Origin of the sequence: Micrococcus sp. H39-S4 (assembly GCF_027158145.1) — a bacterium.
GTDB classification, from domain to species: Bacteria; Actinomycetota; Actinomycetes; order Actinomycetales; family Micrococcaceae; genus Micrococcus; species Micrococcus luteus.
The window spans coordinates 226631-283778 of sequence record NZ_JAPVLT010000001.1 but is presented as its reverse complement, the minus strand read 5'-3'; the positions used below and the strand labels follow the sequence as shown (position 1 = coordinate 283778).

The following is a 57148-nucleotide window of genomic DNA, read 5'->3' as shown; positions in this document are numbered from 1 at the left end:
GATGATGTTCAGGTCGTGGTCCGGGACGATGCCGAACAGCTCGTTGACCTGGTCCAGCATCTCGCGGTGCTGCCCCGTGACGGTCACCACGCACTCGAACCGCTCGTCGGCCTGCAGCACCTTGACGATGGGGGCCACCTTGATGGCCTCCGGGCGGGTTCCGTAGATGGGCATGACCTTGGGCACAGTTGCTCCTCTTGACTGGACGACGGGCCGCGGGCGCGGCCCTTGAGGCGTGCACGGCTCGTCTCGAAGTGTACTGACCGGAGGGGTCGGGCCGGGGTTGCTAGAGTGAGCACTCGCGGCGGGCCGAGATCGGCCCGGTGCGTCCCCCACAGCTCGAGAAAGGGTGCCCGGCATGGCCGAATCCGGCGATCCCCGCGTCCCGAGCGGCACCGCGGTCCTCGCCGTGGACGGAACCAGCCTGCGCCGAGTGGGCGCCCGCCCGGGCCTGGCGCGCTACCTGGCCTCCCTCTGGGAGTACCGCTCGTTCATCCTGTTCGACTCCCGCTCCCGGATCGCGGGGGCCAACTCCACGAACGCCCTGGGCCGCCTGTGGATGGTGCTCAACCCGATCCTGGACGGCCTGGCCTACTTCCTGGTGTTCGGGCTGCTCCTGGGGACGGGGCGCGGGATCGAGAACTTCCTCGCCTACCTCATCGTGGGCGTGTTCCTCTTCCGCTTCACCACCCAGGCCGTCACGAGCGGCTCGCGGTCCATCTCGGGGAACGCGTCGATCGTCCGCGCCTTCCAGTTCCCCCGGGCCACCCTGCCGATCGCCACCAACATCCGCGAGCTCCTGCAGTTCGGGCCCACCCTGGCGGTGATGGTGGTGCTCGTCCTGGTGATCCCGCCCATGGAGACCATCACCTGGCGCTGGCTGCTCATGATCCCCCTGCTGGCCGTGCAGACCCTGTTCAACGTGGGCCTCTCGCTGATCCTGGCGCGCATCGTGTCCCACTGGGTCGACTTCGGCAACCTCATCGGCTTCGGCATGCGGCTGTGGCTCTACCTCTCGGCCGTGTTCTTCAGCGCCCGCCGGTTCGCGGACATCCCCCCGCTGATGACCGCCATGCATCTGAACCCCATGTTCTGCGTGCTCGACATCGCCCGCCAGTCCATGCTCTACGGCCAGCCCGCCGACCCGGCGCGCTGGGGGGTGCTGCTCGCCTGGACGGCCGCGCTGCTGGTGATCGGAGTAGTCTTCTTCTGGATGGCCGAGGAGACATACGGGGAGGAGCGATGACCCAGTCCGACCCGACGACGTCCAACCGGTCCGCCGCGCCGCGCCACGCCCTCCCGACGCCCCCCCTCTCCCCCGCGCCGGCGGACCGGGTGGAGGATGCCGCCGTCGTCCTCGACCAGGCGGGGATGACCTACACGGTCCGCTCCGCGGAGGCACTCGGCGGCCGGTCCCTGCGCAGTCGGCTGCGCGGTGGCGCATCCGGCCTGCGCACCACCACGGTGGAGGCCCTCAAGCCGCTCTCGCTCGTGGTCCGCCAGGGGGAGTCCGTCGGGGTGGTCGGCACGAACGGATCGGGCAAGTCCACGCTCATGAAGCTCGTCACCGGCCAGCTCCACCCCACCACGGGCCACGTGTACGCCACGACCACCCCCGTGATGCTCGGGGTCAACGCGGCGCTGGTGCGGCAGGTCTCCGGCGAGGACAACATCATGCTCGGCTGCCTGGCCATGGGCATGTCCCGGGTCGAGGCCGAGGCCAAGTACGACTCGATCGTCGAGCTCTCCGGACTGGAGGCGAAGGCGCTCCAGCTGCCGCTGAAAGCGTACTCCTCGGGCATGGCGTCCCGTCTGCAGTTCGCGATCGCCACGGCGGTGGACCCCGACATCCTCGTCATCGACGAGGCACTGAACACCGGCGACGCCCAGTTCCGCGCACGGACGCGCAGCCGGATCGACCAGCTGCGCGAACAGGCGGGGTGCGTGTTCCTGGTCAGCCACTCCATGAGCACCATCCAGGAGATGTGCACGCGGGCCATCTGGATTGAGCAGGGGGTCCTCACCATGGACTCCGGGGCCAAGTCGGTCACCAGGACGTACGCCCGCTACACGCGGAAGAAGGCACGCGGGGACCACGAGGGCGCCCTCGCCCTTCTGGAGGCTGAGCGGGGCGTCCTCAAGCGCACCGCCGTCACCTGGCCGGACGACGCCCGCCCCCGCCGCACCACGGCGTCATGACGGGCGGCGGCCGCCCCCTCCACGTGGCCGGAGTGCTGCTCGGCCGCACCCGCACCCGCCTCGCCGACGGATGGAATGCCGCCGCCCGCCGGGGCCGGACCTCCACGGGCCGCCTCACCGTCCCCGTGTCGGCGTGGGCCGCCTCCTCCCCCGACGACGCCGCCCGGTACGAGGGTCCGCCGGCGCGCCGCGTCCTCCCGCTCCCCGCCTCGGCCCGGCTCACGCGCGCGGTCACCGGAGCCCGTCGGCCCTCGCTCGACGCGTGGAACCCCCTGGGACCGAGGACGCCGCAGTCCCCCGGCATCTTGCTCCTTCCCGTCGACCCCGCTGAGCCCGGGGCGTGGCCGCCCGAGGACGCCGCCGCGCTGGCCGCGTCCCGTGCCACAGCACTGAGGGGTGAGGGCCTGCACACCGTGGTGACCGATGCGCGGCCCCAGGGGCGGCGGATGGCGCGGCTGCTGCTCCGAGCCCAGGGCCGGCAGGTCCCCGGCGTCCTCATGGTCCCCGAGGCCGCGGTGGGCGCGCCCGCCCCGGCACGCTGGGCCGAGGCGCTCACGCTGGTCGACGCCGTGGTGGTGCCCCACCCGGAGCGGACGTCCCCGGCGCTGCGGGCTCTCGCCGCCGCCGCCGGACGCGCCGTCCTGAGCCCGGCAGACGCCGCCGCTCCCCCCGCCGACCTGGCGGCCCGCGGGCGGGCGGCCCGGCTCGAGCTGGTCCACGAGGGCCCACCGCTCACCCCGCCCCCCGCGACGCCCCCGCGCGTCCGCGTGGGGGCCGAGCCGCGCCGGGTGGTCGTGGCGGGGCACGACCTGAAGTTCGCCGGCGGCCTCATCGCGGAGCTCCGCGCCCGGGGGCATGAGGTGCGGGTGGACGAATGGCGGGGCCATGCCCGGCACGATGTCGGCGCGAGCACAGCCCTGGCGCACTGGGCCGACGTCGTGCACTGCGAGTGGTCGCTCGGCAACGTCGTGTGGTACTCCCGACATCGGCCGGACAGAACCCGACTCACAGTCCGCACCCACCTCCAGGAGGCCTCGACCGAGTTCCCCCGCCGGGTGCGGCATGACGCCGTGGACTCCTGGGTGTTCGTGGCGGAGCACGTGCGGGCGCAGGTGCTGCGCGACGTCGGCTTCCCGGCGGAGCGCGCGCACTGGATCCCCAACGCGGTCCGGATGCCCGGACCCGCCGCGCCGTCCGCTGCGCCCCCTGATCCGCTGCGCCGGTTCACGCTGGGCCTGGTGGGAGTCCTCCCGGCGCGCAAGGGGCTGCACCGCGCCCTCGACCTGCTCGCCGCGCTGCGCGCGGAAGATCCCCGCTTCCGGCTGGCCATCCGTGGCCACCGCCCGGAGGACGTCGCCTGGATGACGGCCCGCCCCACGGAGGCCGCGTACTTCGCCGAGCAGGCCCGCCGAATGGCCGAGGATCCCCTCCTGAAGAGCGCGGTGACCTGGGACCCGCACGGCCCGGACATGGGTCCGTGGTACGCACGGGTGGGCGTGGCCCTCTCCGTCTCCGACTTCGAGTCCTTCCACTTCACCCTGCCCGACGGGGCGGTGCACGGATGCCTGCCGCGCTCCCTCGCGTGGGCCGGTGCGGACCTGCTCTACCCGCCGGACTGGCTGGCCGCGTCGACGGACGAGCTGGCGCGGGGCCTGCACGACGAGGTCGCCGACTTGGCACGCTGGACACGGCTCACGGCGGAGGCCGCGGCGTACGTGGCGGAGCGCTTCGCCGAGCGGCGCGTGGTGCCCGCCCTGGCGGACGCCGTGCTGGGCCTGCGCTGACCCGGCACGGCGGGGGGCGTCAGCCCCGCAGCCAGGCGCCCCCGAACCACAGGTCCGCCGTGCGGATGCGCCAGAGCGTCTTGCGGAACTCCCGCATGGACACCCCCGCCGGAGGCGCGGCCCTCCCGGACTCCGCCGTCGCCTCGACGGCCCGCAGCCACTCCTCCGACAACAGCGGTGCCAGCGCTCCGAAGCCCTCCGAGCGGACGATGTCGGAGGCCAGCTCCGCGGCGGCGGCGCCGGAGTGCTCCCCCCGCTCGGCGGCGGGGACCTGGTCGGCTCGAGGCTCGAGCGGGGGCAGCGGGCGCGTCCGCGCCTCGTAGTGCTCCCCGGACCAGGACGGATCGGGACCGGAGAGCTCGAACTTCCAGGGCTTGCCGTCCAGGGGGATGGCCGTCCCCTCGGGCCACACCCGGGCGAGGGCGCCGAAGGCGGCACGGTAGGAGACCTTCTCGGCCATCGCGAGCACGTCCGCCACCGCGGTGACCTCCGCATCGCCCAGGGGGTAGGCGACCATGGCGTCCGCGGAGTAGAGGCTGATGTGGCCCTGCATCCACCGCCCCGACCGGAACTGGCGGGCGAACAGGTACATCGCCTCGACCGGGTTGTTCGCGGGCTGGGTCCGGAACCACTCGCGGAGCCAGGCGTCATGGCCGGCGCGGACGCTGGGGCGCACCGCCCCCGAGCCCGCGGAGAGGAGCGCCTCCTGGGCCGACTCGCTCGTGTAGCGCAGGCTCTTGGCGGCACCGCCCTTGTAGAGCGGCCAGTTCCCGAGCATCACGGCCTCCCCGGGACCGCCGACGTCCGCACCGAGGTAGCGGCCCGTGTGGGCCTCGGACGGGGGGACGCCCCGACTCCGGCGGAGGGTGGCGCTCAGTTGCTCCGTGACGTCCTCCCCCGGGGCCAGGGGCGGAGTGGACATGCGGAAGGGCAGGCCGGCACGCTCCGAGAGGATGCGTCCGAGGCGGACGTCGAGGTCGTGGTCCTGCCCGTACGTCAGCGTCGAGATCTCCATGCCGCGGCCGCGCAGCAGCCCGATGAGGAGTCGGCTGTCCGCGCCGCCGGACACCCGGAGCTGCAGCGGGCGCTCCCCCACGCGTCGCTGCACGCGATCGGCGGACGCGCGCATCGCGTCCGCCAGCGCGTCGGCGCCCTCCTCGGGCGTGTGGTCGGCGGACAGCGGGTGGGTAAGCCCCGCGGGGGCCTCGACGTCCGTGACCCGGCCGTCATGGACCTGGACGGCGCGGTCCACGGGGAGCACGCGCACGTTCTCGAACGGGGACTGCCCCGTCATGGAGTAGCCGAAGGACAGGTACTCGGCCAGGTAGGACGGGGAGAGGGCCACGGCGTCACGGCGCCCGCCCGCCAGTGCCAGAGCGACGAGCAGCGGCCGGTTCGACAGGTAGACGTGTCCGCCGTCCTTACCCCAGTGGACGGCCTCGAAGGCCGGCACCGTGTTCCAGGCGGTGACCCGGCCGGTCCAGCGCTCCACCAGCACGGCGGCGTAGTGACCCCACACCGGCCGCTCGTAGACCAGGCGCCCCGCCCGCAGCCGCACCGCGTCCGCCAGGTCGGCCGCATCCTCGGCCCCGGCCATCACGGCCCACCGGTCGCCGCGCGCCGGGAGCACGGGCTCGGTGCCCCGCCGGGCGAACACCAGGGCCGACGTCGAGGCGGCCGGGTGCACGAGCGCCGGCTCGGCCTCGTAGTCCATGCCTACGAAGGGCGCGTAGCCCCGTGCCACGGACTCGAGCAGGCGGGCCGTGGCCGCCCTGTCCTGCTCCTCCACCCGGGACGTGCGCACGGCCACCAGGAAGTCGGTCACGGTCTGCTCCTCAGTCTCGGACCACACCCGGCACTGGGGGCGGGGCGGCATCAGTCTCGCCCGGGAGGGACCTCCACGCCGAGCCGTTCATAGAGGTCACGATACCGCCGTGCATTCGCCGCCCAGGTGCGGGTGCCCACGGCCCAGGCGCGTCCGGCGGATCCGAGCGCCTCCCGCCGTCCGGGCTCCGCGATGAGGTCCCCGAGGCGGCGCGCCCACGCCGCCGGGTCCTCCGCCGGCACGAGCGCTCCGGTGACGCCGTCCTGCACGAGCTCGGCGAGCGCGGGGAGGTCCGAGGCCACCACGGGCGTGCCCACGGCGGACGCCTCCACCGACTTCATGGGCGTCACCGCGCGGGTGACCGGGAGGTCGCGGCGGGGCACGGTGAATACGTCCAGGCTGACCTGCTCCCAGAGCGCCTCGGACCGGGCGACGCGGCCGGGGAAGCGCACGCGGTCCGCGATCCCGAGGTCGGAGGCGAGGCTGCGGAGGGCCGGAAGGCTGGCCCCGTCACCGGCGATGGACACCCGCAGGTCGGGGTGGCCCGGCATCAGGAGGGCCGCGGCGCGCAGGAGGGTGTCGAGGCCCTCGTATCCCACCAGGGAGGACACGGTGCCGATGTACACGTGGTCCTCGGCCAGCCCCAGACGGCGGCGGGCCTCGGCACGGGTGGGCGGCTCGGCCAGGAACGCCTCGCCGATCGCGTTGGGGCACACCGTGATGTCCTCCGCGGCCACGCCCTGGGCGCGCAGGCGGGCGGCCATGGTCTCCCCCAGGGTCACGACGGCGTCCGCGGACCGTGCCGCCTCCTCCTCCCGCGCCACGAACTCGCGGTAGCGCTGGGAGGTGAGGGCGGCGTCGTCGCGCTGGGACGCCCACGTGTCCGCGAGCTGGCCCCGGACCTCGTAGACCCACGGGATGCCGTAGGCCTCGGCCACGGACCGCACCGCCACGGCGTTCACGAAGTGAGTGGTGGTGTGCAGCGCCTGCGGCCGGAAGCGCTCGACCTCCGCCGCGAGGAGGCACGCGTGCTGGTCGATCCGGGCCGCGGTGCCCTGGGCCAGGCGCCACGGGGTGAGGCGGCGGTAGCGGACACCGTCCACCACGTCCTCGCGTGCCGCCCACGGGACGCCCACCTGGGCCGGCCAGCCCGGCCTGGTGACGGCCTCCACATGGATCCCGGCGTCCGCGAGCGCGCGCAGCGTCGAGTGGCTGCGCTGCGCGTAGCCGGACCCGGTGTGGGGCAGCGAGTTGGTGAGCACGTGGAGGACGCGCCCCGGCAGGGGGGTGTAGGGCGCGTGGCGGGGCACGCGCGGGCGGTGTCCCGCGAACGCGGCCGCCTCCCCCGCCATGCGCCGGTGCAGGTCGCCGAGTCCGCGCCGGTCCGAGGCGGTGACCGCGGCGTCGAGGTCTCCGCGGTGCAGCGCCAGACGGGCGGCGGCGGCGTGCCACGCGGTGCCGCGGCCATCCTCCGGGACGGCCTCCAGCAGTCCGGCGGCGAGGGCGGCGTCGCCCAGCAGCAGGGCGGCGTCCGCGCGGGCGACGGCGGCGGGCCGGGCATCGCCGGCCGCTCCGGCGCGCTCATCACCGGCGACCCGGGCGCGGGCCTCGGCGGTGCGGCCCTGCATCTCCAGTCCCACGGCGGCGGCCACGGAGCCGAGCCCCGGACCTCGACCGGCGGTGGCGACGAGCGTGCCGAGGGGGCCCCGCCACGCGGCGGGCAGCCGACGGGAGCCCTGCAGGAGCAGCCGCAGCGGATCGTCCACCACGTGCTCGGCGACGATCTGGGCGGTCAGCGCGGCGTGGCGCGCCCACGGGACCTCCCGCACTCGTCCCAGGAGACCGGAGATGCTCCGCTGATCCACTGACCCTCCCGTGTGTCTGGCCCGGACGCCGGTGCACACGGAACGCGTCCGGTGCGCCGCCCACTCTAGCCACGTCGGGCGCGCCGGACGGGTTGCTAGGGTGAGCCCCGGTGCCGCCGCGTGACGCGCGGCACGTCCGGGCGCCGCAGCCGGCGCACCGGCCTGCCGTCCTCCGAAAGGCGAACCTCGCGTGCGACTGCTCCCCCTCAGCGGGCGCCTGGCCCTGGTCGGCCTGGGCCTGCTCCTCCTGGCCGGCGTGTGCGCCGCCCTCCGGTGGGGAGTGGCCGCCCGCGTCGCGGCCGGTCTCGGCGCGGCCCTCGTCGGCGGGTACCTCGTGCTCAGCGCCCGCGCCCTCACCCGCACGCTCGCCACCGCGTCCACCGCCCAGGCGCGCACGGCGCGTCGGCACCAGGACTCCGCCCGGGACCAGGCGAGCCGGCTGGAGTCGCTGGGCGACGACGTCGCCGCCCTGCGCGGAGACCTCTCGGCACTGAGGGACGAGGTCGCGACCCTGCGCACCGGGGTGCGCACCGTCGGCACGGAGGTCGCGGCCGTTGACGCACGGGGCGCGCGCCAGGCCGAGGCCCTCCTGTCCGAGGTCGCCGGCCTGCGGGCACGCGCCGAGACCGCCTCCGCCTCCCTGGACGCCGCGGCCACGGACCTCGCAGACCTCCGCCGGCGGGTCGGCGCCCCGGCGCCGGCGCGCCAGGGGTGGGACGAGCTCGCCCGACTGCGCCGCCCCGGTCCCTGCCTCGTGCTGCTGCGCAGAGAGGAGCTCGCCGCGGCCCTCGCGGGGGCGGACGAGACGACGCCGGTCCTCGTCGGCGCCGAGGCGGAGGCCGTGCTCGCCCACGGCACCCCCCACACCGTCGGCGGGGTCCTGTTCTCCCTGGAGGACGCGGCGGGCCTGCCCGACGCGCGGCTCGCGGCCCTGACCGCGGCTCTGGCCTGGCTGCGGCCCGGGGTGCCGGTCCTGGGCGTGGGCCGGCACGCGGTGCTGCTGGACGGCCAGGCGGGCGCCCTCGCCGAGCGGGTCGGCCACGCCGTGGCGCCGCAGCGTCTCGGGCCCCACGTCGTGCGGCTGGTGCCGGTCGGGCCGCCGACGTTCACCTCCGCCCCCGGCGGGAAGGGCTGACATGCGGGTCGTCTTCTTCGACGCGATCCTCGAGTCGCACGTTACGGAGTCGCTGGCGCGCGCGTTCCGCGCGGCCGGCCACGAGGTCCTCTCCACGGGCCGACTCCACCACGGACACCGCTTCAGCACGGACGACGCCCTGGCCCGCACCCTGGAGCCCCACCTGGCCGCCGTCCGGGACTTCCGGCCCGACTGGGTGATCGTCTTCCGACCCGCCACCGCGCCCTGGCCGGTGCTGCGCCTGCTGCGCGGGACCGGGGCCCAGCTGGCCGTGTGGCTGTCCGACGATCCGGTGCTGTTCGAGCACTCCTACGGCCCGGTCATCGACCTCTACGACCTGGTGATGCACTGCGGCGACGCCCGCGTGCTGCGCTTCCACGAGGAGCGTGCGGGCCGCCCCACGGGCGTCAACATCCCGTTCTGGACGGACCACACGGCGTTCCCGCGCGTCCACGGCGCGCTCCCGGCCGAGGCGGACGCCCTGTTCCTCGGCAACGTCACCGGCCCGGTCCGCCGCCGTCGCTACGAGCAGCTCGCCGCCATGGAGAGCCGGGTGCGCATCCACGGCGCCGTCGGCGACGATCCCGCGGGGCTGGGCGGAGGCTACCTCGACACCGACGCCGAGGTGGCGGCCGCCGCCGCCCGGGTGCGCACGGCGCTGAACATCCCCCAGGTCTTCGCCGACCACCGAGGCACGGACACCTGGTTCCCCGGCCTCGACCGGCTCGGCTCCTTCGAGGTGCCCAGCCGCGTGGTCCAGTACGCGGCGCTGGGCCTGCCCACGGTGACCGTGGACCCCACTCGCACCGCGTGCGCCTCCCTCCCCGAGCAGCACGTGGTGCCGGACGTGGCCGCCGCCGACGCCTGGGTGCAGTCCCTCATCCGGGACGACGGCCTCGCCGAGGCCGGGGAGCGCATGGCCGCCCGGTTCGACCGCTCCTTCTGCGCGGCCGCCCGCGTGCTCGCCTTCGAGTCGCTCGTGGCGGACGACTCCTGGCGCCGGCTCGACGCCCAGGAGCGGGCCACCTGGTTCCTGCAGTTCGACGGGCGCACGCGCCCCTCGTCGGCCGACGGCGAGGGGTCGACATCGGTTCCAGCGCCGACGTCGACCCCGGCACCGACCCCCGTGCCGCCCACGGTCGGAGGCGGGGTCGTGGGCCGCCCGACCTCCCTCGTCCTCGTCGCCGCGCAGGCCCCGCCGCGCTTCAGCGCCCTCGACGTCCTGGCACGCGAGCTGCGGGATCGGCGGCCCGAGGCGTCCGTCCGTGTCGGGGCGGAGGCCGCGGACCTGCTCACCGCCCTCCCTCGTCGCCCCGGACGGGCCGACACACACGGGATCGACGTGGACGCCCTCCTGGCCGGGATCGACGGCGGGACCGCTCCCGTACTGGTCTGTGGCGAGGGCGCCTGGCCCGATCCGGACGGGGCCGCCCGACTGCGCGCGGCCGGCGGGGCGAGCATCCTGGTGCTGCGGAGCGAGGCGGTGAACCTGGCGGACCTGGAGCGCTTCGACCTGGTCGTGGGCGTCGGCCCGGCCGCCATCGCCCAGGAGGTGCTGGTGCGGGCCCTCCCCCGCGGGGTCATGGGCCAGGGGCTCGTCGAGTCCGCCTTCCTGGACGCCCTCCGCACGATGCCGGTGCGGCCCGGGGCGGTCGTGGTCGGATCCGCCGGCGACCCCCTCGCCCTCGCACCGGACGGGGTCGGCGCCCCCGACGTCCTCACGCCCCGGGGCGCGGCCGGGGCCGACGTCGCCGCGCTCGCCGAGCTGCTCTCGCGCGACACGGTGCTCCTCGAGCCCACCGTGGCGGGAGCACGCCACATCCCGTCGGCGCTGACCCCCTACGCCCTGTGCGCCGGCGCACACGTAGTCGCCCGGCGCCACCGCTCACCCACCCTGCCGCGCTGGTACCGGGACGAGGTGCGCCGGGCCGCCGACGCCGGGGAGGCCCGTGCGCGACGCGACGCCGACGCCGCGGATCCCGCCCAGGACCCGGGGCTCCGCCTGCCCCGCCAGCGCCGGGCGTTCGCGGCGGCCGCCCAGCTGGACGCCTGGTGCGCCGCCGCGCTCGGCCATGCCGCGGCGCGCCACGACGACGACGTGCCGGCCTCCGCTGCGGTCCTGCGGCCGGAGGGTGCGGTCACCGTGGCTCCCGGCGCAGAAGTGCGCCTCGACGACGGATGGGGCGAGGCCGTCGACCCGGCCCGCGGGGCCGTGCGGATCGCCCTGCGGCTCGGCCCTGACGAAGCTGTTCGTGCAGTCACCCTGACCTCCGGCGGCGCGACCGTCCGCGCCGTGCTCCCCGGGGACTGCTCCCGCGCCGACCTCGTGCTCCGGCGCGCCGACCTGACCGCCCCCGGAGGAGCCGTGCTCACGCTGGCCGCCGACCCCACCGAGCCGCTGCCGCGGCAGGTCCGGCTCACCGTGGCGGCCGAGGCCTCGACGGATCCGGCCCCGCCCGCCGCGGCCCTCGACTCCCCCCTGATCGTGGTGCGTCCCGGCGCGCCGGAGAGGCGCCACCCATGACCGCTCACCCCACCGACCCCCGCCGCATCCTGATGGTGCGGGGCGGGGACCACCGCTGGGTGCGGCACGATCGCGCCCTGCTCCGCGCGCTGCAGCTGGGCGGGCACACCGTGGTGGACCTGGACCTCGGGCGTCACCCCACCGCCGTGCCCACCCCGTTCATGGAGCCGGCGCCCACCCGGCCCGTGGACCTGCGCGCGCTAGACCGACTCGTGGACCGTGCGCGTCCGGACCTCGTGCTCTTCGCGGGCGAGGCACTGCGGCCCGACCCCGCCACCGCCGCCGACCTCCGCGCCCGCGGCGCACGCCTGCTGGGCGTCGCACGCCTGCCCGAGGACGCGACGGACGAGCGAGCCGCCGAGGTGGACGGGCTGCTGGACCTCGTGGGCTCCTCCACCGCCGTGACGCGCCCCCCCGGCGGTCCGGTGACGTACGGGGACCGGATCGCCGAGACCCTCGACGCCCTCCCCGCCCCCCGGAGCCGGCGGACGCCGCCGCGCGTCGTGCTGGTCTCCGGGTACTACGGTGCCGGCAACCGCGGGGACGAGCTGCTGCTGGCCACGCTGGCCCGCACCCTGGAGGAGGGCCTGGAGGACGTCCAGGTGGTGGTGGCCGCCAACGACCCCGCCGCCGTCGAGCGGGTGCACGGCCTCCCGGCGTTCGCCCGCGCGGACCTTACCGCGGCGGAGGAGCACGCCGCCCGCGCGACCGCCGTGGTCCTGGGCCCGGGCGGGCACTGGCACGACTACTCGATCGCCGCCGCCGGGGGCCTCGCCGGCGCCTTCCGGGGCACCCGGGTCTCCCCCGCGCACATGGCCCAGCTGCCGCTGCTCGTGGCGGGGTACGGAGGCCGGGTGATCGTGCACGGGATGGGCGTCGGACCGCTGGAGGATCCCGCAGCCCGGGCGGCCGTCCGGCTCACCGGCCGGGTGAGCCACGCCGTGTCCGTGCGGGACGAGGCCTCCCGCGCGCTGCTGGAGCCGCTGGCCGCGGACTGGCCCGCGCCCGTGACCGTGGCCCCGGACGTCGTCTACGGTCTCGACCTGCCGGAGTGCGCTCCGGCAGGGGCGGAGGACGAGGGCTGGATCGCCGTGAGCCTGCGCCCCTGGGGGGACGACGCCGACCGCCGGCGCGAGCTGTTGCGGGAGGTAGTGGCCGCCGCGGCGGGGCGCGGTCTGCGGATCGTGGGCATCCCGATGCAGCCCACGGACACCGCTCCGCTCGACGAGCTGGGCGCCGTGGCGGAGGCGGAGGGCGTGCCCGTCACGATCCTCGCCGCAGACGCCCCCGACGACGACGTCCTGCGCGCCCTCGGGGGCGCCCGGGCGGCCGTGACGATGCGCCTGCACGCCGCACTGCTGCGCCACCGAACACGGGGGACGGCGGTCGGCCTCGCCTACGATCCCAAGGTGCTCGCGCACTTCGCTGAGCTGGGCCGCGCGGAGGACGCCCTCCCCCTCGAGGTGGATCCGGCGCTCTTCCGCGCGCGGCTGGAGGCCGCCCTCGACAGCGTGCGCCTGCCTGCCACGGCGGCCCTGGCCGTGGCGGAGCGGGAGGCGGCGGCGCGCCGGGACACGCAGCGGCTCGTGGAGATGCTCCGCCAGGCGCCCGTGACGCTGCCGGACCCGGCGTGGGTCCGGTACACGCCGCGACGCTGACGCGCCCCGACGCTGGCCCCCGACGCGGACCCCCGACGCGGACCCGCCGGGGGTCGGCCTTGCCGGGGGTCAGCGTCGGGTCAGCGGTAGGTCACCCGCGGCGCCACTGGCCGCGGGTGTCGATCACGCGCTTGTCGGCCACGCGGTCGCCGAGGTCGGCGAAGGCGGAGTGGTCCACCAGCAGCACCACGATGTCGGCGGCGTCCAGGGCCTCGTCGGCCGCGACCAGGCGCACGTTGTCCTTGCCCTGCAGCGCGGCCGGCAGCTCCGTCACGTGCGGCTCGACCACGAGCACGTCGGACCCGGAGAACTGGCCCGCCAGCTCGGCCGCGATGTTCAGGGCCGGGGATTCACGCAGGTCGTCGATGTTCGGCTTGAAGGCCAGGCCGAGGGCTGCGACGACCGGAGCGCGGCCGGTGGCCTGCTGGACGTCGAAGGCCGCAGCCTTGACCTGGTCGATGACCCACTTGGGCTTGCCGTCGTTGATCTCCCGGGCCGCGCGGATCAGCCGGGCGGTCTGCGGGGCGGCGTCCACGATGAACCACGGGTCCACGGCGATGCAGTGGCCGCCCACGCCGGGGCCCGGCTGCAGGATGTTCACGCGGGGATGGTGGTTGGCGAGCTCGATGAGCTCCCACACGTCGATGCCCTGCTCGGCGCAGATCACGGACAGCTCGTTGGCGAAGGCGATGTTGACGTCGCGGAAGGAGTTCTCCACGAGCTTGGCCATCTCCGCGGTGCGGGTGTCCGTCAGCAGGATCTCGCCCTCGCAGAACGTGCGGTAGAGGTCGCGGGCCCGCTCGGCCGCGCGCCGGGTCGAGCCGCCGACGATCCGGTCGTTGGTCACGAGCTCGACCATCACACGGCCCGGGAGCACCCGCTCGGGGCAGTGGGCGAAGTCCAGCTCGGACTTGCGCAGCTCAGGACGCTCGGCGAAGATCACCTCGGCCATGTGCTCGGTGGCGCCGGGGGGCGAGGTGGACTCGAGGATGACGAGCTCGTCACCCGTCAGCTGCGGGGCCAGGCCGCGGGCGGCGGCCTCGATGTAGCCCAGGTCCGGGGAGTGCCCGTCCTTGAACGGGGTCGGCACGGCGACGATGTAGGCGTCCGCCGCCGGCGTCGTCGTCGAGGCGCTGAGCAGGCCCTTCTCGACGCCGCGCGCGACGAACCCGGCCAGGTCCGGCTCCACGAAGGGCACCGTGCCCGCATTCACGGCGTCCACCGTGCGGTCCGAGACGTCCACGCCGTGCACGCGCACGCCGTTCTCCGCCAGGATGGCAGCCGTCGGCAGTCCGATGTAGCCCAGGCCGATGACGGCCACTGTGCTGATACTGGTCACGGGGGTCCCTTCTAGGTGCGGCGGCACGCCGGGCATGGCGGAGCGCCTTGGATTCAAGTATATGAGGGCCGCTCAGAGCGCGGCCGGGGCGGCAGGACGGCGTCCCTCCACAGGTCCGCCACGACGCGCTCGTCGTAGCGCCCCACCTCGGTCCTGGCCAGGTCGGACAGGGCGGCCCAGTCCCCCTCCGCGTCCGCCGCGTCGAGGATGCGCTGAGCCGCCGCCTGCGCGTCCGCGACGATCCAGCGGTCGTCGAAGACGTCGCGTGCGCCCTCGCGGTCCCAGACCACGGGCACGGCACCGGAGACCATCCCCTCGACGGGCGCGAGGTGGAAGCTCTCCGTCGCGCTCGGCGAGAGCATCCAGCCCACCTTGGTGTACCAGGTGCCCATGTCCGCCCCGAAGGGCTCGAAGGCCACGGCGTCCCGCAGCGGGCCGGCACCGAGCCGCGCGAAGAGGTCCAGGTACCCCTCGCGCTCCAGCGGCTTGCGCCACACATGGGGGTACTCCCACGGCATGCGGCCGCGGATGTGGAGGGTGAAGCGGTCGTCCTCCGCGCGCAGCCGGCCCAGGAGGTCCAGGGCTCGGTCCGGGCGTTTGAGCAGGGGGACGATCCCCACCATGCCGAGCCGGAACCGGCGGCCCTCCCGGCCGGGGCGCGCCAGGTCCGCGAAGGAGACGGCGTTCGGGATGACCCGGACGCGGGAGGGGTCGATGTCGAGGGCGTCGAGCACGTGGCCGCGGTTCATCTCCGAGACCACCACGAGGACGTCGACACGGGAGGTGTCGATGTCCTTCAGCCAGCCTCCGCGCAGCTCGAACATGTGTAGCCGCACGACGAGCCGCTGGTCCGGGCGGACTCGCTGGGAGAACCACACCGCGTTCGGCCCGGCCCACTCGCACACCACGACGTCGGCCCAGTCCAGCAGCTGCTGGGAGGCGGACTCGTCGTGCTCGTGGAGGGTCTCCCATTGGTCGATGCGCAGCTCCACGTCGGGATCGGCCTGCAGCATGTCCACGAGCTCGCCGGCGAACTTGAGGTCGTGGGCGGCCAGCAGGACCTTGGTCCGGTGGCCGGACGGCCGAGCGGACGCGCGGGGTCGCTCCGCGGCGCCCACCCGCTCGAGGATCCGGCGCAGCGCCTCGGCCCGCCGGGTCATGCGGTAAGGCTCCGCCGCCGCCAGCACGTGGGCGGACAGCTCGGCCAGGTGCGGCTGGGCGGCGGCCAGCCGCTCGGCGATCTCCTCGGGGCCGTCCGCCAGGGCGTCCACGAAGAGGGGGTAGTCCCTGCCCAGGAGGTCCTCGTGGATGGTGGTGCGGTTGACCAGCGGGGGCACGCCCAGGGCGCAGCTCTCCAGCACCTTCGTGGAGATCTCGAGGGAGAGGTCGAGCGCCGGTGAGCGCCACCCCAGGGAGACGTGGGAACGGGCCATCGCGGTCATGCTGTCGGCGCGGCTCAGCGCGCCCGTCCAGGTGAGGCCCGGCGCCGGGGAGTCCAGCAGCCCCAGCATCCTGGCGGACCATCCCGGGTGCTTCGGCTCCCGGTGCACCTTGTCCCCCACCATGGTCAGGCGTGCGTCGAGGCCGCGTCCGCGGAGCGCCTCGAGGATCTGGGGCATGCGGTCGGTGCGCCAGTCATGGGCGAACTTGCCCGCGTACACGAGGTGCATCTCGCCCTCGGCGCGCTCCTCGGCCGGGAGGGGCCGCACGTCGTCGGGCACCATCGGGGAGAGCAGCTCGGTGCGCCCCGCCGCAGCGGGCACCAGGGCCTCGAGGACGGCGCGGGCGTGCTCGGTCTGGGCCAGCATGAGCCGGCTGCCCTCGGCCACGCGGCTGACCCGGCGGATCAGGGCGTCCGGGAACCCGCCGCCGATGTAGCCGTACTCGGTGATGTAAGACCACAGCTTCCCCTTGAGGCGGCCCCGCTCGACGAGCTCGAGGCACATCTCGCTGCCGCGGACGAGCACGACGTCGAAGTCCAGCTCGGCGTCGAGCGCCTCCAGGGCCTCGGCCGCGCGGGTGTGGGACATGCCGTCCTCCCCGTGACGCACGCGCGCCTCGTGGACCGTCACGCCCCGCAGCCGGCGCAGGGGTCCGCTCAGCAGGTCCCTCGTCTCCGGGGCCTTGAGCTGCACGTGCACCTGGGCACCCGTGAGCGCGAAGGTCTCGGCCAGGGAGGGCAGCCAGATGGCCGAGCCATCCATCACGTTGAGGTTGACGTCCCCGTAGAGCAGGACACGCACGGCGGACACGTTCGAGGCGGGGATCTCAGGCATGGGCGGTCTCCTCGGCGGCGGTGAGCAGGTCGGCGATCCCGTAGGGCGCGTCGCCCGGATCCTCGGAGAAGTGGACCGGCGCGCGGCGCGATCCCGGGTGGAGGGGCATCAGGGTGGACTGGCGCTGGAGCAGCAGGGCGCCGATCTCGAAGCGCTGGTCGCCGCGGACCACCAGCCAGCAGGTGGCCCCGCGTTGGGAGGCGGCGCGCACGGCGGTCATGAGCTCGAGCAGGAGGGCGACGCCGGATGTGGTGAGGGCGCCCGCCCACAGGCCGGTGAACGCCTCGAGGTCCACCACGACGGTCTCCGCCCGCGTGGCCACGGCCACGCTGGTGCCCGGCTGGAGGGCCACCACGCGGTAGCCGTCGGCCTCGAGGGAGGCGCGCAGGTCGGAGGCGAGGAGACCGACGACGGTCCGGTGCCCGCCCTCGGACCGTCCCGTGTCCACGATCCCGAGGGCCCGTTCGAGCCGGTCGCTCGCGTCCGGGTCCGTGCCGATCGCGGCCGCCCCGCGGCCGGGCACGCCCTTGGCCGCGGTGCTGGCCGCGGCTCCTCCGGCGAGGCCGAGGGCGTCGCGGGCGGTCTCGGCGTCCCTCTTGCCCGCCGCGCCCCACCGCACCCCGAAGACCCCGCGGATCTCCTGGGCGACGGGCTTGGGGAGCTGACGCAGCAGGAGGCCGCCGGTGCGGCGCAGTCGGACGCGTGCGTCCGGCGGGAGCGCGCGGGCGGCGCGCCGGAGGCCGCGCTGGATCTTGGGACCTGGCATGGAGGTGACCTGCTCTCCGAAGGGACGAGGGGACGGACGCGGAGGACCGGGGGGCACCTCGAGGGTAACAGCGCCGGTGGTCTCGCCCCGTGGACGCCGGCAGAACCCCGGGCGTCGGGCGGCGCGCGGAGGACTCAGCGCGTGTCGGCGAGCGCCCGCAGCAGGCGCTCGTACCGCGCGGACACGGCCCGCAAGTCCGCGTGCGCGGCCACCCATGCCCGGGCCCCGGTGCCCACGTCCGTGCGGGCGGGGTCGGCGGCGAGGGCGGCGAGGTGGGCCACGAGGTCCTCGGTCCGCGGGCCCACGACGTCGGCACCGCCGGCGTCCTCGAGGGTGCGGGCGGCCTCGCCCGTGACCATGCCGGTCACGTGCCGGCCCACCGCGAGCACCTCGTAGGTCTTGGAGGGCACGGTGTGGCGGAAGCTGGGCCAGTCGGCGCGCAGGGCGACCACCAGGGTGTCCGCCCACGCGTACTGGGCGGCCACGTCCTCCCCCGCCACGGGACCGAGGATCTCCGCGGCGCCGCCGAGCCGGGCGTCGAGCGCCTCCAGGTCCTCCCGCCGGGTGCCCTCCCCCACGATCCGCACCCGGACGCCCGGGTGGCTCGCGCGCAGGGCGGCCGCGGCCTCCACGAGGCGCTCGAGCCCCTGGCTCTCGCCCATGTTGCCCAGGTACAGCACGTGGAGCTCACCGGCGGCGCGCTCGCGCCGCGGCGCCACGGCCAGGCGGGCCAGGTCCACACCGTTGCCCAGGGTGCGGACCACCCGCACCCCCCGCCCGCGCAGCGTCTCCGCGAAGCCGTCCGTGACGGTCACCACGAGTCGGGCCGCGCGCTGACCGCCGGTCACGACGCGCTCCATCGCGGCGCCCAGCAGGCCCTGGTGCACCCCGGCCTCGTGGGCGAGATCCGGCCAGGCGTCACGCATCTCCAGCACGAGGGGGCGGCGCCAGAGGCGGGAGAGCACGACGCCGGGCACCACCACGGGCAGGGCGGGCACGGTGGCCACCACCACGTCCGGGCGTCGGGTGGCCATCCCACGCGGGATGGCGAGCAGCGCGTGCACCACCGCCTCGGCGAAGCGGCCGTTGCGGCCGGCCTCCCCCAGGGGCAGGCGAGGCGTGGGCAGGACACGTTCGCCGTCGGGCCCGGCGAAGGGGCGCACGCCCCCGGGCGCGACGACGTCGACGTCCCAGCCCGCCGACCGCAGCGCCGCCACGACCGCGCCCCAGCGACGGGCGGGCGGGGTGCGCTCGGGCCGGTAGGAGTGGGAGACGAGCAGGAGGCGGGGGCGGCGCGGCTCAGTCGTCACAGGGGTCCTCCCCGAGGGCGGGTGCGGGCGTGGTGCCGGTCAGCAGGGTCAGCACGGGGGCGGGCCCGCCGGCGGCCTGGGCCTTCTTCTCCTTCGTGGGCTCGTGCTCGTCGACGTAGCGCTGGACGTCGTCGTCGGCGAGGGCGGACCGCAGGTCCGCCAGCTTGTCCTCGTCGAGCTCGACGATGGCGTCGCCGTTCGGCCCCTCCGCGAAGCCCTTGCGAGGCACCGTGAACATCTCGACGTCCTCGCCGCGGACGTCGCGCAGCTGCCACGCGAGCGAGGCGATCACGCCCGACGTGAGCCCCTCGTCCACACCGAGGTGGTCGGAGAACGTGGCGACGACCTCGGTGGTGCGGGCGGGATTGCCCAGGATCTGCGGGCTGAGGAAGCGGTCCATCGCCCCGGCCAGGTAGCGCTGCTGGTTCTTCACGCGGGTGACGTCACCGTCGTCGAAGGCGTGCCGTTCGCGCACGTAGCGCAGGGCGGCGGTGTCCTGCAGCAGGATGTGTCCGCGCGGGTAGTACGAGGGGTTGGCCTGACCGGAGGAGAAGGCCTGCGGGTTGCAGACCTCGACGCCGCCCAGCGCATTCGTCACGCCCCGGAAGCCCTGGAAGTCGACCTCGAGGACGTGGTGGATCGGCACTCCCAGCAGCAGCTCCACCGTGTCCACGGCGAGCGCGTAGCCGCCCGTGTCGAAGGCCGAGTTGATCTTCGCCTCACCGTGGCCGGGCACGGTGACCCACGAATCCCGCAGCACGGACATGACGTAGACCTGGCGTCGGTCCGCGGGGATGTGCACGAGCATCATGGTGTCCGAGCGCTGGCCCATGTCCTGCTCGCCCTCGCCCTCGCGGGAGTCGGAGCCCAGGACGAGCACGTTCAACGGGCCGTTGCCGGCCGCCTGCTCGAGCGCCCCCACGTCCACCGTCTGCCGGTGGTCGTCGAAGGTGCGCCCGAGCGAGCCCGCGTACCAGGCGCCCAGACCGAGCAGCGCCGCGAGCAGGACGGCGAGCACGCCGACGACCCACGGCCAGCGCCGGCGGCGCCGCGCGACCGGCGAGGCGTCGTCGCGCGGGGACTCGGGACGCGGCAGGGGCTCGGGCGTCCAGGACGCGGCCGGGGGATGGCTCACTCGTGTCTCCTGCTCAAGGTCGGGGGTCAGCCCAGTCTACGGACGCCCCGTCAGGCGTCGGCCGCCGCGGCCCGGCGACGGCGCGGCCTGGGCTGGCAGCGCGGGCACAGGTGGCTCGCACGGTTCATGAACGGCTCGCGGACGATGCGGGAGTCGACCCCCTCGGCGGCGCAGCGGCGACACGGCTGCCCGGTGCGCCCGTAGGCCGCCAAGGAGCGGGCGAAGTAGCCCGATCGCCCGTCCACGTTGACGTAGAGCGCGTCGAAGCTCGTGCCGCCCACCTCCAGGGCCCGGCACATCACGTCCTGGACGGCCGCCATGAGGCGCAGCGTGTCCGCCCGGCGCATGCGCTCGGTCGGGCGCTCGGGGTGCAGGCGGGCGCCCCAGAGGGCCTCGTCCGCGTAGATGTTGCCGATCCCGGAGACCAGCGACTGGTCCAGCAGCGCGCGCTTGAGGGTGGAGCGGCGCCGTGCCAGGCGCGCGTGCACGGCCACGGGGTCGAACAACGGGTGCAGCGGGTCCAGGGCGATGTGGGCGGCCGTGGTGGGGATCCGCTCGCCGCCGGCGGCGTCGTCGGGCCGCAGCGCGTCGAGCCACCAGCCGCCGAAGATCCGCTGGTCCACGAACCGCAGCTCGCGGGCGGAGCCGTCCGCCGCGGTGACGGGCAGGCGCAGGCGCAGGTGTCGCTGGTCGGCGGCCCCCGGTTCGTCCACGAGGATCTGCCCGCTCATCCCCAGGTGCACGACGACGGCGTCGTCGCCCTCGGCCAGGGGCAGCCAGAGGAACTTGCCGCGGCGAGCCGGCTCGGCCAGCTGGGCGCCGCGCAGCCGCTCCCGGAGGGCGTCCGCACCGCCGGGGCTGCGACGCAGCGAGCGGGGGTCGAGGACCTCGAGCTCCGCGGCGACGGCGTCCGTGGCCCACCGGGCCAGGCCGCGCCGGACGACCTCGGCCTCGGGCAGCTCCGGCACGGGCTCAGCGCCCCGCGGCCGGCAGGCCCGCCTCGAGGGCGGGCCATGAGGCGGCCGCGGCGTCCCGCTCGGCCTGCTTCTTGGAGCTGGCGACGGCGGAGCCGTACTCGCGCTCGCCGACGACGAGGGTGGCCCGGTAGCGGGGGTCGTGCGCGGGGCCCTGCCCCTCGATCGCGTAGCGGACGGCGCCGAGACCGTGGCGGCTGGCGGCCTCGGCCACGACCGTCTTCCAGTCGGTGCTCTCGCGCAGCAGGTCCGGCTCGTCCAGCAGCGGCACCACGTGGCGGTGCACGAGTGCGGCCGCGGCCACGGCCCCGTGGTCCACGTAGACGGCGCCGATGAGCGCCTCGAGGGTGTCGGCGAGGATCGAGTCCTTGTCCGCCCCGCCGGTGCGGCGCTCCCCCGTGCCCAGGCGCACGAACGGGCCGATGCCGATCCGGCGCGCCACCTTCGCCAGGGCACGCGTGGACACGACGGCGGCCCGGCGGCGCGCGAGGTCGCCCTCGGCCAGGTCCGGGTACACCGTGAAGATGTGGTCGGTGACCACGTAGCCCAGCACCGAGTCCCCGAGGAACTCGAGGCGCTCGTTGGTGGGCAGCCCGCCCTGCTCGTAGGCGAACGAGCGGTGCGTCAGAGCGCGTTCGAGCGTCCCGGCGGTGATGTGCACGCCGAGACGCTCGAACAGCTCTTCTGGCTCGGGCGCGGGCTCAGGCCCGCGGCGAGCCGACGGGGACGCCATCTCAGGCGTCGGCGACCTTGCGGCCCTTGTACTCGAAGAACAGGGGGGTGCCGGCGGCGTCGGTCTTCAGCTCGGCCTGGTGGGGCAGGCGGTACGAGACGCGACCGTTCTCGACGGACTTCACCAGGGCGGGCGCGGTGGCCTTCCACTGCGACCGGCGGGCACGGGTGTTGGCACGGGACATCTTCCGCTTCGGGACTGCCACGACTATCTCTCTTCTGTCTCGGTGATGGAGGTCTCTGAGGTGCCCGCGAGGTGGGCCAGGGCGGCCCAGCGCGGGTCCACGCGCTCGTGGGCGTGCCCCTCGGGCGCGTCCTCGAGGCGGATGCCGCAGTCGGCGCACAGGCCCTCGCAGTCCGGCCGGCACAGCGGCTGGAACGGGAGGGCGATGACCACGGCGTCCCGGAACACGGGTTCCAGGTCCACGGTCTCGCGCACCACGAGCGGCTGCTCGCCGGCGTCGTCCTCGGACGTGCCGGTGAGGTACAGCTCCTGCAGGTCCACGGTGATCCCCTCGTGCAGCGGGCGCAGGCAACGGCCGCACTCGCCCTTCAGGGTCGCGTCCGCGGTGCCGGTGACGAGGACGCCCTCGTGCACCGACTCCAGACGCAGGTCCAGTTCGACGGGGTCCCCCTCGGGGATCCCCAGCAGCGGCGTGGAGACGCCCGCAGGGGCGGGCCACTCGGCCGTCAGCTCGCGCTGGACTCCGGCCCCGCGCGTCAGATCGCGCACGGGGATCACCCACGGCGAGTCGGCGCCGTGGTGCTGGATGCTGTCCATGGTCGCTCCTCTCGGCGGGTGGGACGGCGGGGGTACACGGCCCGTCCGCACGCCCTCTGCGGGGGTGCGATGCGGCCTGGACACGGGTCCAGCCACGACGGACCGACAGCCCATCCTACCGGGTGGGTCCGCCTCGGCCAAAGCCGGCGGCAGCCCGCGCGTCGCCGGCCCGGCTCAGAGCCCGGCGGTGAACTCCCGGAGCCAGGCCCGCAGGTCGGCCCCGAGGTCCTCGTGCCGCGCCCCGAACTCGATGACCGCCTGGAGGTAGCCGAGCTTGTCCCCCGTGTCGTAGCGGCGGCCGTCGAAGACGACGGCGTGCACGCCGCGACCCTCACCGTCCTCCGTGGCCAGCCTCTGCAGCGCGTCGGTGAGCTGGATCTCCCCGCCGCGGCCGGGCGGGGTCTCGTCCAGCACGTCGAACACCTGCGGGGCCAGCACGTAGCGGCCGATGATCGCGAGGGTGGAGGGGGCGTCCTCGCGGGCCGGCTTCTCCACGAGGTCGGTGACGCGGACGACGTCGTCGCCCTCCCCCGGCACGGCCTCCACCGCGGCCACGCCGTAGGCCGAGACGGCCTCCTCCGGCACCTCCATGAGGGCGATCACAGAGCCGCCGAGGCGCTGCTGCACGTCGATCATGCGCTCGAGCAGCGCCTCGCCGTCGCCGATGATGTCATCGCCCAGCAGGACCGCGAACGGCTCCTCGCCGACGTGGCGGCGTGCGCAGTTCACCGCGTGGCCGAGCCCGAGGGCCTCGCCCTGACGGACGTAGTGGATGTCCCCCACCAGGTCCGACTCGTGGATCTGCGCGAGCCGCTTGGCGTCGCCCTTGTGCTCCAGCGCGGCCTCCAGCGCGGGATGGCGGTCGAAGTGGTCCTCGAGGGCCCGCTTGTTCCGGCCCGTGATCATCAGCACGTCCGCCAGGCCCGCACGCCGGGCCTCCGTCACCACGTACTCGATGGCCGGCCGGTCCACCACCGGCAGCATCTCCTTCGGCATGGCCTTGGTGGCCGGCAGGAAGCGGGTGCCCAGGCCGGCGGCCGGGATGACGGCCTTGCGGGTGCGGGGGCGGGAGGGGGGCGGGACGGTCATCGGCGGTTCTCCTGCGGTTGATGCGGTGGGACGAGCGGAGGGGTGGCCCGCGGGCGGGCCGGGTGGGGTCAGGCCCCGCCGTCGAGGCCGCGCAGGACCGCGGCCGGGACGAACTCGGCGACGTCGCCGCCGAGTCCATGGACCTCCTTGATGAGCGAGGAGGACACGTGGGTGTACCGGGCGTCGGCCGGGAGGTAGACCGTCTCGACCCCGGTGAGGTGGCGGTTCATCGCGGCCATCGGGGCCTCGAACTCGAGGTCGGCGCCGCCGCGCAGCCCCTTGACGATCGCGTCCGCGCCGATCTGCCGACAGAACTCGGCCAGCAGGCCCGGGCCCATGGGCCGGACCGCGACACCGGCGAGGGAGGACACCGTCGCCTCGATCATGGCGATGCGCTCGTCCACGCTGAAGCGGTACGTCTTGGCCGGGTTGGCGGACACGGCGACCACCACCTCCTCGAAGAGGTTCGCGGCTCGCGCGATCACCTCGACGTGCCCCATGTGGAGGGGATCGAACGAACCAGGGCAGACGGCACGACGCATGGGTGCCAGCCTAGCGGGGGCCGCGCCGAGCGGCGACGGACGCCCGTCCGGTCCGGCTCCGGCGCGTCACGGTCGTGACGGACGCGGCATGCGCCGCCGTGTGCGGTCCGCGACGATGGGTACAGTGCGGCCATGGACGGAACCCAGCCCACCCCCGGATCGGCACGGCACGACGTCGACGTGGACGCGCCGTGGCGTCGCACGGCGGCGGCCGCGGGCCTGCTCGGTGACGTCGGCCCCGTGCCCACCGTGTTCGAGACGATGACGGGCCTCGCCGTCGAGCACGGGGCCGTGAACCTCGGCCAGGGCTTCCCCGACGCCGACGGCCCCGACGCGCTGCTGCGGCTGGCGGCCGACGCCGTGCTGGCGGGCCCCAACCAGTACGCCCCCGGCACGGGCGACCCCGCGCTGCGGCAGGCCGTCGCGGAGCACCGCCGGCGCCACTGGGGCGTGACGGAGGACCCCGCCACGCAGGTCATGATCACCACGGGTGCCACCGAGGGCATCGCCGCGGCGGTCCTGGCGTTCGTGCGCCCGGGCGACGAGGTCGTCACGGTCGAGCCGTTCTACGACTCGCACGCCGCCACGATCGCCCTGGCCGGCGCCCGGCACGTGAGCGTGCCGGTGGAGGCGCCGGACTTCCTTCCGGACCCGGCGCGGGTGGCCGCGGCGATGACCGACCGCACGCGCCTGCTCATCGTGAACACGCCGCACAACCCCACGGGTGCGGTCTATCCGCGGGAGCTGCTCGAGGAGCTCGTGGCCCTGTGCCGGTCCCGGGGCGTGCTGATCCTCTCGGACGAGGTCTACGACCACCTCGTCTACGAGGGCGAGCACGTCAGCCTGCGCTCGGTCGCGGGCGCCGAGGACATCGCCCTGACGGTCTCCAGCGCGGGCAAGGCGTTCGCCGTCACCGGGTGGAAGGTCGGCTGGCTGACCGGCCCGGCCGAGCTCGTCGGGGCCGCGCGCGCCGTCAAGCAGTTCCTCACCTACTCCTCCGGCCCCGCCTTCCAGCGCGCGCTGGGTGCCTACCTGCCCACCGACGACGCCGAGCGGCACCTCGCCGGCCAGCGCGAGCGGTACCGCGACGCCCGGGATCGGCTCGTGGCGGGCCTGCGCGAGGCGGGCCTGGACCCGGTCGTCCCGGCGGCGGGCTACTTCGTCGTCGTGGACCTCGCCCCGTGGGGTGTGACGGACGCGGCCGAGGCCGCGGTGCGGTGGACGCGTGAGGCCGGCGTCACGGGCATCCCCGTGGGCGCGCTCTGCCGCCCGGACGGGGGCCACCTGCGGTCCTGGCTGCGGCTGGCGTTCTGCAAGTCCCCCGATGCGATCGACGAGGCGATGCGCCGCCTGGCCGATGCGGCCCCACGGCTGCGCGCGCCCTGACCCCCGACGCTTTCGTTGACGAAACGGCGGTCCCCAGAGCATTTTCGTTCGGGAAACGGCGGTCCCCGGAGCACTTGCGTTCGGGAAACGGCGGCCGCCGTGCTCGCGGTTCGGTGCTGAGCACAGTCCGTTCCGCCCTCTCGTCGCCCCAATGAGAACGGGACGAGACGCCGCCGTTTCCCGAACGAAAACGGGCCGAGACGCCGCCGTTTCCCGAACGAAAGCGGGTGGGCGGGGTCAGCGCTCGTCCTGCCAGAGGTACAGGGCGGTCTCGCCGTAGACGCGCACCTCGACCTCCTCGAGGCCGCGCGGCCGGCGCGGCGCCGCGTCCCGGGCCGCCCGCTCGAGCACGAGCAGCCCGCCCGGGGCGAGCCGCTCGGCCGCCGCCTCCACCACGGCCTCGAGCGGGGGGCCGGCCACCGGGTACGGCGGGTCGGCCAGGATCAGGTCCACGGGCGCGGCCTCCGCCGCGAGCGCCTGCTCCACGCTCCCGGCGCGCACGCGCACGACGTCGGCCCCGCGCGCCCGGTTGACCAGCGCGGCGTTCGCGCGGCACGCGGTCACGGCCTTCCGGTCCCGCTCGACCAGCAGCACCGATGCCGCTCCGCGGCTGGCGGCCTCGCACCCCAGGGCGCCGGAGCCGGCGTAGAGGTCGAGCACGGCCGTCCCGTCCAGCCAGTCGCGGGCCTCGAGCCACGAGAACAGGGCCTCCTTGGTGCGGTCCGTGGTGGGGCGCGTGCCGGTGCCGGGGACGGCGGTCAGGGGCCGCCCGGCGGCCGCGCCGGCGATGATGCGGGACATGGCTCAGCCCTTCTCGAGGTAGTCGGCGGCGGTGAGGTGCTCGGCCTCCCAGCGGGCCACCTCGGCGGCGAGCGCCGGGTGGGCGGAGAGCCCCGGGCCGGCCGCCATGACCTGCGCGACGGCGTCGGCGGCCACGGCGATCAGCGGGGCGTCGGCAATGACGTCCACATGGTGCAACCCCGAGGCCAGCCCGGACTGGGCGGCGCCGAGCACGTCGCCGACGCCGCGCTGGGCGAGGTCCTCCTGCGCGATGCGCATGCCGTCCTGCTCCTGGGCCAGGACCTCGAGCCGGCGCAGCGACGGGTGCCCGTCCGGCAGGCGCGTGGCCAGCAGGCAGACCGCCGCCCCGGGCCCGCGGCCCACGCGGCCGCGCAGCTGGTGCAGGGTGGACAGGCCGAAGTCGTCGGCGTCGAGGATCGCCATGACCGTCGCGTTGGGCACGTCCACGCCCACCTCCACGACGGTGGTCGCCACCAGCACGTCCGTCTCCCCGCGCGCGAAGGCCTGCATCGCCGCGTCCTGCTCGGCCTGGTCCATGCGCCCGTGCACGGCGTCGATCCGCAGCCCCGCCAGCGCCGGGAGACCCCGCAGCCGGGGTGTCATCTCCTCCACGTTGGCGTGACCCGGGTCGGCGTCGTCGGGGTCGATGCGCGGGCACACCACGAACGCCTGGTGGCCGGCCGCCACGTGCTCGGCGATCAGCTCCCACACCCGGCCGATCACGCGCGGGCCGTGGGCCATCCGCGCCACGTGCGTGGTGACCGGCTGACGCCCGGACGGCAGCCCCTCGAGCACCGAGAGGTCCAGGTCGCCGAACACCGTCATCGCCACGGAGCGCGGGATGGGCGTGGCGGACATGACGAGCAGGTGCGTGCCGGGGTTGGCCCGCCGCAGGGCCTCGCGCTGGTCCACGCCGAAGCGGTGCTGCTCGTCGACGACGGCCAGGGCCAGCTCGGCGAAGCCCACCTTCTCGGAGAGCAGGGCGTGCGTCCCCACGGCGATCCCGGCCTCGCCGGAGGCCAGGGCCAGCAGCGCCTCGCGGCGTGCGGCGGTCTTGAGCGAGCCGGTGACCAGCGCGACCCTCGTGGCCGGGCCGTCGCCGGCCCCGAGGGTGCCGGCCTCGGCGAGGGGGCCCATCAGGCGCAGCAGGGCGCGGTGGTGCTGCGCGGCGAGCACCTCGGTGGGCGCCACCAGGGCAGCCTGGCCGCCGGCGTCCACGACCTGCAGCATCGCCCGCAGGGCGACGAGCGTCTTGCCCGCGCCCACGTCCCCCTGCAGCAGCCGGCTCATCGGGGCGTCCCGGGCCAGCTCGGCGGACAGCTGCTCCCCCACCGCCACCTGGCCGGGCGTCAGCGCGAACGGCAGACGGGCGTCGAGGGCCTCGAGCAGGCCCCCGGGCCGCGGCGGGCGGGGCACGGCGGGCACCGCCCGCTCCCGGTCCCGGCGCCAGGCGAGCGCGGCCTGGACGAGCAGCGCCTCACGCAGGGCGAGCGCGGTCCGCGCCGGGCCGGTGGCGGCGACGTCGTGCGGGGCGTGCAGGTCCCGGTACGCCTGGGCGGTGCCCGGCAGCGGCGCGTCCAGGTCGAGCGCCGCGGCGGCCTCCGCGCGGATCCGCTCGGTGAGCAGCTCGGGGATCCGTCCCAGGTCGACCGTCTCGAGCACCCGGGCGACGGCGGAGCGGACCGTCCACGACGGCAGCTTCCCCGTGGCCCGGTAGAGCGGGACCGGTCGCACGTCCACCTCCCCCGGGGCGACGTCGTCGTCCAGAAGGGCGAAGTCCGGGTTGTTCAGCGTGATCCGGCCGCGGTACTCGGTGGTGCGGCCCTGGAACATGGCGGTCATCCCGGGGGCGAGGCGGCGGCGGGCGTCGTGGCCGTTGAAGAAGGCCATGGACAGGCTCGCCCCCGGCACGCCGGCCACGGACGGGTCCGCGACGGTGACGTCCACGATGAACCCGGGCCGGCTGTGCATGCGCCGTGTGGTCACCGACTCCACGACGGCGACGACGGTCACCTCGGCGTCGTAGGGCAACGCGGCGATGGGAGTGAGCTCGCCGCGCTCGATCCAGCGGCGCGGCACGTGGTCCAGCAGGTCCCCGACCGTGGTCAGCCCGAGCTCCTTCTCGAGGCGGGCGGGCAGCTTCCCGCCCAGCACCTCGGACAGGGGCAGGTCGGTGACGGGGGCCTCAGCGGCCATGGCACCCGTCCGGTGCGGCGTCTGCCTGCGACGGCTCGGCCAGGTCGGTGACGGCCAGGCCCTCGACGTCGCCGGCGGCCCGCAGGGGGCCGATCGCGTCCTCGGCGCGGGGCACGTGCACGTGGACCCGCCACGGCACCCGGCCGTGCGCGTCACGGGCGGTCCCGACGGGGGCCAGGATCACGGCGTCCCCCACCTCCGTCAGCCGTCGGCGCAGCTCGGCCGCGGCGAGCGGGGTGAGGGCCAGGGTGCCCATCACCTCGACGGCCCCCTCGGCCGACGCCTCCGCCGCGGCGGCGGGCTCGGCCTCCGCGGCGTGGGCGCCCTCGACGTAGCCGGGGAGGGCGGTGGCCAGCTCCTCGTCCACGGGCGTGCCCGTGACGACGGCGCGCAGCGCCTCGAACACCCAGAGCAGCCCGACGGCGCCGGCGTCCACGACGTGCGCCCGGGTCAGCGGGGCGAGCAACGACTCGGTCTCCTCCACGGCCTGCACGCAGTCGGCCAGCATGAGGGTCACGGCCGGGCCGAGGCGCACGGCCGGGTCCGCGTCGCCGGCCACCGCGGGCGTGTCGGGAGCCTGGGTGGACGAGCGCGCGAGGCTGCGGGCGGCCGCGGAGAGCACCGTGAGGATCGTCCCCTCGCGCGGATCCGACAGGGCCTGCCGGGCGGCCCGGTCGGCGGCTCCGAACGCCGCCGCCAGGGCGAACGCGTCGACGCGCTCCCGGCCGCGCAGGGGCTCGGCCATCCCCGCCAGACTGACCGCGAGCAGCATGCCCGAGTTGCCCCGGGCCGAGTCCAGCGCGGCCGCGCCCGCGTGCGCGAGCACGGCGCCGGCGTCGTCCTGTGCGGGGCAGGCGTCGGCCGCGGTGCGGGCCGCCGTCAGCGTGGCGAGCATGTTCGTGCCCGTGTCCGCGTCCGGGACCGGGAAGAGGTTCAGGGCGTCGAGTCGCGGCGCGGCCCGGCCCACGAGCTCCTCCGCGAGCGCGAGCCAGTGCCGTACCAGTGACGGCCGGGACGGCGTGCTCACTGCGCGACGGCCTCCCCCAGGGTGCCGGTGCGGATGCCCTCGCCGAGGCGGGCGATCGCCGCCCAGTCCGGCCACACGACGTCCTCTCCGGTGTCCGTGTAGCCCACGCCCACGGACGGCACCGTGCTGGTCACGATCGGGGCGTCGCGCGCATCGCGCAGGGACCACGCCAGGTTCGCGAGGGTGCTCGAGTCGAGCTCGTCGTCGAGGGTCAGGAAGGGGGCGAACTCCTCGACGGCGGCCTGCACGCGGCTCGGGTCAGAGAGGGTGTCCCGGGAGAGGAACGCGGCCACGATGGCCTTGACCAGGCGCTGCTGGTTCTCCACACGGTCGAAGTCGCTGCGCGGCAGGTTGTACCGCTCCCGCGCGTAGGCCAGGGCCTTGTCCCCGTCCATCTGCACGGTGCCCGCGGGGAAGTCGATGCCGCCGGTCGAGACGAAGGCGCTGGGGTTGTCCACGCTGACGCCGCCCAGGGCGTCCACGAGGCCCTTGAAGCCGGCGAGGTCCACGGCGATCACGTGGTCCACGCGTGCCTGGAACATGTTCTCCGCGGTGGCCACCGTCAGCGGGATGCCGCCGTACTGGTAGGCGGCGTTGACCTTGTGGTCCCCGTGTCCCGGGATCGGCACCCACATGTCGCGCATGATGGACATGACCTGGATCTCGCTGCGGTCCCCGGGCACGTGGACCCACATGAGGGTGTCCGACCGGCCGGCGGAGTCACGGCCCTCCGCGCCCGCGTCCTCGCCGACGAGCAGCACGTCGAGGGCCTGCTCGTCCGCCTTCTCGTCCGCGTCCGGGGCGACGGGGCCCTGGGCGCCTTCGGCGGCCTGGTCCGCGTCCATGCCGGGCGGCGGCGCGGTGGGCTGCTGGGCGGACGCCCCCGCGGCGCCCGGGCGGCCCGACTCGGCGGGGAACGCGCCGCCGTCGAAGCGCTGGGTGTCCTGGTCGATGATCCGGGCGATCCCGCCGACGTACACCGCCGCCGCGATGCCCACGGCCAGCAGCGCCACGAGCACCACCGCCAGGGCGATCAGCCACGGGCGGCGACGACGACGGCGCCGCCCGACGGCGACGTCCTCCTGCGGGGGGCGGGGGCGGGGGTCCGCGGTGCTGCTCACGTGGGCTCCTGAGGCGGGGACGGGAACGGTCCCGCCCATGCTAGGGCACGGGCCCCCGCGGGTCCCGGCGCCGCACGTATCCTGGGCGGATGGAATCCCGCCGTCTGCGTCGTCTCGTGCCCCTCCTGACCGCGATCGCCCTCGGCGCCACGGCCTGCACCGGACGGGTGGCCACGGTGGAGGCCGCGCCCCACGCCGCTGACCCGGCGTGTGCCCCGGCCATGGTGGCCATGCCCGACGCCCTGGGCGACCTCGACCTGCGCCCCACCGACAGCCAGGCGACGGCCGTGTGGGGTGACCCGGCCGCCGTCGTCCTGCGCTGCGGCGCCGAGGTCCCCGGCCCCACCACGGACCGCTGCATCTCCGTGGACGGGATCGACTGGGTCATCCGGGACGAGGACGAGAACTGGCGGATCACCACCTACGGCCGTGACCCGGCCGTGGAGGTGCTGTTCGGCAAGGACCAGGCCAGCTCGGACACCGTGATGGTGGGCCTGTCCTCGGCGGTCGCGCAGATCGAGTCCAGCGGCGGCTGCGTCAGCGTGCAGGACGCCACACCCGTCGGCTGAGACCGGCGCGGGCCGCGTCAGTGCAGGCCGACGCCCCGCTCGAGGGCGAGGTCCAGCAGCTCCGAGATCAGATCGTCGTAGGACAGGCCCGTCCGCTCCCACATGGCCGGGTACATGCTGATGGGCGTGAAGCCCGGCATGGTGTTGATCTCGTTGACCACCCAGCGCCCATCCGGGGTGAAGAAGAAGTCGCAGCGACCCAGGCCGGATCCGTCCACGGCCTCGAAGGCGCGGATCGCCAGGGCGCGCAGCCGCTCGATCTCCTCCTCCGGCAGCTCGGCCGGGCAGGACAGCTGGGTGGTGCCGGTGTCCTGGTACTTCGACTCGAAGTCGTAGAACTGCGTCTCACCCTCGTCGTGGGCCACGACGATCTCCCCCGGCAGCGAGGCGCGCGGGGCGGCGGAGCCGTGCCCGTCGAGGACGGCGCACTCGATCTCGCGGCCGACGATGCCCGCCTCCACCACGACCTTGGGGTCGAAGCGACGGGCCTCCTCGACGGCGGCGCGCAGACCCGCGGGCTCGGTGACGCGGGTGATGCCGAAGGACGAGCCGGCGCGGGCGGGCTTGACGAACAGCGGGTAGGCGAGCGCCCCGGCGCGGGCGAGGGCCGCCTCCGGATCGCGCGCCCAGTCGCGGGCGGTGATGGTCTCCCACGGGCCGACCTCGAGGCCGGCGGCCTGGAAGGCGACCTTCATGAAGTGCTTGTCCATGCCGACCGCGGAGGCGAGCACGCCGCAGCCCACGTAGGGCAGACCCAGCGACTCGAACATGCCCTGGAGAGTGCCGTCCTCGCCCCAGGGGCCGTGCAGCAGCGGGAACACGACGTCCACCGGGCCCAGCGAGGAGCCGTCGGCCGCGGTCAGCTCGACGGTGCCGTCCGGCAGGGCGCGCAGGCTCACCGGGGCCTCGGGCTCCGGCACCTCCGGCAGGGCGTCGCCGCCCAGGCGGAACGAGGCCACGTCCAGCTCGTCGTGCGACCACAGGCCGGAGCGGGCCACACCCACCGGCACGACGTCCCAGCGCTGACGGTCGGCCGCGTGCAGCACGCCCGCCGCGGTCACGCAGCTGATGGGGTGCTCGCTCGAGCGCCCGCCGAAGAGCAGGAGCACGCGGGGACGCGCGCCGGCAGCGGCCTCCGGGGCGGGGATGGCGGTCATGCGGTGCGTCCTTCCGACTTCAGGTCACGGGCGAGCAGCAGCTCGGCGAGGCGGTCCACGGCCACGTCCCCGGCGACCACCCGGTCCATCAGCTCGCTGATGGGCATCTCCACACCGTGGGCGCGGGCGGCGTGCACGATGGCGGAGACGGACTTGATGCCCTCGGCCGTCTGGCTCATGGCGGCCACCGCCTCCTCCGCGCTGAGGCCGGTGCCGATGTGGCGGCCGGCCGTGCGGTTGCGGGAGAGGGGCGAGGCGCACGTGGCCACGAGGTCGCCCAGGCCGGCGAGCCCGGCCATGGTGGCCGGGTCGCCGCCGAGCGCGACGGCCAGCCGGGTGGTCTCGGCCAGGCCCCGGGTGATGACGGAGGCCTTGGAGTTGTCCCCCAGCCCCTGCCCGTCGCAGATGCCCACGGCGAGCGCGATGACGTTCTTCACCACGCCGCCGATCTCCACGCCCACGACGTCCGTGTTCGTGTAGGGCCGGAAGGTCCGGCCGGCTGTGAGGGCGGCGATGCGCTCCGCCGTCGCGCGCGAGGCCGAGGCGACCACCGTGGCGGTGGGCTCGCCGCGCGCGATCTCGAGGGCGAGGTTGGGTCCGGAGACCACCGCGAACCGGTCCGGGCTGAGGCCCAGCTCCTCCGCGCAGACCTGCGACATCCGCGCGTCGGTGCCGCGCTCGAGGCCCTTGACGAGGGAGACCACGACGGCGTCCGGGGCCAGGTCGGCGCGCACGGTGCGCAGCGTCTCGCGCACGTGCTGCGCGGGCACGGCCACCACCACGACGCCGGCGCCCCGGACCGCCTCGGCGGCGTCGGTGACGGCGCGCACGCAGGTGGGCAGGGTGATGCCGGGCAGGTACTCGGGGTTCTCGTGTCGCTCGGTGATGGCCTCGGCGACCTCGGCCCGCCGGGACCACATCACGATCTCGGACGCGCGGGCGGACTCGGGGCTGGTGCTCAGGCCCAGGACGCGGGCGAAGGCCGACCCCCAGCTGCCGGCCCCGAGGACGGCGACGGTGCGCGGATCGCTCATGCCCCGATCACCCGCGCTCCGGTCGCGGGATCCCAGCGGCCCTCCGGGGCCGGTTCTCCGCGCAGCTCGGCGACCAGGTCGGTGATCGCGGCCATCATGCGGCCGGTGCCCTCGCGCAGGGTCCCCGCCGTCACGGGGCGGTCCCGCAGGTCCGCGAGGTCGACGGGCGCGCCGACCCGGATCCGGGCGGTCTTGCGCGGGAGGACGCGGAGGGAGCGGCCGCCGTACGGCAGCAACTCCTGGATGCCCCACTGACCGACGGGGATGAGCGGGGCGCCGGTCTGCAGGGCGAGGCGCACGGCCCCGTTGCGCCCGGCCATCGGCCAGCCGTCGGGATCGCGGGTGACGGTGCCCTCCGGGTAGACGATGATCGCCCGGCCCGTGGCGACGGCCTCGCGGGCGGCGGCGAGCGAGCGGCCGCCGTCGCGGGTGCGCTCGACCGGGATCATGCGGGTGGCCTCGAGGACCTGCTTGAGCACGGGCACCTTCCAGAGCTCGGCCTTGGCGAGGAAGGTCGGCAGCAGGCCCTGGTTGTAGGCCATGTGGGCCACGGAGAGCGGGTCCACCTCCGAGATGTGGTTGACGGCGAGGATCGCGCCGGTCTCGGGCAGGTGCTCGGTCCCCTCCCACACCTGGCGGACGAGGGCCCGCATCGCCGGTCGCACGATCGCCCCCGGGATCACGTAGGGGGCCCGCGCGGCACGCGTCGGACGACCCCCCGCAGCGGCAGGGCTCTGCGCGTCCACGCCGCTCACCGGTCGCGTTCGGTCAGCTCGACGTCGGCGCCGAGGCCCTCGAGCTTCGCCATGAAGTGCTCGTAGCCGCGGTTGATGATCTCCAAGCCCGTCGCCGTGGAGGTGCCCTCGGCGGTGAGGGCGGCGATCAGGTGGGAGAAGCCGCCGCGCAGGTCCGGGATGTCGAACTCGACGCCGTGCAGCGGCGTCGGGCCGGAGATCACGGCCGAGTGCAGGAAGTTGCGCTGGCCGAAGCGGCACGGCACGGAGCCGAGGCACTCGCGGTGCAGCTGGATGGAGGCGCCCATCCGCACGAGGGCGTCGGTGAAGCCGAAGCGGTTCTCGTACACGGTCTCGTGCACGATGGAGACCCCCTTGGCCTGGGTCAGCGCCACCACGAGGGGCTGCTGCCAGTCGGTCATGAAGCCGGGGTGCACGTCCGTCTCGAGCACGAGCGGGTTGAGATCGCCGCCGGCGTGCCAGAACCGGATGCCGTCGTCGACGACGTCGAACTCGCCGCCGATCTTGCGGTAGGTGTTCAGGAACGCCGTCAGGTCGCGCTGCTCGGCGCCGCGGACGTAGATGTCCCCCCGGGTGGCCAGGGCGGCGGAGGCCCACGAGGCGGACTCGTTGCGGTCGGGCAGCGCGATGTGGTTGTAGCCGCGCATCTCGCTCACGCCCTCGATGCGGATGGTGCGGTCCGTCTGCACGGTGATGATCGCGCCCATCTTCTGCAGGACGGCGATGAGGTCGTGGATCTCCGGCTCGACGGCGGCGCCCTTGAGCTCGGTGATGCCCTCGGCCTTCACGGCGGTCAGCAGCACCTGCTCGGTGGCTCCGACGGAGGGGTACGGCAGCTCGAGCTTGGCGCCGTGCAGGCCCTTGGGGGCGGAGATGGAGATGCCGCCCGGGCGCTTGTCCACGACGGCGCCGAAGTTGCGCAGCACGGCCAGGTGGTAGTCGATCGGGCGGTCGCCGATCTTGCAGCCGCCGAGGTCGGGGATGAAGGCCTCGCCGATCGCGTGCATGAGCGGGCCGCAGAAGAGGATCGGGATGCGCGAGTCGCCGGCGTGGGCGTCGATCTCGGCGGTCAGGGCCGACTTCACCCCGGCCGGGTCCATCGTGATCCGCCCGGTCTCCTTGTCCCACTCCACGGACACGCCGTGGATCTCGAGGAGGGAGCTGACGACGTCCACGTCCTTGATCTCGGGGATGTTCCGGAGCACGGACGGCGAGTTGCCGAGCAGGGCGGCCACCATGGCCTTGGGCACCAGGTTCTTGGCGCCGCGCACGGTCACCTCACCGGTCAGCGGCTTGCCGCCATGGATGGTCAAGAGCTTCGCCATGCGCGTCCTTCCTCAGTGCGGCCGCAGGGCCACGGTCTCGGCCACTCCGCCGGAGCGGGGAGGTCTCTGAACGGGACCGCCCGCCGTGTGCGGCGGGCGGTCCCGGAATCGCCTCCCAGCATAGGGCGTCGCCGGGCACGCGCGGCAATGGTGCGCTCCCGGCGGCGGCCGGTCAGCCGGCCGTGCGGGCCGGCAGGGTGGTGGGCTTGTACGCGGGGCGGTCCGCCTCATAGGCATCGATCTCGGCCTGGTGCCCCAGGGTGACGGCGATGTCGTCCAGGCCCTCGAGCAGCCGGCGACGGGTGTCGTCGTCGATCTGGAAGGGGGCGGTCACATCCCCGCACTCAACGGTGCGTGTGACGAGGTCCACGGTGACCGTGGTCCCGGGACGGTTCTCCAGCTCCTTCCAGATGCGCTCGACGTCCTCCTGCTCCACCTGGGCCGCGACGAGCCCCTGCTTGGCGGAGTTGCCGCGGAAGATGTCCGCGAAGCGCGGGGAGATCACGGCGCGGAAGCCGTAGTCCTTGAGCGCCCACACGGCGTGTTCGCGCGAGGAGCCGGTGCCGAAGTCCGAGCCCGCCACGAGCACGGTGCCCCCGCTGAACGGCTCGGTGTTCAGGATGAAGTCGGGGTCCTGGCGCCAGCCGGCGAACAGGGCGTCCTCGAAGCCCGTGCGGGAGATCCGCTTGAGGTACACGGCCGGGATGATCTGGTCCGTGTCCACGTTCGAGGCGCGCAGCGGCACGCCGACGCCGGTGTGGGTGGTGAACTTCTCCATGTCTCAGGCCTCCTGGGGGGTGAGGGCGGGCAGGTCGGACGGGCTGGCGAGGCGGCCCAGCACGGCGGTGGCCGCGGCGACCACCGGGGACACCAGGTGGGTGCGCCCGCCCTTGCCCTGCCGGCCCTCGAAGTTGCGGTTGGAGGTGGACGCGCAGCGCTCCCCCGGGGAGAGCTGGTCCGGGTTCATGCCCAGGCACATGGAGCAGCCGGCGAAGCGCCACTCAGCCCCGAAGTCCTCGAACACCCTGTCCAGGCCCTCGTCCATGGCCTGCAGGCGCACGCGCGCCGAGCCCGGCACGACCATGACGCGCAGCCCCTCGGCCTTGCGCCGGCCCCGGACGACCTCGGCGAACGCCCGCAGGTCCTCGATGCGGGAGTTGGTGCACGAGCCCATGAACACGGTGTCGACCTCGACCTGCTTCATCGGGGTGCCGGGGGCCAGGTCCATGTAGGACAGCGCCTTGCGGGCCGCCTCCTGGGCCACCGGGTCGGCGAAGTCCTCGGGCGCGGGGACGGTGTCGTTCAGGCTCACGCCCTGCCCCGGGTTGGTGCCCCACGTGACGAACGGCTCCAGCGTGTCCGCGTCGATGACCACCTCGGCGTCGAACTCCGCGCCCTCGTCCGTGGCGAGGGTGCGCCAGTGCTCGACGGCGGCGTCCCAGTCGGCGCCCTCGGGGGCATGGGGCCGTCCCTTCAGGTAGGCGAAGGTGGTCTCGTCCGGGGCGACCATGCCGGCGCGGGCGCCGGCCTCGATGGACATGTTGCAGATGGTCATCCGGCCCTCCATGGAGAGGTTCTGGATGGCCTCACCGCGGTACTCGAGCACGAAGCCCTGGCCCCCGCCCGTGCCGATCTTCGCGATGACCGCGAGGATGATGTCCTTGGCCGTCACACCCGGGCGCAGCGTGCCGTCCACGGTGACCGCCATGGTCTTGAAGGGCTTCAGCGGCAGGGTCTGGGTGGCCAGGACGTGCTCGACCTCGGAGGTGCCGATGCCGAACGCCAGGGCGCCGAACGCGCCGTGGGTGGAGGTGTGGGAGTCGCCGCAGACCACGGTGAGGCCGGGCTGGGTCAGGCCCAGCTGGGGGCCGACGACGTGGACGATGCCCTGCTCGGCGTCGCCCAACGGGTGCAGGCGCACACCGAACTCGGCGCAGTTGGCCCGCAGGGTCTCGATCTGCGTGCGCGAGGTGGGATCCGCGATCGGCTGGTCGATGTCCAGCGTCGGGGTGTTGTGGTCCTCCGTGGCGATGGTCAGGTCGGGCCGACGCACCGGACGCCCGGCCAGACGCAGCCCCTCGAAGGCCTGCGGGCTCGTCACCTCATGCACGAGGTGCAGGTCGATGTAGAGCAGGTCGGGGGTGCGGGAGGCGCCCTCGCCCTCGCCGCGCACCACCACGTGCTCGTCCCAGACCTTCTCGGCCAGCGTCCTGGGCCGCGTCGTCGCCGTCGTCATGTGCCGCACCTTCCTGCTCACGCACCTGTCGGTCGTCGCCCGGCGCGGGGCGCCGGTGCTCACGGACCACTGTGGGGCGCGGCGGGGCCGTTCTCGACCACGCGGCGCGATATTCCATATCGTGAGATTTCGTCTCACATGCCGGACCTGGCGCCGGCCGGCCCGGTCACATGCGACGCACACCGACACCCCCGGTCCGTCCGAGCAGTGAGACGACTACGATCACCCCATGACCACCGAGCCCGTGCGCCCGCCCACCGAGGACGACCTCATCGGCCCCTCGCTCCACCGGCATCCCAGCGGCGTCGGCGTGGTGGACAAGTCGGTGGCGATCCTCGACGCGCTCGAGTCCGGCCCGGCCACGCTCGCCCAGCTCGTCACCGCCACCGGGATCGCGCGGCCCACGCTGCACCGGCTCGCGGCCGCCCTCACGCACCACCGCATGGTGGGCAAGGACCTGCAGGGCCGCTACGTGCTGGGCACCCGCCTGGCCGAGCTCGCCTCCGCCGCCGGCGAGGACCGGCTCACCACGGCCTCCGGCCCGGTGCTGCTGTGGCTGCGCGACGCCACGGGAGAGAGCGCCCAGGTGTTCCGTCGGCAGGCGGACTCCCGCGTGTGCGTGGCCAGCGCGGAGCGGCCCTGGGGCCTGCGCGACACCATCCCCGTGGGCGCCCGCATGTCCATGAAGGCCGGCTCCGCCGCGCAGGTGCTCCTGGCCTGGGAAGACCACGAGCGGCTCGTCGAGGGGCTGGCCGGCGCCGTGTTCACACCCACCGTCCTCGCGGCGGTGCGGCGCCGCGGCTGGGCCCAGTCCCTGGCCGAGCGCGAGCCCGGGGTCGCCTCGGTGTCCGCACCGGTGCGCGGCCCCAGCGGACGCGTCATCGCGGCGGTCTCGATCTCCGGCCCCCTCGAGCGGCTCTCCCGCCAGCCGGGCCGGCTGCACGCGGACGCCGTCGTCTCCGCCGCGACGCGGCTCACCGAGCTCATCCGCGCCGGCGAGGCCTGAGGCCCGCCCGCGCCACCGACGGGACGCGCCGCCGAGACACCCCGTTCTTCCCGCGTTCACCCGCGGGGCCTAGCGTCAGCCAGGTCCCCGACCGCCGCCCCCGCACCACCGAGGAGTCCGCCGTGACCGAGACGACCGCGCCCGCCGCCCCCGCCGAGCAGGAGGCCGCGCCGCGGCTGTCCGTGGTCGGCACGGGCTATCTGGGCGCCACGCACGCCGCCTGCATGGCCGAGCTGGGCTTCGAGGTCCTCGGCGTCGACGTGGACCCGGCCAAGATCGAGCGCCTGGCCCGCGGCGAGGTGCCCTTCCACGAACCCGGCCTGCCCGAGCTGCTGCGCACCCACGTCGCCTCCGGGCGGCTGCGCTTCACCACCGACGTCGCGGAGGCGGCCCGCTGGGCGGACGTCCACTTCATCGGCGTCGGCACCCCGCAGAAGGTGGGCGAGACCGCGGCGGACCTGAGCTATGTGGACGCCGCCGTCGCCTCCCTCGCCGCGGCGATCGACCGCGACGCGCTGATCGTCGGCAAGTCGACCGTGCCCGTGGGCACGGCGCGCCGCCTGGCCGAGCTCGTGCGCACCGTGCGCGCGGAGGCCGGACTGCCGGGCGAGGTCGAGCTCGCCTGGAACCCCGAGTTCCTCCGGGAGGGCTTCGCCGTGAGGGACACGCTCACCCCGGACCGCCTCGTCATCGGCACGCACGGGCCCCGCGCCGAGGGCATCCTGCGCCGCGTCTACGCGCGGCAGCTCGCGGCCGACACCCCGTGGATCAGCACGGACCTCGAGACGGCCGAGCTGGTGAAGGTGGCCGCCAACGCCTTCCTGGCCACGAAGATCTCGTTCATCAACGCGTTCTCGGAGATCACCGAGAACGTGGGCGGGGACATCGGCACCCTCGCGGACGCGATCGGCCACGACGCGCGGATCGGACGCCGGTTCCTCAACGCGGGCGTGGGCTTCGGGGGCGGCTGCCTGCCCAAGGACATCCGCGCGCTCCAGGCCCGCGTCTCCGAGCTGGGCCTGGACCGGACCATGCGGTTCCTGGCGGAGGTGGACGACATCAACCTGCGCCGCCGTGACCGCGTGGTGGACCTGGCGGTGCAGGTGCTCTCCGCGGCTCGCGACGGCCGGATCCGCCGGGCCGAGGCCTCCGGGCCCGCCCCCACCCCCGCGAGCGTGCAGGTGCTCAACGGCACGCGGATCGCCGTGCTGGGCGTCACGTTCAAGCCGGACTCCGACGACGTCCGGGACTCCCCCGCCCTCGACGTCGCCAACCGTCTCTACACGGCCGGCGCCGACGTCCGGGTGTACGACCCCGAGGGCAACGCCAACGCGGCCGCCCGCTTCCCGCGGCTCGACTACGTGGACTCGCTCGAGGCGGCCGTGGACGGCGCCGAGCTGACCCTGCTGCTGACCGAGTGGCGCCAGTTCCGTGAGATGGATCCGGACGCCGTGGGCGCACGCGTGGCCTCCCGCCTGCTGATCGACGGGCGCAACGTCCTGGACGTCGCCGCGTGGCGCGAGCACGGGTGGGACGTCATCGGCCTCGGCCACCGCTTCGACCCGGAGCGACTCCTCCGCGCGGCCTGACCCGCCCGCGGGCCCCGGCCCGGACGCTCAACCGCCGAACGGGTCCCAGCCGGACTCGGGCAGCGGCCGGTGACCACCCGGCGGCCGGGCCCCGTCCGGCACGAGCCGGCCGATCCGCGTGAACCCCCGGGGCAGCTCGGTCTCGGGCCACGCCAGCCCCAGGAGGCCGTAGTCCTCGCCCCCGCCGGTCACGAGCGCCTCCGGACTGGTCCCGGCCAGGGCGGCCACGCGGCGCAGGGGTGCGGCGGTCGCCGCCAGCCAGGCCTCGTCCAGCCACGGTGCCGGCGCGGGTCCGGCCCCGCCGGTGGCGGCCGCCATGCGGTGCGCGTCCTTGCCCAGGCCGTCGGAGACGTCCATGAGGGTGAGCAGGCCGGCCGTCACCGCGGCGGGCCCGAGGGCCAGCGGCGGGCGCGGTCGCAGCTGGGCCCGGACGGCGCGGGCGAGCTCCCGCGGTGACGGCAGGTCGGCGGCGGCGAGGGCGTCCGCCCGTCGCTCCAGCTCCGCGCGGTCGGTGAGCAGCAGGGCGAGCCCGGCGGCGGCCCACCCCGGCCCCGAAGGCGCGGCGGCCCGGGGACTCCCCGGCACCGCCTGGGCATGGACGAGGTCGGCGCCCTCGGCGAGCACGCGGTCCCGGTCCGCCGCGGCCGGCGCGCGGCGCAGCACGCCGCCGGGGTGCGGGTCCCCGAGCACCGTCACTGCGGCGTGGACCCGTCCGCCGGTGCCCAGGTCGCCCCCGGCCACCCGGCAGTCCGGCGCGCCGAGGTGACGCACCGCGCCCACGATGCCCGCGGCGAACGACCGCACCCAGGCGACCGGCGTCGTCGGCGGCAGGGTGAGGGCGGTGACGAGCGCGGAGGCGGTCCCGCCCATCGCGTTGACGTCCGAGAGGTTCTGGGCGACGGCCTTCCAGCCGGCGTCGTGGCCGCGGGTGCGGGGACCGGCGGGCCAGCGGTGCAGGAAGTCCGTGCCCTCCCCCATCGCGTCCGTGGAGATGAGCGTCCCGCCGCGGGGCGCGGGCACGAGGGCGGCGTCGTCGCCCGGGGCGACGGTGCCGGCGGGCCAGTGGCCGTCCCGGACGGCGGGGGCGAGCCCGGCCAGGACGACCTCGAGCAGCTCGGCCTCCGTGAGGTCGCCGACGGTCACCCCCGCCGCAGCCGCGGGGTCGCGCATCGTCATCGGCGGCCCCGCCGGACCGGGACGCCGGAGGCCCGGGCGAGGGCGTCGCGGAAGGCGCGGAAGCGGTCCACCTCGGCGCGCACCGGGTCGACGACGAGCCGCCGGCCGACGTCGGTGGTCGCCTCCTCGAGGCGGCGGCGCGCGCGGCGTCCCCGCGCCGCGGCGGTCCACCGGGTCAGGGGGATCGCCAGCAGGGCCAGCAGCACGCCGAGCGCGAGGCCGCCGACGAGCAGCAGCGTCGGGAGGGGGAAGCCCTCGACCGTGGGCGCGGGCGGCAGGGGGAACTGCAGGTACCCCGCCAGGGCGAGGACGCCCAGCCAGCCGGCGCCGACGACGGCGGTGAGGAGGGCGAGCCACTGCAGCACGTCCAGCACGGGGTGCCACCAGCTGCCCCGACCGGCCCCGAGGTCGGTGGCGGCGATCGCCTGGTCCACGGCGCCGGGGAGCTCCTCGGCGTGCTCCCGGCCCGCGCGGCGGATGGCGGCGGCCCACGGCTCGGAGGCTCCCGCGCCGGCCGCGGCGGCCAGCGTGCGGACCGCGCCGTCGACGACGGCCCGCTGGGTGCCCGAGCGCTCGGGCAGGGAGGTGCGGTGCAGCGCGGGGTCGCGGGCGACCTCGTCCCGGTCGCGGCGGGGGGCGGCGCTCTCGGGCATCAGGTGCAGGCGCCGCAGGGGGTCCGCGCGGAAGGAGTGCATCCAGCGCAGCACGGGCCAGCTGGTGCGCTTGGCCGAACGCAGCCGGTACGAGCCCTCGACCGCCCGGACGACGGCCGGCACGCCGCCGGCCACGGCCAGCTCGCGCCCGAGCCGCTGCTCGTCCCCGGGCCCGACGCCGGCCGGCTCGCCCTCGCCCGAGGCGGCGGCGAGGTCCGCGGCACGGGCCGCGACGTCCGCGCCCAGGCGCTCGGCGGCTGCGCCGCGCTGGGCGACGATCGCCGCGACCTGCCGGCCGACCTCCTCGAGGCCCTCCCCCGTGCGCGCGGACACGGGCAGCACCCGGACGTCGCCGAGGCCGTGGCCGGAGAGCATCCGGCGCAGCGAGGCCAGCACGACGTCCCGGTCCCGCACCGAGAGCCGGTCCACCTGGTTGAGCAGCACGAGGGTCACGGCCGCGTGCGAGCCCATGGTCGCCAGGAACTCGCGGTGCAGCACGGCGTCCGCGTACTTCTCCGGGTCCACGACCCACACCAGCACGTCCACGTGGCCGGCCAGCCGGGAGGTGATCTCGCGGTTGCCCCGCTCGACCGAGTCGATGTCCGGCAGGTCCAGCAGGATCAGGCCGGTGGCGTCGGCGCCGTCACGGCGGCCGAAGCCGAGGAAGCCGGGGCGGCCGTCGTCGAGCACGGGGGCCTCGTCCAGCAGGTGGCGGCGGCGCACGCCGAGCCAGTCGAGCAGGGCGGCCGCGCCGCCGCCCTCGCCGGTGCCGTCGCCGTGCTCCGCGTCCGGGTCCAGCCCCTGTCCCCGGCCCACGCCCCAGACCGCGGCGAGCGGCTCGGACGTGGTGGGCCGGGTGGCGGCCACGCGGGCCAGGTCGCGGCCGGTGAGCGCGTTGAACAGGGAGGACTTGCCGGAGCCCGTCGCCCCGAAGAACCCGACCACGGTGTGCTCCGCGGAGAGTGCCTGGCGCTCCCCGGCCGCGCGCACGACGGCGTCGGCCCCGGCCACGACGTCCTCGGGCAGGCGGCCCGCGGCCAGCTCGGCGGCCTCACCGAGGGCGTCCAGGCGGGGGGCCAGGGCGGGGGTGTCGCGGCGGCTCATCGGGGCTCCTCCCCCGCCTCGGCGGCGGACGGGACGTGCTCGGGCCCGGTCGGGCCGTCGACGCCGGCGGCCACCCCTCGGCGCAACACCGGCACGAGGGCGCGCAGCTCCTCGGTGGCCTGCGGCTCGCGCTCGAGGTGGAGCAGCGGCAGGAAGCGGTCCGCGAGCACGGTCTCGAGGAAGGCCCGCACGCGGTGCTCGAGCAGCTCATCGGCACGCCGGGCCATGCGGCGCACGGCGTCCTCGCCGAAGATCGACTCGAGCAGCTTCTGCCCGACGACGGCGGCGCCGCCGGCGATGCCGACCTCGATGCCCGCGAGTCCGCCGGTGGAGGCGAACGAGATGATCATGAGGGCCACGGCCGCGCCGTTCACGCCGGTGGCCGCCAGGCGGGCGCGCGTGCGCTTGCCCGCGCCCTCCTCCTGGACCAGTGCCAAGACGTCCGACTGCCAGTCCCGCACGACGTCGGCCGCCCGCGCCGACGTGTCCGGCGCCAGGGCGCCCAGGTCGCGCCCGGCCACGAGGGCCCGGCCCGCCGGCTCGGACGCCCAACGCCGCTCGATCTGCTCGGCGGCCGCGGCAGCCGCCTCGACCATCACGGCGTGCAGGCCGGTCTCGAGCGCGGTCTCGACCTCTTCGGGCGGGGCCGGGCGCCCGCGCACCAGGGCGCCGAGGCGGTCCCGCAGCCGGCCGATCGTGGTCTCGACGCCGCGGAAGAACTCCCCCGTGCCGACGAAGTCCTGCCAGCGGGAGAGCACCTCGCCGCGCAGCAGCGTGCCGTCCGAGGTGGCCTCACGGACCCGGCCGACGGCCTGGTCCGTGGAGTCCCCCACGATCCGGGCGAGCAGGTCCGCGGCATGCCGCTGCTCCTCCTCGGCGCGGGCCAGGTCGGCGACGCGGGCGGCCAGCTGGCCCAGCACGCCGTCCACGGTCCGGCGGGCGACAGCGCCGCGCGCCTGGGCGTCGGCGGCGAGGGTCTCGAGCCAGGCGCGCAGGCCCGCGACGTGCTCCTGCGGGAGCAGACCGCGCTCGTCGAAGCGGGTCTCGGGGATCACGTGGATCCGGGCGTCGGCGAGGCCGCGCTCGGTGAGCATGCGCCGCAGGTCCGGGGTGATGTCCTCCGCCGCGCCCTCGGGCACGCGGCCGAGCACGACGGCCACGGTGATGTCGCGGGCGGCGGCCTCGTCCAGCAGCTGCCAGGGCACGGCGTCGGCGTAGCGGTGCGCCGTCGTCGTGAAGATCCACAGGTCGGCGGCTTCGAGGAGCTGCCGGGCCAGCGCGCGGTTCTGGTCCGCCACGGAGTCGATGTCCGGGGCGTCCACGAGGGCGATGCCTGACGGCAGTGCGGGCTCGGCCACGAGCGCGACCGTGTCCATCGCGGACTGGTCGGGTTCGACGGGGCCGGCGGCCGCGTCGCGGTGCACGCTGACGCGGGCGAGGTCGGGCAGCACCCGCGGGCCCGTGAACCAGTGGGCGTCGGCGGGGTTGTGCAGCAGCAACGGCTGCCGCGTGGTGGGCCGCAGGGCGGAGGAGCGGGAGACCTCGTGGCCGACGAGCGCGTTCACCAGCGTGGACTTGCCCGCACCGGTGGAGCCGCCGACGACGGCCAGCAGCGGCGCGTCGAGCGAGTCGAGGCGGGGCAGCACGTAGTCATCGATCTGGTGCAGGGTGCGCTCTCGCTCGGCGCGGTCCTGCCCTGCGGTGACGGTCTCGAAGGGCAACTCGAGCGCGGCGAGGTGCTCGCGCACGCGGCGGACGGCCGTGTCGACGCCGAGGTCTGGGGCGTTCTGATCCGTGTGTGGCACGTGGGCCATCGTCTCACGGGCGCGCGCCGGCCGCCCATCCCGCCGGCCCGGCGGACGGAGACGACGGAAGCCCGGTCCGCAGGGACCGGGCTTCCTGTCACTCGGGTGACCCCAGCGGGATTTGAACCCGCGTTACCGCCGTGAGAGGGCGGCGTACTAGGCCGCTATACGATGGGGCCGAGCGCGCTGTCCGCGTGTGCGGAAGCGATGCCGTGGAGACCTTCTGCTGCGCCTGCGTCTCCTGTTCAGGCGACGGATGCGTTCATCCGCCCGTGCCGTTCCGGTCCGAGGACCGGGCGGCGACTGCGTGACCCCAGCGGGATTTGAACCCGCGTTACCGCCGTGAGAGGGCGGCGTACTAGGCCGCTATACGATGGGGCCGTGCGCCACGTCCGAGCGTCTCCGCCCGTGCGCGTTCACTGAGTCCGAAGACTCGCTGGGGTACCAGGACTCGAACCTAGAATGACGGTACCAGAAACCGTTGTGTTGCCAATTACACCATACCCCACTGTCGGTCAAGCATGCCTGACCGATGTGCATCATATTCATGAGCTCGGTGTTCCCGGATCTCTCCGGCAACGAGTAAGAACTCTACACCCTCCGGGCGACGTGTGCAAAATCGGCGGGTCAGGCCGCCAGCCAGGTCCGCAGCCCGCCGATCGCCCGCATCCGCCAGCATGCGTGCTCCTCGTCCCAGAGCGGCTCCTCCGCCCCGCCGTGGGCGGGGGCGTCGGGGCTCATCCACACCGGAACGAGCCCCGCCGACCGGGCCCCCTCGACGTCGTGACGCAGGCTGTCCCCCACCATGAGGGTGCGTCCCGGGTCCGTGCCCAGGCGGGAGCAGCCGGCCAGGAAGGGGGCCGGGTCCGGCTTCGGGGCCCCGGCCGTGTCCGAGCCGATCAGCACCTCGACCCACTCCAGACCGAGGGCGTCGGCCTTGCCGCGCTGGTAGGCCTCCACGTTGTTCGTGACGATCCCCACGCCACGGCCTGTTCCCCGCACCTCGGCGAGGACGTCGACGGTCGCGGGGAACAGCGCCCAGTGCCCGCGCACGACCTCTTCGTAGTCGGTGGTCCACAGGCCGTCGAGCGGGGTCGCCGCGTCCTCGGGCACGCCGAGCGCGCGCAGGGCGTCGGCCACGCGGGCCAGCCGCTGCTCCTCGAACGTCAGCTCCCCGGCCACGTAGCGCCCGTAGTGGCCGCCGGCGTCGGACGCGAAGGCGTCGGTGGCCTCAGCCAGCACCGCCGGGTCGACGTCGGCGGCCCCGGCCCACTGCCGGCGCACCGTCGCGTCGAACGCGGCGTGCTGGGCGGAGCGCAGATCCAGCAGCGTGTCGTCCAGGTCGAAGAGGACGGCGTCCCAGGCCGGCGGCGCGGGCGCGCCCGCGGACCCGCCGGCCGGCGTCGTGCTGGCGCCCCGGCTCATGCGTCGGCGGGCTGGTCCTGGTCCAGGCCCTGCTCCGCGGCGAAGCGGTCCAGGCGGGCGAGCGCGGAGTCCCGGCCCAGGATCTCGAGCGACTCGAAGAGCGGCGGGGACACCTTGCGGCCGGTCACCGCGACGCGCACCGGGCCGAACGCCTGGCGCGGCTTGAGGCCCAGGCCGTCGATGAGGGCGGCCCGCAGCGCCGCCTCGATGCGCTCGGTGGTGAACTCGTCCTCGGGCAGGGCGGCCAGCGCCTCCCGGGCCGCGGCGACGGCGGCCCCCAGGTCCGCCGGCATGCCCTTGAGGGCGCCCTCGGCCGTCCGGACGTCCCGGTCCGCCGTGAAGAGGAAGGTGAGCATCTCGACGGCCTCACCGAGCAGCTGCACGCGCTCCTGCACGAGCGGGGCCGCGGCGGTGAGGACCTCCATCTCCCGCTCCGTCAGGTGCTCGCCCACGAGGCCGGCCGCGTGCAGGTAGGGCACGAGACGGTCACGGAAGTCGGCCACGTCGAGCATGCGCACGTGCGTGCCGTTGATCGCGATCGCCTTCTTCTCGTCGAAGCGGGCGGGGTTGGCCAGCACCTTGTGCACGTCGAAGTGCTCCACGAACTGCTGCGGGGTGAAGATGTCCTCGTCCGCGGAGAGGGACCAGCCCAGCAGGCCGAGGTAGTTCAGCAGGCCCTCCGGGATGAAGCCGTTGTCCCGGTGCAGGAACAGGTTGGCCTGCGGATCGCGCTTGGACAGCTTCTTGTTGCCCTCGCCCATCACGTAGGGCAGGTGGCCGAACACCGGCATGTACCGGGCGACGCCGATCGCGTGCAGGGCGCGGTAGAGCGCGATCTGGCGCGGAGTGGACGAGAGCAGGTCCTCGCCGCGCAGCACGTGGGTGATGCCCATGAGCGCGTCGTCCACCGGGTTCACGAGGGTGTACAGCGGCGACCCGTCCGCGCGGACCACCACGAAGTCCGGCACGGAGCCGGCCTTGAAGGTGATCTCCCCGCGCACCAGGTCGGTGAAGGTGATGTCCTCGTCCGGCATGCGCAGCCGCCAGACCGGCGCGCGGCCCTCGGCCTCGAAGGCGGCGATCTGCTCGTCCGTGAGGTCGCGGTCGTGGCCGTCGTAGCCGAGCTTGGGGTCGCGGCCGGCGGCCCGGTGACGGGCCTCGGTCTCCTCGGGGCTCGAGTAGGACGGGTAGATGTATCCGCCGGCCTTGAGCTTCTCGATCACGTCCGCGTAGATCTGCCCGCGCTGGGACTGACGGTACGGCTCGTGCGGGCCGCCGACCTCGACGCCCTCGTCCCAGTCGATCCCGAGCCAGCGCATCGCCTCGAGCAGCTGCTGGTAGGACTCCTCCGAGTCGCGCTTGGCGTCCGTGTCCTCGATGCGGAACACGAGGGTGCCGCCGGTGTGCCGCGCCCAGCCCCAGTTGAACAGGACGGTGCGGATCAGCCCCACGTGGGGGGTGCCGGTGGGCGAGGGGGCGAAGCGCACGCGCACGGGGGTCTCGGCGTCCACCTGGGGGACGTCGGCGAAGGGGGCGGGGGCGTTCTCGGACACGGGAGCGGTGGCGTCAGTCATGATGCCCCGAGTCTACGCGGGGGCCCGGACGCCGTCGTCGGGCGCCAGCGTCAGCGGCGGAAGACGGTGGCGAGGACGCCGATGCCCTCGACCTCGGCCTCGACGCGCTGGCCCTCCTGGACCGTCCCGACCCCGCCCGGGGTGCCGGTCAGGATCACGTCGCCGGGCAGGAGGGTGAACATCTCCGAGGCCGCGGCCACGAGCTCGCGGACGCCGAAGACCATGTCCGCCGTCGTGCCGTCCTGGCGGGTCTCGCCGTCGAGCCGAGACGTGATGCGCAGGCCGCCGGCCGGCTCCACGTCCAGCTCGGTCTCGATCCACGGGCCCAGCGGGCAGGCGCCGTCGAAGCCCTTGGCGCGGGCCCACTGCAGGTCGGTGCGCTGGGCGTCGCGGGCGGTGAGGTCGTTGCCCACGGTATAGCCGAACACGACGTCGTCCACGCGGCTCACCGGCACGTCCTTGCAGATGGTGCCGATGACGACGGCGAGCTCGGCCTCGTAGGAGATCTCCTCCGACCAGCTCGGCAGGGTCACCGGCTCGTTCGGCCCCACCACGGCGGTGTTCGGCTTGAGGAAGAACTGGGGCGAGGTGGGCACCTCGTTGCCGAGCTCCTTCGCGTGGTCGGCCCAGTTGCGGCCGACGCCGACGATCTTGGAGCGCGGGATGATCGGCGCGACCAGACGCACGTCCTCGAGACGGTGGGTGGCGCCGGTGGGCTGGATCCCGTGGAAGAACGGGTCACCCTGCAGGGCGGTGATGCTCAGCTCGGAGAGGTCGGCGTCCGCCGGGCCCTCCACGATGCCGTAGGTCGGTTCGGCCTGGTCCACGAAACGGGCGATGCGCATGGGGGTCAGCGTAGTGGGTGAGCGGCGGTCGCCGTCGCCGGACACCCACCCGATTCCGGCCCCGCTGACGCCGCGAGCCAGACGATTCGGCCGCGGCGGACGGCCTGAGGAGACCGATTCGTCTGGCTCGCGGGCGGATTCGTCTGGCTCAGCGCGGTGCGGCGCGGTGCGGGGCGGGTCGAGACCGCTCAGCAGCAGCGGCTGCCCGGATTGGCCTCCTGGCGCGCGTACTCGGCCCGCCAGAACTCCCGCTCGGTCATCGGCGCGCGCTCCGGATGGTGGGCCCGGTGGTGGGCCACGTACGCGTCGTACTTCCCCTCTCCGGAGAGCTGGCGGACCCACCAGCGCACCCGGGCCCACACCCCGGGCCGAGACGGGCCGGCCGGGCCCTCCGCGGTGGAGGGCCCGGCCGGCGTCGCGCGCGGATCGGCCACGTCAGTGACCCCGCACCGGCTGCCGGTCCGCCGGCAGGGCGTCCCACTGCCGCTGCAGCTCCTTCTCCTCGGCCGTGGCGAACAGCCCGGCCGGGGCGAAGCGCTGTGAGGGCACGTACGGGTCCTGGTGGTCGATGACCTCGGTGCCGCGGAAGGCGCGCACCGTGGCGAGCACCGACGTCGTGATGACGATCAGCGCCAACACCAGGAAGACGACGGAGAGCGTGCCCTGGATGGCCGTGTTCCGGACCACGGCCTCCATGGCCGGCACGGACTTCGCGGCGCCGAAGCTCGTCTTCCCCGCCGCCAGCGCGTCCTGGAACGCGCGATGCTGCGCCCAGTAGCCCACCGCCGGGACGGAGGAGAAGATCTTCTGGAACGACGCCACGGTGGTGACCACCGTGATGAACGCCAGCGGCAGCGCCACGATCCACAGCCCCCGGAAGTCACGGCGGCGCGCGACGATCGTCAGGACGACGGCGAGCGCGATCGCCGCGAGCAGCTGGTTGGCGATGCCGAACAGCGGGAACAGCGTGTTGATGCCGCCCAGCGGATCGGTGACGCCCATGATCAGCACGGCGCCCCACGCGGCCACCATGATGGCCGTGCAGACCCACGCGCCCACGCGCCACGAGGTGTCCTTGAAGCGCGGGATCACGTTGCCCAGGGAGTCCTGCAGCATGAACCGGGCCACGCGGGTGCCGGCGTCGACGGCGGTGAGGATGAACAGCGCCTCGAACATGATCGCGAAGTGGTACCAGAAGCCCATGAGCGCGTCGCCGCCCACGAGCTGGCCCATGATGTGCGCCAGGCCGACCGCGAGGGTGGGGGCGCCGCCGGTGCGGGAGACCACGGTCTCCTCGCCCACGAGGTCGGCCAGGTGGGTCAGGTCCCCGGGGGCGAGGTTCACCCCGGCCAGGCCGAGACCCATGACGAAGTCGGCGGCGGTCTCCGGGGTGCCGCCGGTGAGCGCGGCGGGGGCGTTCATGGCGAAGTAGATGCCGCGGTCGATGGACACGGCCGCCACGAGCGCCATGACCGCCACGAAGGCCTCCATGAGCATGCCGCCGTAGCCGATGAAGCGGGTCTGCCGCTCCTTCTCCACCATCTTGGGCGTCGTGCCCGAGGCGATCAGCGCGTGGAAGCCGGAGAGCGCACCGCACGCGATGGTGACGAACAGGAACGGGAACAGCGAACCGGGCCACACCGGGCCGGTCTGGCCCGAGGCGAACTCGGAGAACGCGGGGGTGCCGATGCGCGGCTGCACGACGACGATGGCCAGCGCGAGACCGGCGATCACGCCGATCTTCATGAAGGTGGACAGGTAGTCGCGCGGCGCGAGCAGCAGCCACACGGGGAGCACGGCCGCGACGAACCCGTAGATGATCACGGCCCAGGCGATGGTGGTGCGGTCCAGGGTGAACAGGGCCGCGCCCCACTCGGTCCCGGCCACCCAGCCGCCGCCGATGATGGCCGCCAGGAGCAGGACGAACCCGATCACGGAGATCTCGGTGATGCGGCCCGGGCGGATCCAGCGCAGGTACACGCCCATGAAGAGCGCGATCGGGATGGTCATGGCCACGGAGAACACGCCCCACGGGGACTCGCCCAGGGCGTTGACCACCACGAGGGCCAGGATGGCCGTGATGATCACCATGATCAGCAGGGTCGCGACGATCGCGGCGGTGCCCCCGACGCGGCCCAGCTCGTCCCGGGCCATCTGGCCGAGCGAGCGGCCGCCGCGGCGCATCGAGAAGAACAGGACGAGGTAGTCCTGGACCGCGCCGGCCAGGATCACGCCGACGATGATCCAGATGGTGCCGGGCAGGTAGCCCATCTGCGCGGCGAGCACGGGGCCCACGAGCGGACCGGCGCCGGCGATGGCCGCGAAGTGGTGGCCGTAGAGCACGCGGCGGTCGGTGGCCACGTAGTCCCGGCCGTCGGCCCGGTACTCGGCCGGGGTGGCGCGGGTGTCGTCCGGGTGGACGATCATGCGCTCGACGTACTTCGAGTAGAAGCGGTAGCCGATCGCGAACGTCGCCACGGCGGCGAACACGAACCAGATCGCGTTGATCGTCTCGCCGCGGTGCAGGGCGAGCATGGTCCAGGCGACGCCGCCGAGCAGGGCGACGGCCACCCAGACGGCGATCTTCGCGGGCGTCCAGCGGGGCCGGCCGGCGGCCTCGGTGGGCGGGAGGTCTTCCGGCGTCGTGGCCGGGAGTGGGGCGCCCTCGGCGGCCGCGGAGGAGCGGTGCGAGCTCACGGGGGTCTCCGTTCGTGGGGTGGGGTCAGACGAGGCGGTGCAGCCAGCCGTGGCGGTCCTCGACGCGCCCGGTCTGGATGCCCTCGAGCTCGGTGCGGATCTTCAGGGCCACGTCGGCCCCGCCGGCGGACTCGATCACGTCGTCGCCGTCGAGCAGACGGCCGATCGGGGTCACGACGGCGGCGGTGCCGCACGCGAAGACCTCGGTGATCTCGCCCGAGCGGACGCCCTCGGCCCACTCGGCGAGGGTGACGCGACGCTCCTCGACGGTCAGGCCCATGTCCCGGCCGAGCTGGAGGATCGAGGAGCGGGTGACGCCCTCGAGGATCGTGCCGGTGAGCGCCGGGGTGACGAGGCGGCCGTCGGCGTGCACGAAGAACACGTTCATGCCGCCGAGCTCCTCGATCGCGTCGTCGTGGTACTGGTCGAGGAACACGACCTGGTCGGCGCCCTTCGCCGCGGCCTGCAGCTGGGGCAGCAGCGAGGCGGCGTAGTTGCCGCCGGTCTTGGCCGCGCCCGTGCCGCCCTTGCCGGCGCGGGCGTAGTCACGCGAGACCCAGATGGTCACCGGCTTGAGCTCGCCGCCGAAGTAGTTGCCGGCCGGCGAGGCGATCACCATGTACCGCACCTGCCGGGCCGGGCGGACGCCGAGGAACGCCTCGGAGGCGAACATGAAGGGGCGCAGGTAGAGGGACTGGCCCGGGCCGGTGGGCACCCAGGCCCGGTCCGCCTCGAGCTGGGCCTGCAGCGAGCCGAGGAACAGCTCCTCGGGCAGCTCCGGCAGGGCCAGGCGGCGGGCGGAGCGGTTCAGGCGGGCCGCGTTGGCCTCGGGGCGGAACGTCCACACCGACCCGTCCTCGTGCCGGTAGGCCTTCAGGCCCTCGAAGATCTCCTGGCCGTAGTGCAGCACGGCGGCCGCGGGGTCCAGGGACAGCGGGCCGTAGGGCTCCACGCGGGCGTCATGCCACGCGCCGCCGTCCTCGTCCCAGGTCCAGTCGATCGAGACCATGTGGTCCGTGAAGACGTTGCCGAAACCGGGGTCCTGGAGGATCTCGACGCGCTGCTGATCGGACATCGGGGACAGATGCGGTTGCCGCGTGAACACGGTCTCGGACACGGTGGGATCACTCCTCGTGACGGGTGGCGGATGGGGACGGCTCCGGTGCCGGGCACGACGCGCGGGGGCCACGGCGCCGGGCGTGGCACACGCCACAGGCCGTCGCCCCATCCTAGACCCGGCGTCGACGCGCCGGGCCCGCGCGTCAGACCCGCGCGGCGACGTCGGCGCCCACCTCGGCGGTGGTGCCCCGCGCGCCGTCCACCCGGTCCTTCAGGTGCGCCCACACCGCGGTGCGCACGCGCGCCGCGGCGCCGGTCTCGCCCACGTGCTCGAGCAGCAGGGCGGCGGAGAGGATGGCGGCCACGGGGTCGGCGATCCCCTGGCCCGCGATGTCCGGAGCGGAGCCGTGGACCGGCTCGAACATCGACGGCGCCGTGCCCTCGACGTTGATGTTGCCGGAGGCGGCGAGCCCGATGCCGCCGGTCACGGCCGCGGCGAGGTCCGTGATGATGTCCCCGAACAGGTTGTCCGTCACGATCACGTCGAAGCGGGCCGGGTCCGTCGCCAGGAAGATCATGGCGGCGTCGACGTGCATGTAGTCCCAGGTGACCGCGGGGAAGTCGGCCGCCACGGACTCCACGGTGCGGCGCCACAGGTGGCCGGCGTGGACCAGGACGTTGTGCTTGTGCACGAGCGTGAGGCGCTTGCGCTCGCCCGCGTCGGCGCGACGGAAGGCGTCCTCGACGACGCGGCGCACGCCGAACGCCGTGTTCACGGAGACCTCCGTGGCGATCTCGTGCGGGGTGTCCACGCGGATCGCACCGCCGTTGCCCACGTACGGCCCCTCCGTGCCCTCGCGCACCACGGTGAAGTCGATCTCGCCGGGCGCGGCCAGGGGGCTGACGGCGCCGGGCAGCAGGGTGGCCGGGCGCAGGTTCACGCCGTGGTCCAGCGCGAAGCGCAGCTTGAGCAGCATGCCGCGCTCGATCAGCCCGGACGGGATGCGCTCGTCCCCGGGCGCGGCGCCGACGGCCCCGAACAGGATCGCGTCGTGGCGGCGAAGGGACTCGAGGACCTCGTCCGTGAGCGCCTCGCCGGTCTCGAGCCAGTGCTCCGCACCCAGCGGATACGGGGTGAGCCGGGCCTCCGGACGCCCCTCGGCACGCAGCGCCGCCTGCAGGACGGCGGCGGCCTGGTCGGTGACCTCGGGGCCGATGCCGTCGCCGCCGATGACGGCGATGTCCAAGGGGTCTGCGGAGCTGCGTGTGGTCTCGGTCATGGCCCTCAGGCTACGCGGGGCACGCGTGAGGACCACATCGTGTGACACCCGGTCTCACCCTCCGGACGGGCTCAGTCCTCGGCGGGCTCCTCGTGCCGCGGGAAGACCGGCTGCGGGGCGGGCAGCGGCGTGCCGGGGACCAGGTCCTCGTGGAACGCGGCGAAGGACCGCGGGCCGGTGCCGGACGCGCCGGTGCGGCCGGCGTCGCCCTCGGCGGGGACGCCGAGCAGGTCCAGCAGCCGCGAGGCCGAGCCGGGCATCACCGGCTGCGCGAGCAGGGCCACCCGGCGCACGGCCTGCAACGTCACGTACAGCACCGTGCGCATGCGCGGCTCGTCCGTCTTGCGCAGCACCCACGGGGCCTGGTCCGCGAAGTAGGCGTTGACCTCGCCGAGCACGCGCCAGGTCCCCTCGAGCGCGTCGTGGAAGTCCTGCACCGCGTACGCGGACCGGGAGCGCTCCAGCAGGGCGTCGACCTGGACCAGGACGGCGCGGTCCGCCTCGGTGAACTCGCCCGGCTCGGGCACGGCGGCGCCGCAGTTCTTGGCCACCATGGACAGCGAGCGCTGGGCGAGGTTGCCGAGGTTGTTGGCCAGGTCCGCGTTCTTGCGGCTCACCACGGCCTCGTGGCTGTAGGAGCCGTCCGCGCCGAACGGGAACTCGCGCAGCAGGAAGAAGCGGATGGCGTCCAGGCCGTAGCGGGCCACCCATTCCCGCGGGTGCACCACGTTGCCCAGGGACTTGGACATCTTGGCCCCGTTGTTGTTCAGGAAGCCGTGGATCATGACGCGGCGCGGCAGCTCGAGGCCGGCCGACATGAGGAACGCGGGCCAGAAGATGCAGTGGAACCGGGAGATGTCCTTGCCGATCACGTGCAGGTCCGCGGGCCAGTAGCGCGCGAACGCCTCCGGGTCCTCCGCCGGCCAGCCCGCGCCGGTGAGGTAGTTCGTCAACGCGTCGACCCAGACGTAGGTGACGTGGTCGGCGCGCCGGTCGGCGTCGCCGGCGTCGGGGTCCGCGGGCGCCGGCAGGTCGATGCCCCACTGGAAGGAGGTCCGGGAGATGGACAGGTCCTCGAGCCCGGCCTCCACGAAGCGGATGACCTCGTTGAAGCGGTACCGGGGGGCGGCGAAGTCCGGGTGCTCGCGGTAGTGGTCCAGCAGCGGCTGCTGGTACTTGGACAGGCGGAAGAAATAGGACTCCTCCTCCGTCCACGTCACCTCGGTGCCGGTCTCGACGGCGCGGCGCACCCCGTCCTGACCCACCTCGGTCTCGTCCTCGCCGAAGTAGCGTTCGTCCCGCACGGAGTACCAGCCGGCGTAGGAGCCGAGGTAGATGTCCCCGTTGGCCTCCATCCGCCGCCAGATCTCGCGGACGGCCTCGGCGTGGTCCGTGTCCGTGGTGCGGATGAAGCGGTCGTAGGAGATGTCCAGGACGTCGTCGTCCATCTCCTTGAAGACGGCGGCGTTGCGCGTGGCCAGCTCGAGGGCGCTCACGCCCTGCTGCTGCGCCGTCTGCTCCATCTTCTGGCCGTGCTCGTCCGTGCCGGTCAGGAAGCGCACGTCCCGCCCGTCGAGCCGCTGGAAGCGGGCCATCGCGTCCGAGGCGATGTACTCGTAGGCGTGGCCGATGTGCGGCTCGCCGTTCGGGTAGGAGATGGCCGTGGTCAGGTAGTACGGGGCGCGGGCGTCAGTCACAGTCGTCGAGTCTAGCGGCGGGCCTGGGGCCCGCGCCGAGGACGACGTCGTCCGCGTCGGCGTCCGGGACGCCGTCGGCGGTCACCTGCAGATGGCCCGGCGCAGGCCGCAGGTGGAGGTGGGCCCACGGGGCCACCACGAGCACGGACGCCCCGATCATCTCGGTCAGCTCCTCCGCGTGCGTCGCCACGTGGTAGGCCAGGGTGCTGCGCCCGATCCCGAAGACGAGCGGCACCGCCTCGAGGACGATCGCGCCGACGAAGAACACCGCGCCGCCCGCCACCGTCAGCGCTCGGGTCCGGCGGGGCAGGGCGACGGTGCACAGCGCGAGCAGCCCGAGGACGACGATCGCGGCCGGCGCGCCGAGGATCAGCCACTGGAACGCGGGCAGCGGGTTCTCCCCCGCGAACGGCAGGGCCTCCCACAGCCGGCCGGCCTGCTCGTGGAGCTGCGTCGATTCGTCCAGGCTCATGGCCGCCAGCAGGGCCGCGGGGGTCAGCCACGCGAGCAGGCTCCGCCGCCGGTCCGCCCCAGCGCGCGGCGCACGAGACCCACCGTGGTGAAGCCCGCGGCCCCCAGCAGGAGCAGGCCCGAGCTCCACCACGCCGTGAGGTTGGCCTCGTGGTTCACGTCGAAGACCTCGCGCCACCACGGCACCTGCCGCGGGCCCAGCCCGAACACGAAGGGGAGGGCGAACGACCAGGCGGCGAGCAGGACACTGACGCCGATCAGCCCGCCCGCCGCGCGCCGGGCCCAGCGGCCCTGCACACCCGGAGGCGTGGCGGGGCGGGCCGCTGCGGCGCGCGCGGTCGGGGCGGGTGCGGGGCGGGGCTCGGGTGGACGCGACATGGACACCATCTCAACACAGGGCGACGCGCGCCGGCCCCGCGATGCCCGCCCGGGCGTCGACGGGTCAGGCGGAGAGGTCCACCTCGGCCGCACGGGCGGCGCCGATGGCCGCGGCCAGCGTGGCCGCGGTGTCTCCGGACAGCGCCCCGTCCAGGGTCAGCACGGCCAGGGCGGCGCCCTCGTCGTCGCGCGAGACGTCCATGCCGGCGATGTTCACGCCCTGCACCCCGAGGGCCTGGCCCAGGACGCCGATCACGCCCGGGCGGTCCTGGTAGGCGAACACGAGCAGGTGGTCGGCCAGCGGCACCTCGAGCTCGTGCCGGTCCACACCGACGAGCTTCTGCACCTGGCGCGGGCCGGTGAGCGTTCCGGTGACGGCGGTCTGGGTGCCCTGCGCGGTCGCGGCGCGCACCGTGACGGTGTTGCGGTAGGACTCGGACACCGCGGTGGTGGTGAGGCGGCACTCGACGCCGCGCTGCTCGGCCAGCACGGGGGCGTTCACGTAGGAGACCTGGTCCGAGACGATGTCCGTGAACACGCCCTTCAGGGCGGCCAGGCGCATCGCGGAGACGTCGTGCTCGGCGATCTCACCGGCGATCTCCACCTCGACGGCCGTGATGGACTGCTCGCCCACCAGCGCGGTGAGCACGCGGCCCAGCTTCTCGGCCAGCGGCAGACCGGGGCGCACGTCCTCGTGGATCGCGCCGCCGGCCACGTTCACGGCGTCCGGCACGAGCTCGCCGGAGAGGGCCAGGCGCACGGAGCCGGCGACGGCGACGCCCGCCTTCTCCTGGGCCTCGGCGGTCGAGGCGCCCAGGTGGGGGGTGACGACGGCGGAGTCGTGCGCG

48 protein-coding genes and 3 tRNA genes (2 of these 51 cut by a window edge) are annotated in these 57148 nt (G+C 74.8%); 10 read left to right on the top strand and 41 right to left on the bottom strand.

Annotation, left to right across the window (positions count from 1 at the left end):
* Positions 1–186: the start of a non-hydrolyzing UDP-N-acetylglucosamine 2-epimerase gene (gene wecB / locus O3T09_RS01325; protein WP_269295291.1), read on the bottom strand. The gene continues 960 nt to the left of window position 1, outside the view; the window shows 186 of its 1146 coding nt (coding positions 1–186); it begins with the start codon at positions 184–186; the stop codon falls past the left edge of the window.
* 172 nt (positions 187–358) lie between these two features.
* Here wecB and O3T09_RS01320 point away from each other — a divergent pair, with 172 nt between their 5' ends.
* Genes O3T09_RS01320 through O3T09_RS01310 form a run of 3 tightly spaced genes read left to right on the top strand, consistent with a single transcriptional unit; the run spans position 359 to position 3983 of the window.
* Positions 359–1246 (top strand): ABC transporter permease, encoded by an 888-nt coding sequence (locus O3T09_RS01320; RefSeq protein ID WP_269295290.1) that lies wholly within the window; start codon positions 359–361, stop codon positions 1244–1246.
* Positions 1243–2199 (top strand): ABC transporter ATP-binding protein, encoded by a 957-nt coding sequence (locus O3T09_RS01315; protein ID WP_135039966.1) that lies wholly within the window; start codon positions 1243–1245, stop codon positions 2197–2199. The genes O3T09_RS01320 and O3T09_RS01315 overlap by 4 nt, the downstream gene beginning before the upstream one ends.
* Complete coding sequence (locus tag O3T09_RS01310) at positions 2196–3983, top strand: hypothetical protein (RefSeq protein WP_251679434.1); 1788 nt, start codon at positions 2196–2198, stop codon at positions 3981–3983. Before O3T09_RS01315 ends, O3T09_RS01310 begins: the two co-directional genes overlap by 4 nt.
* A 19-nt stretch (positions 3984–4002) precedes the next feature.
* On the opposite strand, the gene O3T09_RS01305 is transcribed toward O3T09_RS01310, so the two are convergent.
* Together O3T09_RS01305 and O3T09_RS01300 are read right to left on the bottom strand one after the other, a co-directional pair.
* Positions 4003–5808 carry a hypothetical protein gene (locus O3T09_RS01305; RefSeq protein ID WP_135039964.1) on the bottom strand — a complete coding sequence of 602 codons (1806 nt, stop codon included), beginning with the start codon at positions 5806–5808 and terminating at the stop codon, positions 4003–4005.
* A 50-nt stretch (positions 5809–5858) separates the two neighbouring features.
* Complete coding sequence (locus tag O3T09_RS01300; protein WP_269295289.1) at positions 5859–7673, bottom strand: glycosyltransferase family 4 protein; 1815 nt, start codon at positions 7671–7673, stop codon at positions 5859–5861.
* 190 nt (positions 7674–7863) lie between these two features.
* Between O3T09_RS01300 and O3T09_RS01295 the strand changes: the two genes are divergently transcribed.
* The 3 genes from O3T09_RS01295 to O3T09_RS01285 are packed head-to-tail and all read left to right on the top strand — an operon-like array spanning position 7864 to position 12990.
* Positions 7864–8808 (top strand): hypothetical protein, encoded by a 945-nt coding sequence (locus tag O3T09_RS01295; RefSeq protein ID WP_269295288.1) that lies wholly within the window; start codon positions 7864–7866, stop codon positions 8806–8808.
* Position 8809: 1 nt separating this feature from the next.
* Positions 8810–11332, top strand: coding sequence for a hypothetical protein (locus O3T09_RS01290; protein WP_269295287.1), 2523 nt, complete (start codon positions 8810–8812; stop codon positions 11330–11332).
* Positions 11329–12990: a polysaccharide pyruvyl transferase family protein gene (locus tag O3T09_RS01285; protein ID WP_269295286.1), complete on the top strand. Its 1662-nt coding sequence runs from the start codon at positions 11329–11331 to the stop codon at positions 12988–12990. Before O3T09_RS01290 ends, O3T09_RS01285 begins: the two co-directional genes overlap by 4 nt.
* Before the next feature lie 91 nt (positions 12991–13081).
* Here the strand turns inward: O3T09_RS01285 and wecC are convergent, their stop codons facing one another.
* The 11 genes from wecC to coaD all read right to left on the bottom strand — a co-directional run bounded on the left by wecC (position 13082) and on the right by coaD (position 23934).
* Positions 13082–14329, bottom strand: a complete 1248-nt coding sequence (gene wecC, locus O3T09_RS01280; protein ID WP_269295285.1) for a UDP-N-acetyl-D-mannosamine dehydrogenase — start codon at positions 14327–14329, stop codon at positions 13082–13084.
* 53 nt (positions 14330–14382) lie between these two features.
* The gene (locus O3T09_RS01275) at positions 14383–16605 is read right to left on the bottom strand and encodes a glycosyltransferase (protein WP_269295284.1); all 2223 of its coding nucleotides are present in this window, start codon (positions 16603–16605) and stop codon (positions 14383–14385) included.
* Positions 16598–17371 carry a hypothetical protein gene (locus O3T09_RS01270; RefSeq protein ID WP_269295283.1) on the bottom strand — a complete coding sequence of 258 codons (774 nt, stop codon included), beginning with the start codon at positions 17369–17371 and terminating at the stop codon, positions 16598–16600. Before O3T09_RS01270 ends, O3T09_RS01275 begins: the two co-directional genes overlap by 8 nt.
* Before the next feature lie 134 nt (positions 17372–17505).
* Positions 17506–18681, bottom strand: coding sequence for a glycosyltransferase family 4 protein (locus O3T09_RS01265; RefSeq protein WP_269295282.1), 1176 nt, complete (start codon positions 18679–18681; stop codon positions 17506–17508).
* A complete protein-coding gene (locus tag O3T09_RS01260) occupies positions 18671–19816 on the bottom strand; it encodes an LCP family protein (protein ID WP_269295281.1) in 1146 nt (381 codons plus the stop codon). Before O3T09_RS01260 ends, O3T09_RS01265 begins: the two co-directional genes overlap by 11 nt.
* 50 nt (positions 19817–19866) lie before the next feature.
* Positions 19867–20784 carry a bifunctional DNA-formamidopyrimidine glycosylase/DNA-(apurinic or apyrimidinic site) lyase gene (gene mutM / locus O3T09_RS01255; protein WP_269295280.1) on the bottom strand — a complete coding sequence of 306 codons (918 nt, stop codon included), beginning with the start codon at positions 20782–20784 and terminating at the stop codon, positions 19867–19869.
* A gap of 4 nt (positions 20785–20788) precedes the next feature.
* Complete coding sequence (gene rnc, locus O3T09_RS01250; RefSeq protein ID WP_020621711.1) at positions 20789–21451, bottom strand: ribonuclease III; 663 nt, start codon at positions 21449–21451, stop codon at positions 20789–20791.
* Positions 21452–21524: 73 nt separating this feature from the next.
* Positions 21525–21728 (bottom strand): 50S ribosomal protein L32, encoded by a 204-nt coding sequence (rpmF, locus tag O3T09_RS01245; RefSeq protein WP_002856390.1) that lies wholly within the window; start codon positions 21726–21728, stop codon positions 21525–21527.
* 2 nt (positions 21729–21730) lie between these two features.
* Positions 21731–22303, bottom strand: a complete 573-nt coding sequence (locus tag O3T09_RS01240) for a YceD family protein (RefSeq protein WP_002856392.1) — start codon at positions 22301–22303, stop codon at positions 21731–21733.
* Between the two features lie 174 nt (positions 22304–22477).
* A complete protein-coding gene (galU, locus tag O3T09_RS01235) occupies positions 22478–23392 on the bottom strand; it encodes a UTP--glucose-1-phosphate uridylyltransferase GalU (protein ID WP_122054215.1) in 915 nt (304 codons plus the stop codon).
* 68 nt (positions 23393–23460) lie between these two features.
* Positions 23461–23934 carry a pantetheine-phosphate adenylyltransferase gene (gene coaD, locus O3T09_RS01230; protein WP_060974363.1) on the bottom strand — a complete coding sequence of 158 codons (474 nt, stop codon included), beginning with the start codon at positions 23932–23934 and terminating at the stop codon, positions 23461–23463.
* Positions 23935–24066: 132 nt separating this feature from the next.
* Between coaD and O3T09_RS01225 the strand changes: the two genes are divergently transcribed.
* On the top strand, positions 24067–25320 hold the full coding sequence (locus O3T09_RS01225; protein ID WP_102708330.1) for an aminotransferase class I/II-fold pyridoxal phosphate-dependent enzyme: 1254 nt from the start codon (positions 24067–24069) through the stop codon (positions 25318–25320).
* A 237-nt stretch (positions 25321–25557) separates the two neighbouring features.
* On the opposite strand, the gene rsmD is transcribed toward O3T09_RS01225, so the two are convergent.
* The 4 genes from rsmD to O3T09_RS01205 are packed head-to-tail and all read right to left on the bottom strand — an operon-like array spanning position 25558 to position 30465.
* The gene (rsmD, locus tag O3T09_RS01220) at positions 25558–26121 is read right to left on the bottom strand and encodes a 16S rRNA (guanine(966)-N(2))-methyltransferase RsmD (RefSeq protein WP_002856399.1); all 564 of its coding nucleotides are present in this window, start codon (positions 26119–26121) and stop codon (positions 25558–25560) included.
* Positions 26122–26124: 3 nt separating this feature from the next.
* On the bottom strand, positions 26125–28317 hold the full coding sequence (locus tag O3T09_RS01215) for an ATP-dependent DNA helicase RecG (protein ID WP_036312904.1): 2193 nt from the start codon (positions 28315–28317) through the stop codon (positions 26125–26127).
* Positions 28307–29344: a DAK2 domain-containing protein gene (locus tag O3T09_RS01210; RefSeq protein WP_206481326.1), complete on the bottom strand. Its 1038-nt coding sequence runs from the start codon at positions 29342–29344 to the stop codon at positions 28307–28309. Before O3T09_RS01210 ends, O3T09_RS01215 begins: the two co-directional genes overlap by 11 nt.
* Entirely contained in the window at positions 29341–30465 is a 1125-nt protein-coding gene (locus O3T09_RS01205; RefSeq protein WP_095347298.1) for an LCP family protein, read from the bottom strand. Before O3T09_RS01205 ends, O3T09_RS01210 begins: the two co-directional genes overlap by 4 nt.
* Positions 30466–30554: 89 nt before the next feature.
* Here O3T09_RS01205 and O3T09_RS01200 point away from each other — a divergent pair, with 89 nt between their 5' ends.
* Entirely contained in the window at positions 30555–31034 is a 480-nt protein-coding gene (locus O3T09_RS01200) for a DUF3515 family protein (RefSeq protein ID WP_036312910.1), read from the top strand.
* Between the two features lie 17 nt (positions 31035–31051).
* Here O3T09_RS01200 and O3T09_RS01195 read toward each other — a convergent pair whose 3' ends face one another.
* The 6 genes from O3T09_RS01195 to leuC all read right to left on the bottom strand — a co-directional run bounded on the left by O3T09_RS01195 (position 31052) and on the right by leuC (position 37541).
* The gene (locus O3T09_RS01195; protein WP_269295279.1) at positions 31052–32191 is read right to left on the bottom strand and encodes a D-alanine--D-alanine ligase family protein; all 1140 of its coding nucleotides are present in this window, start codon (positions 32189–32191) and stop codon (positions 31052–31054) included.
* A complete protein-coding gene (locus O3T09_RS01190) occupies positions 32188–33225 on the bottom strand; it encodes an NAD(P)H-dependent glycerol-3-phosphate dehydrogenase (RefSeq protein ID WP_036382068.1) in 1038 nt (345 codons plus the stop codon). Before O3T09_RS01190 ends, O3T09_RS01195 begins: the two co-directional genes overlap by 4 nt.
* Positions 33222–33878, bottom strand: coding sequence for a lysophospholipid acyltransferase family protein (locus O3T09_RS01185; protein WP_070709134.1), 657 nt, complete (start codon positions 33876–33878; stop codon positions 33222–33224). Before O3T09_RS01185 ends, O3T09_RS01190 begins: the two co-directional genes overlap by 4 nt.
* Before the next feature lie 98 nt (positions 33879–33976).
* Entirely contained in the window at positions 33977–35305 is a 1329-nt protein-coding gene (gene murA, locus O3T09_RS01180; protein ID WP_002856412.1) for a UDP-N-acetylglucosamine 1-carboxyvinyltransferase, read from the bottom strand.
* A gap of 172 nt (positions 35306–35477) precedes the next feature.
* A complete protein-coding gene (leuD, locus tag O3T09_RS01175) occupies positions 35478–36083 on the bottom strand; it encodes a 3-isopropylmalate dehydratase small subunit (RefSeq protein ID WP_010078962.1) in 606 nt (201 codons plus the stop codon).
* Positions 36084–36086: 3 nt separating this feature from the next.
* Positions 36087–37541, bottom strand: a complete 1455-nt coding sequence (leuC, locus tag O3T09_RS01170; RefSeq protein ID WP_113913887.1) for a 3-isopropylmalate dehydratase large subunit — start codon at positions 37539–37541, stop codon at positions 36087–36089.
* Between the two features lie 229 nt (positions 37542–37770).
* Between leuC and O3T09_RS01165 the strand changes: the two genes are divergently transcribed.
* Both O3T09_RS01165 and O3T09_RS01160 read left to right on the top strand, forming a co-directional pair.
* Positions 37771–38547, top strand: coding sequence for an IclR family transcriptional regulator (locus tag O3T09_RS01165; RefSeq protein WP_002856418.1), 777 nt, complete (start codon positions 37771–37773; stop codon positions 38545–38547).
* Between the two features lie 122 nt (positions 38548–38669).
* A complete protein-coding gene (locus O3T09_RS01160) occupies positions 38670–40136 on the top strand; it encodes a UDP-glucose dehydrogenase family protein (protein WP_070709130.1) in 1467 nt (488 codons plus the stop codon).
* A 27-nt stretch (positions 40137–40163) separates the two neighbouring features.
* On the opposite strand, the gene O3T09_RS01155 is transcribed toward O3T09_RS01160, so the two are convergent.
* The 17 genes from O3T09_RS01155 to serA form a co-directional block, all read right to left on the bottom strand.
* Positions 40164–41312: a thiamine-phosphate kinase gene (locus O3T09_RS01155; protein WP_269295278.1), complete on the bottom strand. Its 1149-nt coding sequence runs from the start codon at positions 41310–41312 to the stop codon at positions 40164–40166.
* Entirely contained in the window at positions 41309–43069 is a 1761-nt protein-coding gene (locus tag O3T09_RS01150) for a GTPase (protein WP_135040195.1), read from the bottom strand. Before O3T09_RS01150 ends, O3T09_RS01155 begins: the two co-directional genes overlap by 4 nt.
* Positions 43066–44874 (bottom strand): dynamin family protein, encoded by a 1809-nt coding sequence (locus O3T09_RS01145; RefSeq protein WP_134416627.1) that lies wholly within the window; start codon positions 44872–44874, stop codon positions 43066–43068. Before O3T09_RS01145 ends, O3T09_RS01150 begins: the two co-directional genes overlap by 4 nt.
* Before the next feature lie 106 nt (positions 44875–44980).
* Positions 44981–45053 (bottom strand) — tRNA-Glu (locus tag O3T09_RS01140).
* Positions 45054–45182: 129 nt separating this feature from the next.
* Positions 45183–45255, bottom strand: a tRNA-Glu gene (locus O3T09_RS01135).
* Between the two features lie 55 nt (positions 45256–45310).
* Positions 45311–45382 (bottom strand) — tRNA-Gln (locus O3T09_RS01130).
* A 119-nt stretch (positions 45383–45501) separates the two neighbouring features.
* A complete protein-coding gene (locus O3T09_RS01125) occupies positions 45502–46299 on the bottom strand; it encodes an HAD family hydrolase (protein ID WP_036312934.1) in 798 nt (265 codons plus the stop codon).
* Positions 46296–47873 carry a glutamate--tRNA ligase gene (gltX, locus tag O3T09_RS01120; protein WP_070708761.1) on the bottom strand — a complete coding sequence of 526 codons (1578 nt, stop codon included), beginning with the start codon at positions 47871–47873 and terminating at the stop codon, positions 46296–46298. The genes O3T09_RS01125 and gltX overlap by 4 nt, the downstream gene beginning before the upstream one ends.
* 50 nt (positions 47874–47923) lie before the next feature.
* On the bottom strand, positions 47924–48718 hold the full coding sequence (locus O3T09_RS01115; protein ID WP_069941575.1) for a fumarylacetoacetate hydrolase family protein: 795 nt from the start codon (positions 48716–48718) through the stop codon (positions 47924–47926).
* Between the two features lie 188 nt (positions 48719–48906).
* Positions 48907–49152 (bottom strand): YbdD/YjiX family protein, encoded by a 246-nt coding sequence (locus tag O3T09_RS01110; RefSeq protein WP_049145181.1) that lies wholly within the window; start codon positions 49150–49152, stop codon positions 48907–48909.
* A 1-nt stretch (position 49153) separates the two neighbouring features.
* Positions 49154–51415 (bottom strand): carbon starvation CstA family protein, encoded by a 2262-nt coding sequence (locus tag O3T09_RS01105; RefSeq protein WP_269295277.1) that lies wholly within the window; start codon positions 51413–51415, stop codon positions 49154–49156.
* A 25-nt stretch (positions 51416–51440) separates the two neighbouring features.
* Complete coding sequence (locus tag O3T09_RS01100) at positions 51441–52490, bottom strand: branched-chain amino acid aminotransferase (protein WP_069941579.1); 1050 nt, start codon at positions 52488–52490, stop codon at positions 51441–51443.
* 187 nt (positions 52491–52677) lie between these two features.
* Entirely contained in the window at positions 52678–53754 is a 1077-nt protein-coding gene (locus O3T09_RS01095) for a 3-isopropylmalate dehydrogenase (RefSeq protein ID WP_069941572.1), read from the bottom strand.
* 71 nt (positions 53755–53825) lie between these two features.
* Positions 53826–55451, bottom strand: coding sequence for a methionine--tRNA ligase (metG, locus tag O3T09_RS01090; RefSeq protein WP_269295276.1), 1626 nt, complete (start codon positions 55449–55451; stop codon positions 53826–53828).
* Positions 55444–55923, bottom strand: coding sequence for a hypothetical protein (locus tag O3T09_RS01085; protein WP_223247528.1), 480 nt, complete (start codon positions 55921–55923; stop codon positions 55444–55446). The genes metG and O3T09_RS01085 overlap by 8 nt, the downstream gene beginning before the upstream one ends.
* Positions 55924–55946: 23 nt before the next feature.
* Positions 55947–56300 carry a hypothetical protein gene (locus O3T09_RS01080; protein WP_223247527.1) on the bottom strand — a complete coding sequence of 118 codons (354 nt, stop codon included), beginning with the start codon at positions 56298–56300 and terminating at the stop codon, positions 55947–55949.
* A gap of 64 nt (positions 56301–56364) precedes the next feature.
* A protein-coding gene (gene serA, locus O3T09_RS01075) for a phosphoglycerate dehydrogenase (protein ID WP_134416617.1) crosses the window boundary here: on the bottom strand, positions 56365–57148 show its final stretch. 812 nt of this gene lie beyond the right edge of the window; the window shows 784 of its 1596 coding nt (coding positions 813–1596); its start codon lies beyond the right edge, outside the window; it ends in the stop codon at positions 56365–56367.

Bases quoted from the DNA above. Each gene is read 5' to 3' on its own strand.
- O3T09_RS01320 (WP_269295290.1), top strand. From the start codon at position 359: ATGGCCGAATCCGGCGATCCCCGCGTCCCGAGCGGCACCGCGGTCCTC.
- O3T09_RS01315 (WP_135039966.1), top strand. From the start codon at position 1,243: ATGACCCAGTCCGACCCGACGACGTCCAACCGGTCCGCCGCGCCGCGC.
- O3T09_RS01310 (WP_251679434.1), top strand. From the start codon at position 2,196: ATGACGGGCGGCGGCCGCCCCCTCCACGTGGCCGGAGTGCTGCTCGGC.
- O3T09_RS01290 (WP_269295287.1), top strand. From the start codon at position 8,810: ATGCGGGTCGTCTTCTTCGACGCGATCCTCGAGTCGCACGTTACGGAG.
- O3T09_RS01285 (WP_269295286.1), top strand. From the start codon at position 11,329: ATGACCGCTCACCCCACCGACCCCCGCCGCATCCTGATGGTGCGGGGC.
- O3T09_RS01275 (WP_269295284.1), bottom strand. From the start codon at position 16,605: ATGCCTGAGATCCCCGCCTCGAACGTGTCCGCCGTGCGTGTCCTGCTC.
- O3T09_RS01270 (WP_269295283.1), bottom strand. From the start codon at position 17,371: ATGCCAGGTCCCAAGATCCAGCGCGGCCTCCGGCGCGCCGCCCGCGCG.
- O3T09_RS01240 (WP_002856392.1), bottom strand. From the start codon at position 22,303: ATGGACAGCATCCAGCACCACGGCGCCGACTCGCCGTGGGTGATCCCC.
- galU (WP_122054215.1), bottom strand. From the start codon at position 23,392: ATGACCGTCCCGCCCCCCTCCCGCCCCCGCACCCGCAAGGCCGTCATC.
- coaD (WP_060974363.1), bottom strand. From the start codon at position 23,934: ATGCGTCGTGCCGTCTGCCCTGGTTCGTTCGATCCCCTCCACATGGGG.
- O3T09_RS01225 (WP_102708330.1), top strand. From the start codon at position 24,067: ATGGACGGAACCCAGCCCACCCCCGGATCGGCACGGCACGACGTCGAC.
- rsmD (WP_002856399.1), bottom strand. From the start codon at position 26,121: ATGTCCCGCATCATCGCCGGCGCGGCCGCCGGGCGGCCCCTGACCGCC.
- O3T09_RS01215 (WP_036312904.1), bottom strand. From the start codon at position 28,317: ATGGCCGCTGAGGCCCCCGTCACCGACCTGCCCCTGTCCGAGGTGCTG.
- O3T09_RS01200 (WP_036312910.1), top strand. From the start codon at position 30,555: ATGGAATCCCGCCGTCTGCGTCGTCTCGTGCCCCTCCTGACCGCGATC.
- O3T09_RS01195 (WP_269295279.1), bottom strand. From the start codon at position 32,191: ATGACCGCCATCCCCGCCCCGGAGGCCGCTGCCGGCGCGCGTCCCCGC.
- O3T09_RS01190 (WP_036382068.1), bottom strand. From the start codon at position 33,225: ATGAGCGATCCGCGCACCGTCGCCGTCCTCGGGGCCGGCAGCTGGGGG.
- O3T09_RS01185 (WP_070709134.1), bottom strand. From the start codon at position 33,878: ATGCGGGCCCTCGTCCGCCAGGTGTGGGAGGGGACCGAGCACCTGCCC.
- murA (WP_002856412.1), bottom strand. From the start codon at position 35,305: ATGGCGAAGCTCTTGACCATCCATGGCGGCAAGCCGCTGACCGGTGAG.
- leuD (WP_010078962.1), bottom strand. From the start codon at position 36,083: ATGGAGAAGTTCACCACCCACACCGGCGTCGGCGTGCCGCTGCGCGCC.
- leuC (WP_113913887.1), bottom strand. From the start codon at position 37,541: ATGACGACGGCGACGACGCGGCCCAGGACGCTGGCCGAGAAGGTCTGG.
- O3T09_RS01165 (WP_002856418.1), top strand. From the start codon at position 37,771: ATGACCACCGAGCCCGTGCGCCCGCCCACCGAGGACGACCTCATCGGC.
- O3T09_RS01155 (WP_269295278.1), bottom strand. From the start codon at position 41,312: ATGACGATGCGCGACCCCGCGGCTGCGGCGGGGGTGACCGTCGGCGAC.
- O3T09_RS01150 (WP_135040195.1), bottom strand. From the start codon at position 43,069: ATGAGCCGCCGCGACACCCCCGCCCTGGCCCCCCGCCTGGACGCCCTC.
- O3T09_RS01125 (WP_036312934.1), bottom strand. From the start codon at position 46,299: ATGAGCCGGGGCGCCAGCACGACGCCGGCCGGCGGGTCCGCGGGCGCG.
- gltX (WP_070708761.1), bottom strand. From the start codon at position 47,873: ATGACTGACGCCACCGCTCCCGTGTCCGAGAACGCCCCCGCCCCCTTC.
- O3T09_RS01115 (WP_069941575.1), bottom strand. From the start codon at position 48,718: ATGCGCATCGCCCGTTTCGTGGACCAGGCCGAACCGACCTACGGCATC.
- O3T09_RS01100 (WP_069941579.1), bottom strand. From the start codon at position 52,490: ATGTCCGATCAGCAGCGCGTCGAGATCCTCCAGGACCCCGGTTTCGGC.
- O3T09_RS01095 (WP_069941572.1), bottom strand. From the start codon at position 53,754: ATGACCGAGACCACACGCAGCTCCGCAGACCCCTTGGACATCGCCGTC.
- O3T09_RS01085 (WP_223247528.1), bottom strand. From the start codon at position 55,923: ATGAGCCTGGACGAATCGACGCAGCTCCACGAGCAGGCCGGCCGGCTG.
- O3T09_RS01080 (WP_223247527.1), bottom strand. From the start codon at position 56,300: ATGTCGCGTCCACCCGAGCCCCGCCCCGCACCCGCCCCGACCGCGCGC.